This window comes from Shinella sp., from assembly GCF_052438155.1.
Taxonomy (GTDB): Bacteria; Pseudomonadota; Alphaproteobacteria; order Rhizobiales; family Rhizobiaceae; genus Shinella.
Genome location: NZ_JBQVPI010000032.1, coordinates 1 through 46,950, shown reverse-complemented (window position 1 = coordinate 46,950; position 46,950 = coordinate 1). Strand labels below are relative to the sequence as shown.

General features: G+C 61.0%; 39 protein-coding genes and 5 pseudogenes. 23 read left to right on the top strand and 21 right to left on the bottom strand.

Features of this window, described 5'->3' with window-relative positions:
- Window positions 1-78: 78 nt before the first annotated feature.
- Window positions 79-708 (top strand): annotated as a pseudogene (locus tag ACT6VE_RS30170) (IS3 family transposase); the annotation flags it as partial.
- Window positions 709-1,248: 540 nt separating this feature from the next.
- Here the strand turns inward: ACT6VE_RS30170 and ACT6VE_RS30165 are convergent.
- The 6 genes and pseudogenes from ACT6VE_RS30165 to ACT6VE_RS30140 all read right to left on the bottom strand — a co-directional run bounded on the left by ACT6VE_RS30165 (window position 1,249) and on the right by ACT6VE_RS30140 (window position 6,187).
- Window positions 1,249-2,277 (bottom strand): annotated as a pseudogene (locus ACT6VE_RS30165) (IS110 family transposase).
- A gap of 96 nt (window positions 2,278-2,373) precedes the next feature.
- A pseudogene (locus ACT6VE_RS30160) lies at window positions 2,374-2,611 on the bottom strand (integrase catalytic domain-containing protein); the annotation flags it as partial.
- Window positions 2,612-2,862: 251 nt separating this feature from the next.
- Complete coding sequence (locus ACT6VE_RS30155; RefSeq protein WP_444801939.1) at window positions 2,863-4,278, bottom strand: amidase; 1,416 nt, start codon at window positions 4,276-4,278, stop codon at window positions 2,863-2,865.
- The gene (locus ACT6VE_RS30150) at window positions 4,275-4,463 is read right to left on the bottom strand and encodes a hypothetical protein (protein ID WP_444801938.1); all 189 of its coding nucleotides are present in this window, start codon (window positions 4,461-4,463) and stop codon (window positions 4,275-4,277) included. The genes ACT6VE_RS30155 and ACT6VE_RS30150 overlap by 4 nt, the downstream gene beginning before the upstream one ends.
- Window positions 4,464-4,491: 28 nt before the next feature.
- Window positions 4,492-5,271, bottom strand: coding sequence for an enoyl-CoA hydratase/isomerase family protein (locus ACT6VE_RS30145; RefSeq protein WP_444801937.1), 780 nt, complete (start codon window positions 5,269-5,271; stop codon window positions 4,492-4,494).
- A gap of 70 nt (window positions 5,272-5,341) precedes the next feature.
- On the bottom strand, window positions 5,342-6,187 hold the full coding sequence (locus tag ACT6VE_RS30140; protein WP_444801936.1) for a transporter substrate-binding domain-containing protein: 846 nt from the start codon (window positions 6,185-6,187) through the stop codon (window positions 5,342-5,344).
- 242 nt (window positions 6,188-6,429) lie between these two features.
- Here ACT6VE_RS30140 and ACT6VE_RS30135 point away from each other — a divergent pair, with 242 nt between their 5' ends.
- From ACT6VE_RS30135 to ACT6VE_RS30110, 6 genes are all read left to right on the top strand, one after another.
- Window positions 6,430-7,638 (top strand): acyl-CoA dehydrogenase family protein, encoded by a 1,209-nt coding sequence (locus tag ACT6VE_RS30135; RefSeq protein WP_444801935.1) that lies wholly within the window; start codon window positions 6,430-6,432, stop codon window positions 7,636-7,638.
- Window positions 7,639-7,650: 12 nt separating this feature from the next.
- Window positions 7,651-8,829 (top strand): acyl-CoA dehydrogenase family protein, encoded by a 1,179-nt coding sequence (locus ACT6VE_RS30130; protein WP_444801934.1) that lies wholly within the window; start codon window positions 7,651-7,653, stop codon window positions 8,827-8,829.
- An 80-nt stretch (window positions 8,830-8,909) separates the two neighbouring features.
- Entirely contained in the window at window positions 8,910-9,902 is a 993-nt protein-coding gene (locus tag ACT6VE_RS30125) for an SDR family oxidoreductase (RefSeq protein ID WP_444801933.1), read from the top strand.
- A complete protein-coding gene (locus ACT6VE_RS30120; RefSeq protein ID WP_444801932.1) occupies window positions 9,902-11,047 on the top strand; it encodes an acetyl-CoA acetyltransferase in 1,146 nt (381 codons plus the stop codon). The genes ACT6VE_RS30125 and ACT6VE_RS30120 overlap by 1 nt, the downstream gene beginning before the upstream one ends.
- A 2-nt stretch (window positions 11,048-11,049) precedes the next feature.
- Complete coding sequence (locus ACT6VE_RS30115; RefSeq protein ID WP_444801931.1) at window positions 11,050-11,478, top strand: Zn-ribbon domain-containing OB-fold protein; 429 nt, start codon at window positions 11,050-11,052, stop codon at window positions 11,476-11,478.
- Window positions 11,475-13,658, top strand: a complete 2,184-nt coding sequence (locus ACT6VE_RS30110; RefSeq protein WP_444801930.1) for an acetate--CoA ligase family protein — start codon at window positions 11,475-11,477, stop codon at window positions 13,656-13,658. Before ACT6VE_RS30115 ends, ACT6VE_RS30110 begins: the two co-directional genes overlap by 4 nt.
- A gap of 42 nt (window positions 13,659-13,700) precedes the next feature.
- On the opposite strand, the gene ACT6VE_RS30105 is transcribed toward ACT6VE_RS30110, so the two are convergent.
- Complete coding sequence (locus ACT6VE_RS30105; RefSeq protein ID WP_444801929.1) at window positions 13,701-14,666, bottom strand: NAD(P)-dependent oxidoreductase; 966 nt, start codon at window positions 14,664-14,666, stop codon at window positions 13,701-13,703.
- A gap of 231 nt (window positions 14,667-14,897) precedes the next feature.
- Between ACT6VE_RS30105 and ACT6VE_RS30100 the strand changes: the two genes are divergently transcribed.
- From ACT6VE_RS30100 to ACT6VE_RS30090, 3 genes are all read left to right on the top strand, one after another.
- A complete protein-coding gene (locus ACT6VE_RS30100; protein ID WP_444801928.1) occupies window positions 14,898-15,200 on the top strand; it encodes a (2Fe-2S)-binding protein in 303 nt (100 codons plus the stop codon).
- Window positions 15,197-16,609, top strand: a complete 1,413-nt coding sequence (locus ACT6VE_RS30095) for an FAD-dependent oxidoreductase (RefSeq protein WP_444801927.1) — start codon at window positions 15,197-15,199, stop codon at window positions 16,607-16,609. Before ACT6VE_RS30100 ends, ACT6VE_RS30095 begins: the two co-directional genes overlap by 4 nt.
- 173 nt (window positions 16,610-16,782) lie before the next feature.
- Complete coding sequence (locus tag ACT6VE_RS30090) at window positions 16,783-17,532, top strand: FadR/GntR family transcriptional regulator (RefSeq protein ID WP_444801926.1); 750 nt, start codon at window positions 16,783-16,785, stop codon at window positions 17,530-17,532.
- Window positions 17,533-17,565: 33 nt separating this feature from the next.
- On the opposite strand, the gene ACT6VE_RS30085 is transcribed toward ACT6VE_RS30090, so the two are convergent.
- Genes ACT6VE_RS30085 through ACT6VE_RS30060 form a run of 6 tightly spaced genes read right to left on the bottom strand, consistent with a single transcriptional unit; the run spans window position 17,566 to window position 25,149 of the window.
- Window positions 17,566-18,042 (bottom strand): MaoC family dehydratase, encoded by a 477-nt coding sequence (locus ACT6VE_RS30085; protein WP_444801925.1) that lies wholly within the window; start codon window positions 18,040-18,042, stop codon window positions 17,566-17,568.
- Between the two features lie 23 nt (window positions 18,043-18,065).
- The gene (locus ACT6VE_RS30080) at window positions 18,066-18,980 is read right to left on the bottom strand and encodes a branched-chain amino acid transaminase (protein ID WP_444801924.1); all 915 of its coding nucleotides are present in this window, start codon (window positions 18,978-18,980) and stop codon (window positions 18,066-18,068) included.
- Between the two features lie 10 nt (window positions 18,981-18,990).
- Window positions 18,991-19,776: an SDR family NAD(P)-dependent oxidoreductase gene (locus ACT6VE_RS30075; RefSeq protein ID WP_444801923.1), complete on the bottom strand. Its 786-nt coding sequence runs from the start codon at window positions 19,774-19,776 to the stop codon at window positions 18,991-18,993.
- Between the two features lie 12 nt (window positions 19,777-19,788).
- Window positions 19,789-21,399, bottom strand: coding sequence for a thiamine pyrophosphate-binding protein (locus ACT6VE_RS30070; protein ID WP_444801922.1), 1,611 nt, complete (start codon window positions 21,397-21,399; stop codon window positions 19,789-19,791).
- On the bottom strand, window positions 21,399-23,507 hold the full coding sequence (locus ACT6VE_RS30065; protein ID WP_444801921.1) for a hydantoinase/oxoprolinase family protein: 2,109 nt from the start codon (window positions 23,505-23,507) through the stop codon (window positions 21,399-21,401). Before ACT6VE_RS30065 ends, ACT6VE_RS30070 begins: the two co-directional genes overlap by 1 nt.
- Window positions 23,497-25,149, bottom strand: a complete 1,653-nt coding sequence (locus tag ACT6VE_RS30060) for a hydantoinase B/oxoprolinase family protein (RefSeq protein ID WP_444801920.1) — start codon at window positions 25,147-25,149, stop codon at window positions 23,497-23,499. Before ACT6VE_RS30060 ends, ACT6VE_RS30065 begins: the two co-directional genes overlap by 11 nt.
- 258 nt (window positions 25,150-25,407) lie before the next feature.
- Here ACT6VE_RS30060 and ACT6VE_RS30055 point away from each other — a divergent pair, with 258 nt between their 5' ends.
- The 8 genes and pseudogenes from ACT6VE_RS30055 to ACT6VE_RS30020 all read left to right on the top strand — a co-directional run.
- Window positions 25,408-26,844, top strand: coding sequence for an aldehyde dehydrogenase (locus ACT6VE_RS30055; RefSeq protein ID WP_444801919.1), 1,437 nt, complete (start codon window positions 25,408-25,410; stop codon window positions 26,842-26,844).
- A gap of 80 nt (window positions 26,845-26,924) precedes the next feature.
- Window positions 26,925-28,127 (top strand): NAD(P)/FAD-dependent oxidoreductase, encoded by a 1,203-nt coding sequence (locus ACT6VE_RS30050; RefSeq protein WP_444801918.1) that lies wholly within the window; start codon window positions 26,925-26,927, stop codon window positions 28,125-28,127.
- 8 nt (window positions 28,128-28,135) lie between these two features.
- The gene (locus ACT6VE_RS30045) at window positions 28,136-29,116 is read left to right on the top strand and encodes an ornithine cyclodeaminase family protein (RefSeq protein WP_444801917.1); all 981 of its coding nucleotides are present in this window, start codon (window positions 28,136-28,138) and stop codon (window positions 29,114-29,116) included.
- A 126-nt stretch (window positions 29,117-29,242) separates the two neighbouring features.
- The gene (locus ACT6VE_RS30040) at window positions 29,243-30,898 is read left to right on the top strand and encodes an amino acid ABC transporter permease/ATP-binding protein (protein ID WP_444801916.1); all 1,656 of its coding nucleotides are present in this window, start codon (window positions 29,243-29,245) and stop codon (window positions 30,896-30,898) included.
- Between the two features lie 175 nt (window positions 30,899-31,073).
- Entirely contained in the window at window positions 31,074-32,468 is a 1,395-nt protein-coding gene (gene tcuA / locus ACT6VE_RS30035) for an FAD-dependent tricarballylate dehydrogenase TcuA (RefSeq protein WP_444801915.1), read from the top strand.
- 15 nt (window positions 32,469-32,483) lie between these two features.
- On the top strand, window positions 32,484-33,644 hold the full coding sequence (tcuB, locus tag ACT6VE_RS30030; protein WP_444801914.1) for a tricarballylate utilization 4Fe-4S protein TcuB: 1,161 nt from the start codon (window positions 32,484-32,486) through the stop codon (window positions 33,642-33,644).
- An 86-nt stretch (window positions 33,645-33,730) separates the two neighbouring features.
- Entirely contained in the window at window positions 33,731-34,576 is an 846-nt protein-coding gene (locus tag ACT6VE_RS30025) for a transporter substrate-binding domain-containing protein (protein ID WP_444801913.1), read from the top strand.
- Between the two features lie 128 nt (window positions 34,577-34,704).
- Window positions 34,705-35,109 (top strand): annotated as a pseudogene (locus ACT6VE_RS30020) (IS6 family transposase); the annotation flags it as partial.
- Window positions 35,110-35,283: 174 nt separating this feature from the next.
- On the opposite strand, the gene ACT6VE_RS30015 reads toward ACT6VE_RS30020, so the two are convergent.
- The 8 genes from ACT6VE_RS30015 to ACT6VE_RS29980 all read right to left on the bottom strand — a co-directional run bounded on the left by ACT6VE_RS30015 (window position 35,284) and on the right by ACT6VE_RS29980 (window position 43,889).
- Window positions 35,284-36,726, bottom strand: coding sequence for a DUF1254 domain-containing protein (locus ACT6VE_RS30015; RefSeq protein WP_444801912.1), 1,443 nt, complete (start codon window positions 36,724-36,726; stop codon window positions 35,284-35,286).
- 144 nt (window positions 36,727-36,870) lie between these two features.
- A complete protein-coding gene (locus tag ACT6VE_RS30010) occupies window positions 36,871-37,626 on the bottom strand; it encodes a transporter (protein WP_444801942.1) in 756 nt (251 codons plus the stop codon).
- Window positions 37,627-37,822: 196 nt separating this feature from the next.
- The gene (locus ACT6VE_RS30005; RefSeq protein ID WP_444801911.1) at window positions 37,823-39,610 is read right to left on the bottom strand and encodes an adenylate cyclase; all 1,788 of its coding nucleotides are present in this window, start codon (window positions 39,608-39,610) and stop codon (window positions 37,823-37,825) included.
- 348 nt (window positions 39,611-39,958) lie between these two features.
- Complete coding sequence (locus ACT6VE_RS30000; protein ID WP_444801910.1) at window positions 39,959-40,444, bottom strand: hypothetical protein; 486 nt, start codon at window positions 40,442-40,444, stop codon at window positions 39,959-39,961.
- Window positions 40,445-40,730: 286 nt separating this feature from the next.
- Window positions 40,731-41,981, bottom strand: a complete 1,251-nt coding sequence (locus ACT6VE_RS29995; protein WP_444801941.1) for an alpha/beta hydrolase — start codon at window positions 41,979-41,981, stop codon at window positions 40,731-40,733.
- A gap of 93 nt (window positions 41,982-42,074) precedes the next feature.
- Complete coding sequence (locus tag ACT6VE_RS29990) at window positions 42,075-42,446, bottom strand: hypothetical protein (RefSeq protein WP_083243216.1); 372 nt, start codon at window positions 42,444-42,446, stop codon at window positions 42,075-42,077.
- Window positions 42,447-42,552: 106 nt separating this feature from the next.
- Window positions 42,553-43,569, bottom strand: coding sequence for an Lnb N-terminal periplasmic domain-containing protein (locus ACT6VE_RS29985; protein ID WP_444801909.1), 1,017 nt, complete (start codon window positions 43,567-43,569; stop codon window positions 42,553-42,555).
- A gap of 53 nt (window positions 43,570-43,622) precedes the next feature.
- Entirely contained in the window at window positions 43,623-43,889 is a 267-nt protein-coding gene (locus ACT6VE_RS29980) for a hypothetical protein (protein ID WP_069062040.1), read from the bottom strand.
- A 179-nt stretch (window positions 43,890-44,068) separates the two neighbouring features.
- Between ACT6VE_RS29980 and ACT6VE_RS29975 the strand changes: the two genes are divergently transcribed.
- The 5 genes and pseudogenes from ACT6VE_RS29975 to ACT6VE_RS29955 form a co-directional block, all read left to right on the top strand.
- Entirely contained in the window at window positions 44,069-44,407 is a 339-nt protein-coding gene (locus ACT6VE_RS29975; RefSeq protein WP_444801908.1) for a DUF2147 domain-containing protein, read from the top strand.
- 115 nt (window positions 44,408-44,522) lie between these two features.
- Window positions 44,523-45,299: a hypothetical protein gene (locus tag ACT6VE_RS29970; protein ID WP_444801907.1), complete on the top strand. Its 777-nt coding sequence runs from the start codon at window positions 44,523-44,525 to the stop codon at window positions 45,297-45,299.
- Window positions 45,300-45,336: 37 nt separating this feature from the next.
- Window positions 45,337-46,137, top strand: a complete 801-nt coding sequence (locus tag ACT6VE_RS29965; protein WP_444801906.1) for a DUF2092 domain-containing protein — start codon at window positions 45,337-45,339, stop codon at window positions 46,135-46,137.
- A 2-nt stretch (window positions 46,138-46,139) separates the two neighbouring features.
- Window positions 46,140-46,460 (top strand): hypothetical protein, encoded by a 321-nt coding sequence (locus tag ACT6VE_RS29960; RefSeq protein WP_444801940.1) that lies wholly within the window; start codon window positions 46,140-46,142, stop codon window positions 46,458-46,460.
- A gap of 140 nt (window positions 46,461-46,600) precedes the next feature.
- Window positions 46,601-46,950, top strand: a pseudogene (locus ACT6VE_RS29955) (hypothetical protein); the annotation flags it as partial.

Sequence of the window (46,950 nt, the reverse complement as noted above, 5' to 3'; positions counted from 1 at the left end):
GCATCACACCCGCACAGAAACTGAAAATGGCCGCGTGAATTCTACCGTAGAGCCCCGTTAAGAACGGGGGGATTACCGCCTGCCTATATCGTCATAAAGGCCAGCAACGAGTTCAAGGACAAGACCACTCGCCCGAACGAGATGTGGCAAACCGATTTCACCTACCTGAAGGTCATTGGCTGGGGGTGGTTCTATCTATCGACCGTTCTCGACGACTTCTCACGATACATCATCGCCTGGAAGCTATGCACCACCATGAAGGTAGAGGATGTCACCGACACGCTCGACCTGGCGCTTGCTGCGTCAGGCTGCGACCGGGTTAGGGTCGAACATCGGCCACGCCTGCTGTCGGACAACGGCCCGTGTTACGTCGCCTCCGATCTCGGCGAATGGCTTGAGAAATACGCCATTGAACAGGTCCATGGCGCTCCCGGTCATCCGCAGACGCAGGGCAAGATCGAGCGCTGGCACCAGACGCTGAAGAACCGCATTCTGCTGGAAAACTACTTCTTCCAAGAGGACCTCGAAGCCCAGGTCGCGGCTTTCGTCGAGCACTACAACCATCGCCGATACCACGAGAGCCTCGAAAATCTCACCCCGGCAGACGTCTACTTCGGGCGAGGTCAGGCAATCCTGCTCGAACGCGAAAGGATCAAACGAGACACCATCAGACAGCGCCGCTTGAACCATCATAGAAAAGCAGCTTAAATCAACCCGCGACCGAGCCGCAAAATCCACTCTTCCAAGGCCAAAAAAATCTCAGTTCATTTGACGACGGACAATCTCCGGCTATCAGCAAAGGGTGCACTAAATCACGTTGAGCTGAATTCGCTCTGCCGCATCAAAAAGCGGCGATAAAAACTGGTGGACCAACTGCGATGGTGCAACATGCGCCGCTGGGTCTCCTCTAAGTGACGTTCTGGCGAACATCACTCTGGCACATTGCGATGCCGTCGGGAGGGGGCATCCACTCCATCAGTTCTCATGTTTGGATGCCCCTTTCGATGCAAGGACTTTTTTGACCGCTGGAGCGAGTGATCGCGTGCGTACATGTTTCAGACCTCATATTGCGGCCATGACATGCCGCGGGCCGGTATGGTGATACGCGGACTGGACTCCAAATCAGTGGAACGAGCTAAAAGCTCCCTGAGAACTACTGGTTTGCCCAATCCCGATCTGATCGATCATTTGCCCATGCGGATCATGTCCTCCTCACATCGCCCGCACTCCGAATTAGAACAGTTGCAGTCAGCAAACTGATCCAGTCGGATCTCTATAATCCTCGTTGCGTGCGAGCATGGCCCAGACCGTTCGCGCCATTTTGTTCGCCATTGCAATAGCCACCAGCATGCGCGGCTTTCGCGCGAGCATGTTCGAAAGCCACGATCCCGGTTTGCCGCCACCGCGCCCTTTCCAATGCACGACGGACATCGCACCGATCATCAATAGTCGCCGGATGTCTCGCTGCCCCATCTTCGATGGTGCGACCGAGCTTCTGCTTGCCTCCGCTCGAGTGCTGCCTCGGAACGAGACCGAGCCAAGCAGCAAAGTCGCGACCACATCGGAATTCCTGCATCGAGGGTGCGAAGGCCGTGATTGCCATTGCGCAGATCGGGCCGATACCAGGCATTTTTTGCAGCCTGCGAACCACATCGCTTTTCCGCGCTTCAGCAGCAATATGACGGTCGATCTGATCGATTTCGCCGTGCAACTGCTCGATCTTGCTCAAGTAAAGTCGGCTCATGCTCTGCACCAGCTCGGGGAGGTTATCCGACGTGATCAGGGCCGCGAGGCGATCAACTTTTTCGAGGCCTTTGCCGACTATAATACCATGTTCAGCTAAGTGTCCACGCAGAGCGTTCACCACCTGCGTTCGCTGGCCAACGAGCAGACCGCGTGTCCGGAAAAGCATGGCACGCGCCTGCTGTTCAGACGTCTTCACAGCAACGGTCCTCATCGTTGGTCGCATCGCAGCTTCTGCGACAGCCTCAGCATCTGCATCTGTAGCATCATTCTTCTGGCGCTTGACGAAAGCCTTTACATAGACCGGCGGGATAAGGCGAACGTCATGGCCGAACCCTGACAACTCACGCCCCCAATAATGGGCCGTGTCGCAAGCCTCCATCGCAATTACGCAAGGTGGCAGTGCCGCCATGAATTTTGGAAACTGAAGACGCGAGAGTTTCTTACGAAACAATACCGACCGTCCTGTGCCGCACCGTGAACTTAGAAAACCTGCTTTGCGAGATCAACACCAACAATGCTAACTTCATCCATGGATGCCTCCTCCTTTGTAGGTGACGTAAAGCATCACCATCATGGCACATTGCGATGCCGGTGGGAGGGGCATCCAACCCATCAGTGGCAATCAACAGCGTAGGCCCAAAGATCCAGATCGCGAGAGACAAATTTGCTGCCGTTGTCGACCCTCATCGTCTTGGGGTAGCCGGGCAATAGCGGGAATGGGTATCCACGACTGTCAGTATGCGCAGTTTTTTGCCTGTTGCGAGCTGGCGTGGACAAAGTCCATCACCCAGACATCCTTCGGACCAGATGCGACCTGGCGGTCGCCCCGGTGCTTTGCCTTCACCCGACGCTTGGGATACTTGTTGCAACTGAAGGTCTATCGGCGCGTGCATATCATGCTCAAACGAGAAGGCTGACAGATTGGCAAGCATGCCGTTTACCGGCTCTACCGCGAGGAAGGGCTGCGTTTGCGGACCAAACGGCCGCGCCGGCGCAGGATGGCGGTTCACCGGGAAGCCCGCTGCCTGGCCAGCAAGCCGAATGAAACCTGGAGCATGGACTTCGTTCATGACGTCTTCCAGCGGTGCAACCCCAAGGGTTCACTCCACTGCCGTGTCAACATCCGTTGGCACGGCAGCTACCCAGCGCTCGAACGATAGGGCGCCGCGTTCTCCAAGGGGTCGCCGTTTCCAGGTGGCAAGCGACCTTGAATAGGGTGCCCTCGTCAAACGGCCTGCCGCCGATCTGCACCGAAAGGGGCAGACCTTTTGGCCCAAACCCCATGCAAACGGCAATGGCGGGATAGCCTGTCAGATTCCACGGCAAGGTGAAACTTGGCTTTTCCAGACCGTCCCAGAAGGGCACGTCTTCCATGAGCGGCGCTTCGGATGCGGAAGCGGCCGTTATGAGCACATCGAACGTTTCCATTGTCCGCGCGAACTCATCGCAGAGTTCGTGTCGACGGCGTTGCGCCTGGATGTAGTCATTGCTTGTCAGAAAGGATGCCAGCAACAGCCTGTGCCGCAGGCGCTCGCCAAAATCGAGAAAACGTGTCTTCAGAGCTTGCTCGTGGTAAGCGGCGGCCTCCGCATTCATTATGATGCGATTTGCGGCGGAGTATTCCGCTAGGGACGAGAGCCTGACCTCGTTTACATCGGCGCCCTCTGCCCGAAAAATCTCGATACTGTCTGAAATTGCGGCCGCCGTTTCCTGGCTGACAGGATTGTCAGTCTCATGGAAATGGCGGACAACCCCGACTTTCAGGCCTTGCAGGCCCTTGCCGATGTCACGCGAAAAATCCGGGACGGGAACGTCGGCGCTCGCCCGGTCGGATGGATCGAAACCTGCCATTTCCTGCAGCAGGAGCGCGCAATCCTCAGCGGTCCACGCCATGGGCCCGATGTGATCCAGCGAATTGGCAAGCGGGATCACGCCCGTGCGGCTGCAGCGTCCGAAGGTCGGCTTGATGCCGGAGATACCGCACATGGCGGCAGGCCCGCGGATCGAACCACCAGTATCCGTACCAGTCCCCCCGAATATCATGCCGGACGCCACTGCAGCGGCGGTTCCGCTGCTGGAACCCGATGTGAAATGGTCAGGATTCCAGGGGTTTCGGGCAGGAGGCCAGGGCAGATCGAACGACGGTCCCGCAAGAGCGAATTCCAGTGTGGCGAGCTTGCCGAGCATGACGGTCCCGGCATCGGCCAGGCGCCGCACAACGGTGGCGTCAGTCGAGGGAACGTAGTCCTCCAAAATTCGGGAATGCGCCGTGGTAAGGATCCCCGCGGTCTCGAAAAGGTCCTTGTGGGCGATGGGAATTCCATCGAGCGGCGTATACCGCCGGTTCTTCATCATCCGGTCTTCCGCCGCCCGAGCGTCCGCCAGCGCCCGCTCGCCCGTCACCGTGATGAAGGCCGCAATCATTGGATTGAGGGCCGCGATCCTTTCGAGACAGTCGCGGGTCAGTTCCACGGGCGATACGGTTTTCGTGGCAAGCTGGCGGCTCGCATCCGCGATCGTCAGCGGGCTCATCGCAGAGGTTCCGGCTGGAAGTCGAGGGCAAGGCCGGTCGTCAGGGCCGATGGCCGGTTGAGAGCGGCAATCATGCGCTGAAGCTTGAGATAGCCGTCAAACAATTGCGCGAGATCGACCGCGTCATGGGGCAGGCCGCTCTGGCGCACGAGAACCACGAAATCTTCAAAACTTGTCTCAGGCATCAAATGCCCCTCTTCCTGCACGCCCATCTTATTCCCCGCGGAATTCCGGTGCGCGCTTTTCGATGAAGGCCGCGCGCCCCTCGGTAACATCGGTGGAGTTGCGCTGAAGCAGACTGTTCAGCAACTGCTCGGTGCGAAGCCCGTCCTGAAGGCTCATGTCGCGCGCTCGCATGGCCAGTTCCTTCGTGGCCTGAACGGCGAGCGGCGCATTCTGGGCAATGGTTTCGGCGTAGCGCCACGCTGTGGACATCAGTTCGCTCGCGGGCACGACCCGATTGATGAGACCGCGCCGCTCCGCCGTTTCCGCGTCGATACTGTCGCCCGTCAACAGCATTTCCATGGCATGCGCATAGCCGATCTGCCGCACGAGCCGCTGGGTTCCGCCCAATCCCGCAACGATACCGCGCTTGACTTCGGCAACGGCGAACTCGGCGTTCACGGATGCAACCCGGATGTCGGTGGCAAGAAGCAGCGTCATCCCGCCGCCGAGGCAATAGCCGTTGACCGCGGCGATGACCGGCTTCCACAGTTCAAGGCCGCGGTTCAGCAGCGGCATGTCCTGCGTTTGCCAGAGGCCCTGCAACTCTTCCTTCGCGCCGATCACATCCTTGATGTCCGCGCCGGCGCAGAACGATTTCTCGCCCGCCCCGGTCACGATGACGCAACGGATGTACGGATTGTCCCGCACCTCCACCCAGACCCTGGAAAGCTCCGCATAGTGGGCGCGGTCGAGCGCGTTCATGCGGTCCGGGCGGTTGATCGTGATCGTGGCAATGCCATTGGCGTCGGCATGAAAATCTATCGACATCGGCTTTCCTTACGCTCTCCCGAAAGAGAACCGGCGCGATGTCATCGCGCCGGCCTGCCCGGGTCTCAGTTCAACGCACGATCTCGGGTTCGATGGCGAGTTTTGCGTCGATCCCGTATTTCGTGAGGATATTGGCAACCGTGCCGTTCTGGTAGATTTCCTTCATCCCGTCCAGATAGGCCTGGAGAAGCTCGTTGTTGTCGTTTTTGGCGGCAAAGCCGACCTTCGCATCGCGCGCCTGGGTGAAGGCAATTTCCAGATTGTCCGGATCGTCCTTGACGCGCACGACCGCGGCTCCCGCATTGTCGAGCAGAAAATCGATGCGCTTGTTCATGATCCCGCGCACGGCCGCGTCCGTTTCCGTCGCCACCACGATGTTGATCGCCGATTTCCCCGCCGCCACGCAGGTCTTCGACTGCTCCTCCAGGGCCTTTTGCGAAAACGTGCCGATGACGGCGCTGGTCGTCAGGCCGCAAAGGTCGTCCATCGACTTGATATTGTGCTCATTCCCCTTCGGCACGAGCAAGGCGCTTCCGGCCTTCATGTAAACCACGAAGTCGACGTTCTGGGCGCGCTCTTCATTGTAGAAGAGGTTGGCATTCATGATGTCCGACTGGCCGTTGAGAACCGTCGGCAGCAGGCTCGTGAAGACGCCTTTCACATATTCGGACTTCAGGCCGACGCAGTCCAGCGCCGCCTCGCTGATTTCGACGTCGCTGCCGACCAGCTTGTCGGAGTCCGGCGCGGTGTAGGCGAAGGGCGCATACAACGGCGATATCGCGACCTTGACGGCCTTGCCGGCAAAGGTCGGGTATTTCTCGGCAGCCTTGCCGGGCTCACAGGCCGCGTTCGCCGCGCCAGCCATGAAACCAAGGCCGGCGATAGCGACCAGAAAACGCATTGCTCGTCTGCTCATCTCGATTCCCCTGCTTTTGATCTGAATTGTGGCACCCGGCGGATCTTTCGCAACCGATTTAAATAGTGCACCAGTACACTGTGCTACTGATTTACCTTTTCGTCAATTCCCACGCATTCGTTTTTTATCCGTGCGAAAGGTCGCGGGAAATCGCCCTAATCGCGTGGGAGATTGATTGACAGGCACGCATGATATTAGGTATACCCTATTAATAGTATACCTATTTATTTCGGGAGCCGCTCATGTTCATTAGGTCGGTCGCCAACGACAATCGTCTGGATGCGTTCCGCGTAGAGGTCCGCGAATTCTGCCGCGCAAAGATGCCCGCAGACATCCGCAGGAAGCAAGAGAAGTCTCAGCACCTCGCGAAGGAAGAATACGATGCCTGGCTGAAATTGCTCGGCGAGAAAGGCTGGCTCACCGGTAAGTGGCCGAAAGAGCATGGCGGCCTGGGCTGGGAGGCGGAACAGTTCCTCGTCTTCGAGGAGGAACTCGGCAAGGCGGGAGCGCCGCCCTTGATCAATTTCGGCATCAATCTCGCCGGCCCCGTCATTTTCACCTTCGGCAATGACGCGCAAAAGAAGAAGTACCTCGACGACATCGCCAAGAACAACACCTGGTGGTGCCAGGGCTATTCGGAACCGGGCGCCGGTTCGGACCTTGCAAGCCTCAAGACCCGCGCCGTGCTCGACGGCGATCATTATGTGGTGAACGGCCAGAAGACCTGGACCTCCTGGGCCCATTGGGCCGACATGATCTTCGTGCTGGTGCGCACCGACCCGACCGTCAAGAAACAGGCCGGGATCTCCTTCCTGCTGGTCGACATGAAGACGCCCGGCATCACCGTGCGACCCATCGTCGGCATCACGCGGCACCATCATCTCAATGAAGTCTTCTTCGATAATGTCCGCGTCCCCGTCGAAAACCGCATCGGCGCGGAAAACCAGGGCTGGACTTACGCCAAGTTCCTCCTGGCAAACGAGCGGCTGCACAGCCTCAGCTTCGCGAAGTTCGAGGCCTACCTGGCGAAAATCCGCAAAGCGCTCGATGAAACCAAGGACGGCGGCAAGCCGCTGTCGCAAGATCCCATCTATCAGCGCAAGCTCGCCGAACTCGAAGTCAAGATGGCGACGGCGAAGGCGCTGATGGCCGATCAGCTCGCTGCCGCGCGCACGACCGGATCGCCGCCGATGATGGGCGCAGCCGCCCTGAAGCTGCGCGGAACCGAGCTGCAGCAGAGCATCCTCCAGCTTGGACTGGACGTGCTTGGCCGGCAGGGCCTCGTCTACCAGGATTTCGCGCTGGACGCCGATTGGGGCGGCGAATTCATCGGCCCGAAGGTCTCGGCGGGCCTGATCTACGAACATCTCTATCGCCGGGCGGCGACGATCTATAGCGGCTCGAACGAGGTGCAGCGGAACATCATTGCCAAGGGCGCTTTGGGACTTTGAGGAGTAGGATCGATGACACGGTTTTCCACTGATGAACGTCAGCTTCTCGACGAAAGCCTCCAGAGCTTCCTGTCGGAGAAATACAGTTTTGAACGGTGGCAAAAGCTTTCCGGCGCCGCCAGCCGCGAGGATGGATCGAACGAGTGGTGCCAATATGCCGATCTCGGTTGGCTGGGGGTTGCGCTTCCCGAGGACTTCGGCGGCAGCGGCGGCGGGATGACCGAACTGGCAATCGTGATGGCGGCGACCGGCCGGCACATGGTGCTGGAAGGCCTCTCCGGGACGCTCGTGCTGGGAGCGGCCGCAATCGAAAGGGCGGGCTCGGACGTGCAAAAGGCCGAACTCCTTCCGAAAATCGCGGCCGGAGACCTGCGGCTCGCCTTCTGCCATTTCGAGCCGGATGCCGGCTACGCCCGTGACTATGTCAAGACCGTCGCCCGGCCCGTCGGCGATGGCTATCGCATCGAAGGAACCAAGGCCTTTTCACTGGGCGCCGATACCGCCGACCGTCTGATCGTTTCAGCCCGCATCGGCACCGCCGATGGTCCTGTCGGGCTCTTCCTGCTGGCACGCGCAGCCGATGGTGTTTCGCTCAAGATCGCACCGGCGCTCGATGCGCGGCTCGGGGCCGAGGTTCGCCTCGCGGTCCAGGTTCCGACGTCCTCACTCCTCGGCAATGCGCAGGACGATCGCATCGCTCTGATAGACCACCTGATCGACCGGGGTGCGATTGCGGCCTGCGCCGAGGCCTGCGGCGCCATGGCCGAAGCGACGCAGGCGACGATCGAATATCTCAAGGTTCGCGAACAGTTCGGGCAACCGCTTTCGAAGTTCCAGGTTCTCCAGCACCGGCTGGTGGATATGAGCCTAGCCTGCGAGGAAGCGCGCGCCATTGTTCACGCGGCGCTTGAAGCGCTGGACAACGGCGGCGCTTCGGCGCAGCGCGCGGTGTGGCATGCCAAGGTTCAGACCGCGCAATCGGCACGGTTCGTCGGCACCCAATGCCTTCAACTGCACGGCGGCATCGGCATGACCGACGAGTTGAAGGCCGGCCATCTCTACAAGCGCCTGTGTGTGTGCGAGGCGATGTTCGGTGATGCAGACTGGTACTTGAAACAACTGAGCCTGACCTTGCCGGACGATGCCGCGGCACGCCCGGACGTTCGGGCGGAGGCCTGCGCGGCCGCCTAGAAAACATCACTGATCATGCCTCCCAATGCTCGTTCCCGCAGGGACCGGGCGCATGGAGGCGGAAAGAAAAGGGAACGGAAATGGGATTGCTAGACGGAAAAGTCGCCCTCGTCACGGGTGGAGGCCGCGGGATAGGCCGCGGGATTGCCCTGTCCCTGGCGACCAACGGTGCGAAGGTCGTCATCAACGATCTGGGCGCCGGCTTGGCGGGCGACGGCATCGACGCCGGACCGGCTGAGGAAACGCAAGCCGCCATCCGGGCGCTGGGCGGCGAGGCGATCATCAATGGCGGCTCGGTTGCCGACCATGCGGCGGGGCAGGCAATGGTCGAGCAGGCTGTCGATACGTTCGGCCGTCTGGATATCGTCGTCCACGCAGCCGGCGTCCTGCGCGACCGCATGATCTTCAACATGAGCGAGGAAGAATGGGACGTGGTCGTCGCCGTCCACCTCAAGGGACTGTTCAACGTCCTGCGTCCCGCAACCGCATTGATGCGCCAGCAGAAGGGCGGACGCATCATTTCGCTGGCGTCCGGTTCGGCCTATGGCGATGCGGGGCAGCCGAACTATTCCGCTGCAAAGGCCGGCATCATCGGGCTAAGCTATTCCACCGCCAATGCGATGGCAAAATACGGCGTGACGTCGAACGTCGTCCTGCCGACCGGCACCACGCGGATGATCGACTCCAAGCCGGAATCGCAGAAGATCTTTGAGGACACCGGCAAATGGCCGAGCGAGCACGCAAAAGGCACGCCCAAGGATCCCGACAACGTCGCGCCGCTGGTCTCCTTCCTGGCGTCCGACCGGGCGGCGAACGTCAACGGCCAGGTCTTCCACTCCTATGGCTTCGGCTACACGCTAGTGGAGCCGCCACGCACCCTGGCGCGGCTGGAAGGCGACCATGCCTGGACGGCTGAAAGCCTGGCCGATGCCTTCGGCAAACACATGGATCCCGACATGAAGCCGCGTCCCGCAATGCCGTTTGGCCGCGATGTTGACGACCTTCGCGACGATGATTTTCGCTCGATTGGCGATGACCGTCGCTACTGGGCGCGCAAAGAGGAGAGCAAATAATGGCAATCAGACAAGCCGCCGTCGTCGGCGTTGCCGAATCCGACGACATTGGCGTTGTTCCCGACAAGTCTACGCTTCAGCTGCAGGGCGAAGCCGTGCTCAACGCGCTCGACGATGCCGGCCTGACGCTGCGCGATGTCGATGGGCTGTTCACCGCCGGGTTCCGGACGACCGAGGTCGCCGAATATCTCGGCATCCACCCGCGCTACTATGACGGAACCCACGTCGGCGGCTCCTCCTTTGTGGTGCATCTCGGCCATGCCGCCGCCGCGATCGCCTCGGGTCGCATCGAGGTTGCGCTGATCGTCCACGGCGAAAGCGGGCGATCGCGGATCGGCCTACCGGCCTCCGCCAGCAGTCCGCAGGGCATGGAAGGCCAGTTCGAAAACCCCTACGGCATGCCGGGCGCACCGGGCGCATACGCCATGGCCTGCGCGCGCCACATGCACCAGTATGGCACCACCGAGCGCCAGCTTGCGGAAATCGCCGTGGCGGCGCGCCAGTGGGCGCAAATGAACCCCAGGGCCTTCAAGCGCGATCCACTGACGATCGAGGAGGTTTTGGCCTCCCCCTATGTCAGCTGGCCATTCCGAAAGCTGGACTGCTGCCTCGTCACCGATGCCGCTGGCGCCGTCGTCGTCACCAGCCTCGAGCGTGCACGGGACCTGAAAAAAGCGCCGGTGCGCGTGCTTGGCTGGGGCGAAGGCCACGATCACCAGATCATCAGCCAGATGCCGGACATTACCTCCGGTCCGGGCAGGATTTCAGGCCCCGACGCGTTCGCGATGGCCGGCGTCACGCACGCTGACATCGACGTCGCCGAAGTCTACGATTCCTTCACCTACACGGTGCTGACCTCGCTCGAAGACCTCGGATTCTGCAAGAAGGGCGAAGGCGGCGATTTCGTCTCGGGCGGCAGGATCGCGCCCGGCGGCGAATTTGCGCTGAACACCAGCGGCGGCGGGCTTTCCTACACCCATCCCGGCATGTTCGGCATCTTCACCATCATCGAATGCGTCCGCCAGCTTCGCGGAGAGTTCCGCGGACAGGGCTTGCGCCAGGTCGACGATGCCAGGATCGGCCTGGTTCACGGCACGGGTGGTAAACTCTCAGCAACGGGAACCGCCATTCTGGCGGCAGATTGACCATGACAGACTATTTGAAACCGCTTCCGAAGTCCGACCCCGTCACGGCGCCTTTCTGGGATAGTCTCAAGAAGGAGAAGATCGAGGTCCAGCGCTGCGAGGATTGCCAATCCTTCGTTTTCTACCCGCGCGCGCTCTGCCCGCATTGCAGTTCACGCCGGCTCAAATGGACGCCGGCCTCCGGACGTGGACGGATCTACACGTTCACGATCGTGCACAAGGCGCCAGGTCCGGCTTTCAAGGCGGACGCTCCCTATGTCGTCGCCCTCGTCGAACTCGATGAAGGATGCCGCATGATGACCAACGTGGTCGATGTCGCCGCCGACCCCGATCATGTCAGGATCGGCATGCCGGTCGAAGTCGTCTACGACCATGTGACGGCAGATGTGACCCTGCCGAAATTCCGCCCCGTGGGAGGCAGCAACGCATGAGCACTCAGCCCCTCCGCCAGCCGGGCAATGATGATCGAACCGGCGACCACAGCCCCAAAATCTCCCTGAACGGCTTTTTCTCGCCGCGCAGCATCGCCGTCGTCGGCGCGTCCGAAACATCCTATTGGGGCCGGAACATCTTCCGCAACCTCACGGCGCAGGGTTTTGAGGGCCGTATCGTGCCGGTCAATCCCAAGCGCCAGACGATCTTCGGCATCCCCTGCATTGCCAGTCTCCGAGATCTCACGGAGCCGGTCGACCTGGTCTATATCGCAACGCCGACCGACACGGTGGGCGCCGTGCTGGATGACGCGGCCAGTGTTGGCATTCGCCATGCCGTGATCATCGCCGCAGGGTTCGGCGAATCCGGTGCGCATGATCGCCAACTCGAACTCCAGGAAAAAGCCGCCGCGCACGGCATCACGATCCTCGGGCCGAACTGCCCCGGCTTCGTGAACATCGCGCAGCGCGTTTCCGCCTATGGCCAGGAAATCCCGGCCGGAATGAAAAGCGGCAACGTGTCCATCGTTCTCCAGAGCGGCGCGCTGGCCACCGTCATCATGAAGCTTGCCTGCACGCACGGCATCGGCGTTTCCAAGCTCATCTGCATGGGCAACGAAGCCATTGTCGATACGGCCGATGTCATCGAGCATCTGATCGCGGACAGCGAGACCCGCGTCATCGCGATGTTTGCCGAACAGTTCCGCAATGGCAGGCGGTTCCTCGAACTCGCGCGCCAGGCGCTTGTCGCCGGCAAGGCGATCGTCGTGCTGAAGGCCGGGCGCACGCCGGAAGGCCAGAAGGCAGCGCTTGCCCATACCGGGGCAGTGGCCGGCGACGAAGCCGTTGTCGATGCAGCACTTCGCCAGGTGGGCGTCGCGCGCGTGCGCAGCCTTGAGGAACTGCTGATCACGGCCGGGCTGTTTGCGAGCGGCGTTCACATCAAGGGCGCGCGGATGGGTGCTGTTACCGCCTCGGGCGGCGCCTGCGACATCATCGCCGATCGCGCCTCCGACGAAGGACTGGAGCTTCCCGCCTTCGCCCCCGAGACGAAGAAGGCGCTTTCGGAATACCTTCCCACATTCGCGACGGTGCAAAACCCGCTGGACACGGCTGCCGTCGATACCCTGCGCGACACCGGCACGGCCGCCGTTCCGATGGACGTCGTTGCGGAAATCGTTAGCCGCGACCCGAACATCGATTTCGTCCTCTATCTCGGCTTCAACGTCGTGCCGCAAACCAGACCCGACGATGCCGAGGCGGACAAGCAGGCGGCCCGGATGATCCATGTCCGCGACATGCTGGACGCATCCCCCATCGCCATCGTCCCGGTGAGCCTGAGCTGTATGGAGGTCGGGCCGTTCGCACGCGAAATCTACGATGCGAACCGCATTTTCATGCTCGGCGGCATCGAGTTCGGGATCACGGCCCTCGGCCATTGTGTCCGCTGGCAAAAAGCCTGCGATGCTGCGCGCGTCGCCGCCAAGATCGAACCGCCGGCGCCGGTGATTGCGCCCGGCAATAGCCGCAAGGGCCCCTGGTCGGAGCATTCCGGCCGCAAGCTCCTCGAAGCGAACGGCGTGCCGCTCGTTCCGGCCGAGCTTGTCAGCAGCGCGCAGGACGCGGTCGCGGCAGCCGGGCGGCTGGGATATCCGGTCGTCCTGAAGATTTGCGCTGCCGAAATCGCCCATAAATCCGATATCGGCGGTGTCGCCCTCAATCTGCACACGGCAGAGGCGGTCCGTGACGCCTACGAGCGGGTCGCAGCAGCAGGCCGCAGTGTCAACGGCGCCCATGTGGAGGGTGTCCTCGTCAGCCCTATGCGTCCGCGCGGGGTAGAACTTTTCGCCGGCGTGACGATCGATCCGTCGTTCGGCCCCACCCTTGCCGTCGGGCTTGGCGGCATCTGGATCGAAACACTGAAGGACGTCAGCCTGCGCGTCCTGCCGGTCACGCAGGACGATATCCAGTCGATGCTCCGTTCGCTGCGCGCAAGCCCGCTTCTGGACGGGGCACGGGGCGGTCCGAAAGTGGATATTGCAAAAGCCGCCGCAGCAATTCACCGCATAGCGCAGGCGAGCCTGTCGCTGGGCGATCAGTTGCAGGCATTCGAGATCAATCCTCTCTGGTGCCTTGAGGACAAGGTCGAAGCCCTCGACGTCCTCATCGTCACCGAATAGCAGGCAAAACCGCGCCTGATGCGTTCCGGTTGCCGGAACGCATCAGGGTTTTGGTCCTGCGGTCGCCCCGATGACCAGTTCACCTTCGGGAAGCTGCTGCCCTGCCAGGAACAGCTCGATATTGCGAAGGCCGCGTTCAAAGACTTTTACGAAATTTTCGAGTGTCGCCCCGGCAAGGTGCGGTGTGACAACCACATCCTCCCGCGCAAACAGCGGCGACGAATGGAGGGGCTCGACATCGAACGTATCGAGACCGGCTGCAAAGACATCGTTGCGCTCAAGTGCGTCATGCAGTGCCGCCTCGTCGATCAGGCCGCCCCGGGCGCAGTTGATGACCGTCGCTCCCGGCTTCAACAATCCGATGTGCCGGACGTCGAGCATGTTCCGCGTCTCGGCGGTGAGAGGGACATGCAGGCTGACCACATCGGCGCAGGATAGCAATTCCTCAAACGCGCAAAAGCGAACGGCAAGCTCCCTCTCCACGACCTCGCTTGGTCGCTTGATGTCGTAATAGACGACATCCACATCGAAACCGACGAGGCGCCGCGCCACCGCCTGCCCTATCGCCCCCAAACCGATGATTCCAACCGTCTTGCCGGCCAGTTGCCGTTGCCTGGCCCGCCCTTTTGCCCTCAGCCAACTGCCGGCGCGCGTGCGGCGATCGAAATAGGGCAGACCGCGCAATGCCGCGAGCATGAGCAATAGCGTGTGCTCGGCCACCTGGGCCGCATTGCCCGCCTGGAGACGCGCGACGCCGACATTTCGCCGCCGGCAGGCATCAGGGTCCACATTGTCGACGCCTGCGCCCAGCTTCTGGACGAAGCGAAGATTCGGGGCGTCTTGAAGGAGCGCGGCATCGACGCCCGTGCCGATAATCATCGCGACGTCCGCATGTACAGCGGCGGCATGCCGGTCATGCTTTTCGTTGGAAACGGTGCACGACACCTGCCAACCGGCGGGCAGAAGCCTGCCGATCTCCTCCCGGATCTTCGGATCGACGGCATCCAAGAACGCCAAGTGCACCATGGCAGCTTCCTTTCTCCTAGCGCGATTATATGATACCAGTACACTTAATATGGTCGTTTTGCAACACTGGCCGAACGCGTCGATAGGGGTGCTTCAACCGGCCAGCGGCGAGATTGCCCATCACGGCGCCCACCGAAAGTTTTCGCTCTTTCACTGGACTTACTCGTTCGGCCGAGATATATAGTATACTAGTTTTATGAATGTGAGGTCGAGATGATGGATCTGCGCGTCACCCCGGTAAACCGCGGGCACGCCTTCACCATTTCCGTCAACGGAAAGGCCGTCCCGGCCTATCCCGGCGAAACGGTTGCCGGGGCGCTTCTTGCCGCGGGAATGAACATCTTCAGAAAGACCGACGAAACCGGCCGCGAGCGGGGGCAGTTTTGCGGAATGGGGGTCTGCTACGACTGTCTCGTCGCTGTCGATGGCCGGCACTCGCAGCGGGCCTGCATGACAGCTGTTGCCCCGGGAATGACGATCGAGGTTCCCGCCTTGACGAAGGAGCGTGCCGAATGATGCTGCAACAACGCCCTCCCGTCAGCACGGATGTGCTTGTCATCGGCGCCGGCCCGGCCGGTCTTTCCGCCGCGGCACTGATCAGCAATGCGGGCGTCAACGTGGTCGTGCTGGATGAGAACGCCCGTCCCGGCGGCCAGTACTATCGCCAGAGCCGGCTGGCCGGCGCGCTTCCGCAATCGATCGTCGGGCCGTCGCAGGGCGATGGACGGGAACTGATCGGCCAGATCAACCTCGCCTCCGCGCAAATATGCACCGACACGCTGGTATGGGGCGTCGAAGCCGACAATACCGTGCTCTATACGCAGGGCGGGCGCTGCGGGCGGATTTCGGCCAAGGCCATCATCCTGGCAACCGGGGCACATGAGCGGGTCATTCCCTTTCCGGGGTGGACCCTGCCGGGCGTCATGACGGCCGGGGCGGCCCAGACATTGCTCAAGGCACAGGGGATTCTTCCCGGCAAACGCATCGTGATCGCCGGCACCGGCCCCTTTCTATACCCGGTCTCGACCCAACTCGCCGCCGCAGGCGCCGATCTGGCGGCCATCTGCGAACTTTCGCGCGACCGGCTCTGGCCGTTGCGCGTTAAACAGCCCTACCGGCATCTGCAGATCTACCGGGAAGCGCTCGGATATCTGGCGAAGATGCGGCGGCTTCGCCTTCACGTCTCCATGGGAACGAGCGTTGTCGAAGCGCTCGGCGATACCGCCCTGCGCGAGGTGGTGATCGCCGAGTTCGACGCCGCCCACAACGAGCGGCCGGGAACGCGCCGAACGGTCGCCGCCGATACGCTTCTGACGAGTTTCAGCTTCGTGCCCAATGTGCAGGTCGCCCGCTTGCTGGGTTGTGAGCTGCGCTGGGATTCGGTTCAGCAGGCCCATTTCGCAAGGGCGGACGAACGGCTGCAGACGTCGCGGCAAGGGATCTATCTGGCCGGCGAGATCTTCGGGATTGGCGGACATCGCGTGGCGAAGGCCGAGGGCCTGTTCGCCGCCGCGAACGTCCTTGAAGATCTCGGCGTCCCACTGGACGCCGGAGCGCTTGCCGCCAGACAAGCGGCATCGCACACAATATCGGCCGGCCGGCAGTTCGCCGCGCATATGCTGCAATCCTTCGCGCTGAAGCCCTGCATATTCGACATCGCCAAACCGGATACCATCGTCTGCCGCTGCGAATCCGTGCCGCGCCGGGAAATCGATTATCACGCCGAACTGTGGGAGGGCGCGCAACGGGCCGTGAAACAATGCACGCGTGCTGGAATGGGCAGGTGCCAGGGCCGCATGTGCGGGTTTGCCGTCACGCAGATCGTTGCCCGGCACGCGCCATCACCCGACAGTATCCCGGCACCAGACACACCGCGCATGCCCGTAAAACCCTTGGCGTTAAGCGACGTCGCGCACGCGCAATGAGGAACAGGCAAGGTTCCGATCGCAAATCGGCGGGTCCAGAGCCGTGATAGACATGTGTACGCAGATTAGGTATGGGTGCAATAGTAGCCCAGTTAGACAGAGCTCCGAAAGTAACACGAGGCCTTACGCTGGTGGATATTCAACAAGACTCATCGCAATTGGTGGCACGCAAGATGTTTGATTCTGCCAATCCGGGGAAGGCATCCCAGGTCATCGTCTCCCAGATTCGGGAGGCCGTCGATGCCGGCAAGCTTCGCGTCGGCGATCGCCTGCCACAGGAAAAGGACCTGATCGAGCAGTTCGGCTTCAGCCGCGCGGTTATCCGCGAGGCCTTGCGCACGCTCGAAGCGGAAGGCCTGATCCGCCTGGTCTCCGGCAGAAACGGCGGCGCGGAGATTTGCGAGCCGGATCCCCTGAAATTCGTGCCGGCGATCACGACTCTCATGCGGCTTCAGAACACGTCGATCGACCAGGTTCACGAGACCCTCGAACATATCGAGCCGATCATCGCCGCGCTGGCGACGGAACGGCATACGAAGGAAGACATCGACGCCCTTCAGGAATCGATCGACATCATGCTCGCCAACACGGCCGATCGCGTGCTGTGCCAGACGCAGGCAAACCGTTTCCATGTGCTGCTGGCGCGGGCGACAAAGAACCAGATGCTGATCTTCCTCAGCACGATGATCCGCCAGGTGATTGTCCGGCTGGACTATCAGGGTGTTGGCGAACGGCCGCTGAAGGTCGCCGAAGAGCACCAGCGCATCGTCGATGCGATCAAGAAGGGCGACGCGGACGCCGCTCGTGCGGCAACGCTCGATCACGCGCATCAATGCGAGTTTGCCGTTCGGGCCTCGCAAACCGGCTACAAGCTCAGAAACGACGCGACAAGCGAGCAGATGACAAGAAACCTGCTTCGATAATTCGAAGCAGGTTCCCCAGACTTTCAGCTCTTCTCAGGCCAAGAACTTGCGGTTGATCGCCTCGACGACCAGTGCCGGGCGTTCCTTGCCCTCGACCTCGACCGTCTCGCTGAACTGCAATTCAAGCACGTCAGGCTTCACCATTCTTGCGTCCGCCAGCGTCTGCCGCAAGCGGATCCTCGATCCGACGGGGACGGGCGAGACGAAGCGCACCTTGTTGTAGCCGTAGAGCACGCCCATTTTCGCATCGAGCGCAATGCGCGTGCCTTGCAGGCTTTCGCGCAGCATCGAGAGCAGTGACAAGGTGAGAGCGCCGTGTGCAATCGTGCCGCCAAAGGCGCTCTCCTTTGCGGCCCGAACGGGGTCGCAGTGGATCCATTGAAAGTCTCCGATGACGGCAGCGAAAGCATCGACGCGCGCCTGCTCGATCAGCATCCACTCGCTCACGCCAAGCTCCTGGCCGATCGACGCAAGTACTGCGTCAACCGTCGATAAGATGAGAGTATCCATTCCGTTCCCGCCCGTTCCGTTCGTTACACAGCCGTGAGCCATTCGTGATCCGGGTTCGTACGACCATACGCCAGGTCAAAATAGCCTGTCTGCAGCGCCTTCGTTATTTCACCCGGCGCTCCCGATCCGATGGCGTCGCCATCGACATTGATGATCGGTGTGATCTCTGCCCCTGTTCCGCAGAAGAATGCCTCACTCGCATCGAAGAACTCGCTGCGATCGACGTCACGCTCCTGCACCTCGACACCCTTTTCCCGGAGCATGTGGATGACGGTATCCCGCGTTATGCTCTCCAGGATGTCGCTTGTCCCGGAAGGTGTCACCGCGACACCTTTACGGATCAGGAAAAGGCACATTGCCTGTCCTTCCGAAAGCTTGCCACGACTGTTGAGAAAAATAGCCGCATCATAGCCGTCCTTGGCGGCTTGCAGGCCGGCATAGCGGGAGTTGTTATAGTTACCGTTCGCTTTGGCGCGGGCCGGCATGACGTTATCCGAGATGCGCTGCCAGGACGATATCTGAGCGCGCACGCCAAGCTCCACTTTTTTGGGCGTATCGCGCGCAATCGCGGTAATAAACGTTCCGATCGGCTTCTGCGCATTGCTCTCGCCGATGCCGGATACATAGACCGTTGGACGGATGTGGACCGCCGCACGAAACGCATTCCTGCGGACGAGGTCGATTGTCGCTTCAATCATGGTTTCGGCCGGGACGATTTCGCCGAACCGCATGATCCGCTGACTGAGTTCCAGCCGCCGCATATGCTCCTCGAGCCGGAAGAGATACATCTTTTCCCTGTCGGTATTCCAATAGCCGCGGATGCCCTCGAAGACGGCCGCGCCGTATTTCACCGCCGGCGAGAACACATGGATCTTGGCATCGCTCCACGCAACAAATTCCCCGTCGAGATAGACCAGCAGATTTGAATAATCGGACATAGCGGGGTTCCTATTTCTCTTCGACAGGAAGGGTGTAGTTGAGGCCCGATCGACCGCCGTCGATATAGAGGGTCTCGCCGGTGATGTAGTTGGCGTCGTCGCTGGCCAGGAACAGCACGACATTCGCCACGTCGCGTCCCTCGCCAAAGCGCATCAGCGGAATACGCGACAGGATTTCCTTGCGCTTTTCGACATCCTTGAGCAGGTTGTCCTTGTTGAGTTCGGTGTAGATCGTGCCGGGGCCGACCGCGTTCACACGAATGCCGTGGGGCGCAAGCGACAGGGACATGGCCGTGGTCAGCGCCGAAATGCCGCCCTTGGACGCGGCATAGGGCGCAATCGTCGGCATGGTCATGCGCACCGACGACGAGGACATGTTGACGATCGCGCCCCCCTCGCCGCGATCGGCCATGTGGCGCGCGACCTTCTGGCCAACGAGGAACGTCGATTTCAGGTTGATGCGGATGACATCGTCCCAGTCCTCTTCCGACAGATCGAGGAAATCCGCCCGTCGGGTAATGCCCGCATTGGAGAACAGCACGTCGATGCCGCCGAAATCGGCGATCACCCGATCGATCGCGTGATCGACCGCCGCCTTCGTGCCGACGTCACATTCATAGAAGTGGCAATCGACGCGGTGTTTTCCGGCTATCTCCTTCGCGGCCGCCTCACCACGCTCGACCAGCACGTCGAGGATGGCAACGCTTGCGCCCTCCTCGGCGAAGCGCTCGGCGCAGGCGCGCCCGATCGAACGCGCCCCCCCGGTGACAACAACCCGCTTTCCTTTCATACGCATTGCCGTCACCCCTCAGAGTTCACGCAGAGCGTTGAACTGCTCGACATAACACGAGCCATCGATGCGCACGGCAATGACGGTCGTGTTGCCGGTTTTCACGGCGGCCTGCAGAGCATCCGCCAGCTGGCCCTCGGTCTCGACGACGACACCGTCCGCGCCAAACCCCTGGGCAAGACTGACCCAATCCAATCCGCCAAGCTCGATGCCGAACCGCTTGATCTTCTTCAGCTCCTGCTTGATGCGGATCAGCGCGATCTCCCGGTCGTCGAAGACCATGACGATGATCGGCAGCTTTTCCTTCACCGCCGTATGCAAGTCGCCGACCGCCATCAGGAAACCGCCGTCGCCGGCGAACGCGATGACCGGACGGGTCGGATGGGCCAGACGCGCGGCGAGAGCGCCGGGGATCGCATAGCCCATCGTGCCGAGACCGTTCGACGTCAGGAATTCACGCGGGCCGTAGGACTCCCACTTCTGGACGACCAGCAGGCGACTTGCGCCGGCATCGCACGTTGCGATCGTGTCGCGCGGCATGGCGGCGCGGGCGACTTCCATGGCGCGATGCGGCGACAACCCCTTGGTCGGCACGTTCAGCGCGTCGATAACGGCCGTGCGGAATTTTGCAGCCGCCTTCTCTCCCCATTCGCCCTGGCCGCCGATAGCAGCCCGCAGCCCCTTCAGCAGACCGTTGATCTCGCCCAGGATTTCGAGGTTGGCAGGAACCAGCCCGTCGAGCGTCGGCGTGTTGGCGAGGCTCAGAAGCGGCGTGCCATAGGGCCACGCCTTGGGTTGAAGCTCGACGGCGTCGAGCCCGACGGTGATGATCAGGTCCGCCTGATTGACGAGATCGCGCTCGATCAGCCCGCCGATGATGCAGCCGGCACGAAGCGGATGATCTTCCGGAATGACACCCTTGCACTTCGACGTCGTCAGGACCGGAGCCCCAAGCGCCTCCGCAAAGCTGACGAGTTCGCCCGACGCCTGATCCCAGAGCACGCCGAGACCTGCCAGGAGAATGGGACGCCGTGCCCGCCGGATCATGTCGAGAGCCGGCGCCAGCGACTCTTCCACCGGGATCGTCGCAAGCGTGTTCTGCCGAAGATCCGGAGGGAACTTCATGGCCGGGGCCTCTGCGGTCGTCTCGCCCGCCGGCACGTCGATGTGAACAGGCCCGGGCGTTGGAGCGGTTGCGGTCCGCAGCGCGCGACGGATCTGCTGGTGCGCACCCTTGGCATAAAGGGTCGTGCTCCATTTGGTGATCGGGTCGTAGATCTGGCGGTGGTTGATCACTTGCCGTTGACCGGTCTCCAGCGTCGTGCCGGGATATTGATCGGTGAGTGCGATGAGGGGCGCGCGATCAAGCCAGGCATAGGCGATGCCGTTGACCATGTTGGTCGCGCCGGGGCCGCGGGTCGATGTGCACACGCCCGGGCTGCCGGTGATCTCGCCCCAGGTCGCAGCAAGGATTGCGCCCGCCGTTTCCTGCTTCATCAGGATGTAGCGCATGTCGCGCTGGCTGGCGGCATCCATCAGCTCGACGGTTTCGCCGCCCGGATGGCCGACGATGAACGGCGTACCGCTTTCCTTGATAGCATCCGCCAAGACTTCGACTGTGCTGGCCATTAGACGAGTTCTCCTCTGGTATCTTGAATTTCGACGATCAGGTTCAGGTAAGCATCCACGGTGACCGTGGTGTCGGGACCGACGACGGCGGTGGATTCGCGCTCCTCGATGACGGCCGGCCCCTTGAACACCGTGCCGACGGTCAGGCCGTAGCGGTTGTAAACTGTGGCCTCGACGAAGCCGGACTGGGCGAAGTGGACGCGGCGCGTGCCTTTGCGGGCTTCGCGGCGGTCGATCTGCCGGCCTTCGAACTGCAGCTTGATATCGGGGCGCGGGCAGCTTGCAGTGAGGCGCCAGGACACGATCTCGACAGGCACGTCGGTGATGTGGCGACCGAACAGCAACTTGTATTTCTCTTCGAACCGCTGCTTCAGCGCCTCCCGGAAGTCCACATCGAGGAAGGTATCCGGCAGCCCGACCTCGATATCAAAACCCTGGCCGCGATAGCGGATATCGACCGAAGACTTCATGGTGACCTCGTCCCGGTTGGCACCGGCAGCCACCAGCTGCGCGACCGCATTTTCGCGCATCTGGTCGTACAGTGCCTTTGCAGCCTCGGGCGTCGCCTGATCGAGCAGGACGATCTGGCTGCGCACGTCGTTGACGGCGGGAGCGGCAAGGAGGAAGCCGAGTGCCGAGCTGACGCCGGCACCAAACGGAATGATCAGGCGGCTGATCTTCAGTTCCTTGGCAAGGCCGTAGGCGTGGACCGGACCTGCACCGCCCGTCGCGATCAGCGTGTATTTGCGGGGATCGCGACCCTTTTCCGCGATGTAGCGTCGGGTGGCCGCCGCCATGTTGTTGTTGACGACCGCGTGGATGCCGGCGGCGCTTTCCATCATCTCCAGCCCCGCATCGTCGGCGAGCTTCGTCTTCAAGGCTCCCGCGACGGCGCTGGTGTCGAGCGACAGTTCGCCGCCGAGGAAATATTCCGGTGACAGATAGCCGAGCATCAGGTCGGCGTCGGTCACGGTCGGATTCTCGCCGCCCTTGCGGTAGCAGACAGGGCCTGGCTCGGAGCTGGCGCTGTCGGGGCCGACCTTCAGCAGGCCCATGCGATCGAGACGGGCGATCGAGCCGCCGCCGGCGCCAATTTCGATCAGGTCGATGACCGGCACTTTCAACGGAATGCCGGACCCCTGCCGGAAGCGACGAACACGGCCGGCTTCGAAGGTCTGGGAATGTTCGGGCTGGCCCTTTTCGATGAGGCACATCTTTGCCGTGGTGCCGCCCATGTCGAAGGCGACGGCGTGATCCGTGTCGCTGAGGCCGGCATAGTGAGCACCCGAAATCGCGCCGGCGGCCGGACCGGATTCGATCATCTGGATCGGCGCATCCTCGGCGACGCTAAGCGCCGCCGTGCCACCGTTGGAGAGCATCACGCTGAGCGTTCCGCGGAAGCCGAGGTCCTGCAGCTTCTGGCGCAGGACCTTGATATAGCGCCGCATCTGCGGGAGCACATAGGCGTTGGCGGCCGCGGTGCAGGTCCGCTCGTACTCGCGAATTTCCGGTGCAACGCCGACCGACGTCGTGACCGGAATGTCCGGGTGCGCCATGGCGATCAGGTCCCCGGCACGGCGTTCATGCGCCGGGTTGGCGAAGGCATTGAGGAAGCTGACGGCAATCGCATCGACACCGGCGTCAACCAATTGCTTCGCGGCGGCGAGAACCCCCTGTTCGTCGAGCGCCTCCAGAACCTCGCCCTTCGCCGACATGCGCTCGGTCACCGTCAGGCGCAACGGGCGGGGCACGAGGGGCTCGGGCTTTTCCATGAAGAGGTCGTAGAGGTCGTAGCGCATCTCATGGCCGACCTCGAGAATGTCGCGAAACCCCTTGCTGGTCACCAGACCGACACGGGCGCCGTTTCGTTCGATCAGGGTGTTGGTCACCAGCGTCGTGCCATGAACGATGCCATCGACCTGATCGATCGTCAGCCCTGATTCCCGCACGATCCGCTCGACGCCTTCGCAGATCGCCTGCGAGGGGTCCTGATGGGTGGTGAGCTGCTTGCCGGTGTAGATAACGCCGCGGCGGTCATCGACGAGAACCAGATCCGTGAACGTCCCGCCGACGTCGACACCGATCCTGACACGGAGATTAGCGGTCATTTTGCACCCCATAGAGCTTCTCGGCCGCATCCTGCGACACATATCCAAAGTCGATGTCCCGCTGGATGGCAGCGGGGTCCCTCTCGGCCGGCGCGCCGAAGCCGCCGCCGCCCGAGAAATGAATGTGCAGGGTCTCGCCCGGCGTCAGGACGCTGCGCGACTTCGGGTGCAGACGGGTTCCATCCGACAGCGCAACGATCGACTTCGAACCGGGCTGGCCGCCGCGCAACCCCTGTGGCGGGTACTTGTGACGATCCGAAAGGAGAGAAATGTTGACCGGGCTGTCGGATTGGATTTCCAGCACCACGTCCTGGCCCAAGCCGCCGCGGAACTTACCCGCGCCACCGGAATCCTGCGCCAGCTCCTTGTGCCGGACCAGCAAGGGCGACACGCTTTCCAGCACCTCGATGCTGCCCGCCCCGGTGTTTGAGGGAAACGCGGTGCAGGCGTAGCCGTCCATTCTGCTGCTGGCGCCAAGCCCGCCGGATGCGAAGAGCACCTGGTTGAAACTCTGGCCGTCGCGGGTGCGCCCACCGAAGACGGTTCGCAGCGTCGGTGCGCTGCCGGACTCGGCAACGACAAGCTCGGGCACGACCTGCGCCAGACATCCGTAGATGGCGCCGGTCAGCAGGTGGCCGGTCAGCTGGCGCGCGGCAACGGGCGCCGGAAAGACCGGATTGAGGATCGACCCGACGGGCGCCTTCACCGACACCGGCTGGAACGAGCCTTCGTTGCGCGGGCTTTCCGGATCCAGCGCGCATTTGATCGGGTAGGTGGCGTAGGCCGTCGTGTATTTCAGGACGGAGTTGATACCGCGATTGATCTGCGGCGAGGTTCCGTCGAAGTCGATTTCGAGTTCCGAACCGCGAATCGTCAGGCGGCACTGGATGACGGTTTCGTCGGCGTCAAAACCATCGGCGCGCACGCTCGACGTCCAGGAGCCATCGGGCAACGCCTCGATCGCCTTGCGCATGGCTGCTTCCGCCCGTGAGCGAAGTTCGGCAGACAGCAGGACGAGATCGTCCATACCGGTGTCTTCCAGGAATTGCCGGACCCCGGCGGCGCAGACCCGCTGCGCGGAGACCTGGGCGTAGATGTCGCCGATGACCTGGTCCGGCGCACGAACGTTGTGACGGATGAGCTGCGTCACATAGCTGTTTTCACGGCCCTCGCTGATGAACTTCACCGGCATCAGGCGAAGCCCTTCCTCCACCAGTTCACGGCAGTCCCCCGCCCAGCCGGCACCGCCGATATCGGGCAAGTGGGCGATGGAACCCGAAAACCCGACCATGCGGTCCTTGTAGAAGATCGGCGCGGCCATGGTGATATCCGGCAGGTGCCCCGAGCCGATTTCCGGATCGTTGGTGATGATGCAGTCGCCGGGCCGCCATTCCTCGCGCGGAATATGCTGAAGGAACGACCGCACCGCGCTCGGCAGCATGCCGACGAAGGACGGAATGCCCGCCGTGTTTTCCGACAGGCAGTTGCAGTCCGCATCCATGAGCACGGTGGTGAAGTCATTGGATTCCCGCACCACTGTGGAGAATGCCGTGCGCAGCAGGGCCGCCGCCGACTCGTCGGCAATGGAGATCAACCGGGACCAGTAAATCTCAAGGGAAATGGGGTCGAAAACGTCGCTCATGAACCGCTCCGATGGACTGCCATGGCAGTTGATTGGTTTGAAGGGCTTTTCAAATTACTAGTATACTGGTATAAGTAATGTCAATCGGAAAAAACGCTGATGGCGGAAGCCGGACCGTGGTGCGGATTTTCCGGGGGCGTTGAAGGCGGAGCGTAAAAATTGACCTTGCTATGCCTTAATCAGTACACTAGTATCATAGACTGTGCGTAGATGGCCAATCATTCCTGACGCGACCGACTTCCGAAGGGGCTGCATTCCATGGCAATTCGACCGTTCTTTTCAGCAGGCGTCTGGACCCAGGGTCGCGGCGCGCCGTTTGAAAGCCGAAACCCGGAAACGGGAGAGGTCATTGCGACGCTGTCCTCGGCGTCCGTCGAGGATCTGGATGTCGCCGTCAGCGCGGCGCGCACGGCCGTGGCCGCGCCATCCTGGGCCGGATTGGCGCCGCATCTGCGCGCGCGGCTGCTGCACAGGATGGGGGAGTTGATCGATCGCGACCGCGAACGGCTTGCCGAGGTCCAGATGGTGGACAATGGCAAGACGCTTGCCGAATGTCGCGCGCTGCTGGAGAGCGCCGCAAACACATTCCGCTATTATGCAGCGGCTTGTGAAACGATGGAGGGATCGGTTCCCCCCTCCCGCGGTGCCTATCTCAACATCGCCATCGAGGTCCCCTTCGGCGTCGTCGGTGCGATCACGCCGTGGAACTCTCCCGCCACCCTCGAGGCCCAGAAACTGGCGCCGATCCTTGCCGCCGGCAACGCCATCATCTTGAAGCCGTCGGAGGTGACCCCGCTGATCGCTCTCGAATATGCGGCCTTGGCGAAAGAATCCGGGTTCCCTGACGGCATTGTCTCGGTGCTGACCGGGGGCATTGAACTCGGGCGCGCGATGGTTTCCCATCCGGGCATCGACATGATCAGCTTTACCGGCGGCACTGCCGGCGGGCGCCATATCGCGGCCGAAGCAGCCCGCATGCTCAAGCCCGTCGTGCTCGAACTCGGGGGGAAATCCCCGCATATCGTGTGCGAGGACTCCGACCTCGAAAAGGCGGCAAAGGCCGTCGCCATGGGCATCTTTTCCGGTGCCGGCCAGAGCTGCGTTGCCGGGTCGAGGATCTTTGTCGAGAAGACGATCGCCGAGGGCTTCACCGCGACCCTCGTCGATATTGCCCGATCCTTGCGGCTCGGGCCGCCGGCGGATTCCGCCACGCAAATCGGGCCGCTGGTCACTTTCGCACACAGGGACAATGTCCATGCGCATGTCACCCGCGCCTTGGCAGCGGGCGCGAACCTTCTGACCGGCGGCGAACTGCCGGACGATGCAACGCTCAGCGCAGGCGCCTACTATCCCCCCACCCTGCTGAACGGGGTTTCAAACCGGTCGGACATCGCCCAGCAGGAAGTCTTTGGACCGGTCGGGGTCATCCTGACCTTCGAGGATGACGAGGATCTCATCGCTCAGGCCAATGATAGCGAATTCGGACTGGCGGCGGGCCTGTGGACCCGGGATATCGAACGCGCCTGGAAAATCGCGGCCCGGCTTCAGACCGGCACGCTCTGGCTCAATTCCTATAAAAACCTCTCGATTTCCACACCGTTCCAGGGCCACAAGCAAAGTGGCCTCGGGCGTGAAAAGGGTTTGGACGGGCTTCGGCAGTATCTCCAGGCAAAGGCTGTATTCTGGCCCGCCTGACGGCAGGATCGCGCCCTTGAAAAGCATGCTCGAAAAATGGCGCATCCCCTGTGGCGCCCCGACGGGAGACCAGAACAGCAATGGCGAACGCACCGAATCTCGATACCGCTGACTTTGTCGTTGTCGGTGGTGGCATCATGGGGTGCTGGACAGCACTGCACCTGGCCCGCGCAGGCAAGACGGTGTGCGTGATCGAGAAGGCCGAGATCGCGCATAATGGATCCGGCCGCAACCGCGGCAATGTGCGCGTCCAGCTTCGCGAGACGGTCGAGCGTGATCTCATCAACCGCTCGCTCGTCCTTTGGCAAAACTTCGAGGAGAGCGCGCGATCGACGGTCGAGTATCGGGTCACCGGCAATCTGCTGGTCAGCTACGACGAGACGCTCACCGCCGATTTTCAGATCGAAGTCGACCGGCATCGGGCCATCGGCCTGGACGCGCATGTCGTTCAGGGCGAGGCGCTGCGTGAACTGGTTCCGCAGATTTCACCGGACATCGTTGCGGGCTTCCTGACGACGCAGGACGGCCACGTCAACGGCCAGCTCGCCACCTGGGAGGCTGCAAGGCAGGCAAAGCTCGCGGGCGTCCGCTTTCTGCGCGGCACGGTCGCGCAAACGATCGAATACGACGGGGAGAAGATCACCGCCGTTCAGACCAGCGCCGGGCGCATCGCAACCAAGGGCGTGCTGGTTGCGGCCGCGGGCGATAGCGCACGGTTGCTGGAGCCGCTCGGGGTAAAAACCCCGATCAGCCTGGCGCTGCACCAGATCCTGGTGACGGAAAAGCTGCCCTTCGTCACAGGACCCTATCTTCGCTGCGCCTCGCCAAGAATAAGCTTCTGTCAAACCGCCAGCGGAACGCTGCTTCTTGGCCTCGGGCCGGCCAGCGACATCGCTCCCGACGCCCCGCAGCGCGTCGAGCCGAGCAAGATCGAGGCGATATCGACGGAGACCATCCGGCTGGTGCCTGCACTCAAGGATGCGCATATCGTGCGCAGCTGGAGCGGGCTGTTCGACCTTACCCCCGATGGTCGCGCCATGATCGGTCCGGCAGACCATATCGCCGGCCTGTGGGTCGCCACGGGTTTCAACGGTCACGGCATGGCCATTGCACCGGCGGTCACCGAAAGTCTGGCGCAATCGATCCTTGGCCAGGCTCCATCGGTCGGTCTGGATGCATTTGCGCCGACGCGTTTTGACAAACCACGCGTACTTGAAGCGTCCGACGAACCGGTGAGCCGTATCGGCCATCTCGGCAATCTCGTGGCGCCGCCCATTCAATAGGAGATCAAATGGTACTGATTCTGGACAGAACCGCCACGCTCGACTGTCTCGACCTGCCGAAGCTGGTCGATGAAATCGGCGGCGGCATGGCGGCTTTGAGCCGTGGCGAAGCCGTACAGCCCTTGAGGACGCGGGTGTTTTCGAGCAAGACCGGCGGGCTTCTGGCGAGCTTGCCCTGTTATCTCTCCGGCGAGGAATTGTTCAGCGCCAAGCTCGGCTTCAGCCATCCCACTCTCAGGGAGGCAGACGGTACGCGCCACCTGACCCAGGTCATCGCATTCGGGGATACCGAAGGCCGGCTGCTCTCCGTCATGCACGGCACCCTGTTGGGAATGTACCGCACGGCCGCGTGCTCGGCGCTGGCCGCAACATATCTGAGCGCGCCGACATCCTCCCATCTGGCCGTCATCGGTTGCGGGCCGATGGGACAGGCGGAAGCAGAGGTGATGGCCACCATCCGCCCGCTGTCGCGCATCACGGTGCACGATCCCAACCGGGAAGCCGCCGAAAAGTTTCGCAGGACCGTCGAAACCAGGACCGGCATTCCGGTGACGATCTGCGCCTCCAACGAAGAGGCGGTGGAATACGCCCAGCTCGTCTCGCTGGCGACGACATCGCACGATCCCGTCATCAAGCGCACGTGGCTGTCCGCCAATTGCCATGTTTCCGCGCTTGGCGCGCACCGCAAGGACCAGCGGGAAGTCGACAGCGCGACCATGACCGCGGCCGCCGTGTTCATCGAAAGCCATGACGCGCTGATGGCGGAGGCTGGCGATTATCTCATTCCGATGTCCGAAGGCCTTTATGGCGCCGACCACTACGTCGCCGAGGTGGGCGAACTTGCGACTGGAACGATCGGCCCGCAGGACTGGGCCGATCGTTTGACCGTGTTCAAGTCGACGGGTGTCGGCATACAGGACCTGATCATCGCCCGGCATGTGTATCGGCGCGCGCTGGAAATGGGCGTTGGCCTGTCCGTGGATTTCTAGAATCGCGAAGCCCACGCACCCACTCCGCGGGCGGGCGGGAGCAAAGCGCATCAAGACTTGTCATAAACCCGATTGACAAGGACACTAGTGATACTAGTATCCTTAATAAGAACAGGGGAACGTATCATGGAAATCCTCAACTACCTCACCAGCGCCAATCTCCTGACGGGTCTTTGGATCGCGATCCAGATCACGGCTTTGGCCATGGTTGCCGGCCTCGCACTCGGCCTGACACTCGCGCTCATGAGAATGTCGAAAAATCCGATCATCAGCTGGATCGCTTGGCTCTACATCTGGATCATGCGCGGGACGCCAATCCTTCTCCAGCTGATCTTCATCTTTGACGCCCTGCCCCGTTTGGGTATCCGTCTCGACCCGTTTACGACAGCGGTGATCGGGTTCGCGATGAACGAGGCGGCCTTCGCGGCCGAATTCATCCGGGGCGGACTTCTGTCGGTCAAACGCAACCAGTCGGTCGCTGCTTCCGCACTCGGCATGGGTCCCTTCGTCACGCTCCGCAGGATCATCATCCCCCAGGCGCTTCGCTCGATCACGCCGCAGATTTCCAACGCGACGATCGCAATGCTGAAGGGCACGTCACTGGCATCCGTCGTCTTCGTGAACGAACTGACCTTCCGCGCGCAACAGATCGTTGCGACCAACTTCGACTTTTTCACGGTCTTCATTGCAGCGGCGTCGCTCTATCTGTTCACCACAACGCTCATTTCCATCGGGCAGCTCATTATAGAGCGCCGTCTCGACCCGGAGCTGCGCAGCCTCAGCAAGCAGCCATCGGTCTGGGCGCGCTGGGTCACCGGCGTTCATAGCCCCATGGTGCACTATGAGGTCGCCGAACCGGACGACGCCAAGACGAATGGCGATCAGGCTGCCCCCCTCAAAGGCGCAAACGGTGCGTCCGCCAAGTCCGGCAACAACTCGATCATCAAGGCGCTTGCTTCCAGCGCTTTGAAAAGCGCGCAAGAAACCGCCGATACGCCCTTCGTCATCTGTAAGAACGTCCACAAATCCTACCATCTGCGGGGACGCGGTGAACTCGAAGTTCTCAAGGGCGTCGATTTCGAGGTTCATCCGGGCCAGGTCGTCGCGATCCTTGGGGCCAGCGGCTCCGGCAAGAGCACCCTGCTTCGTCTGATCAATCACCTCGAGGTCCTCAACGACGGCGAGATCCTGGTCGAAGGCAAGCATGTCGGTTATGAGCGCAAACGCGGAAAACTTGTGCCCGCCAAGCATCTGGCCAAGGCCCGCGCGGACGCAAAAATCGGCATGGTTTTCCAGAGTTTCGATCTCTTCGACCACAAGACGGCGCTCGAAAACATCATGGAAGCGCCGATCCAGGTCCTGGGCATGAAGCCGCAGGCAGCGCGGGAACGGGCGATACAGCTGCTGAACGGCGTCGGCCTGGAGGAGCACGCAGATCACCTGCCGATGCGCCTGTCCGGCGGCCAGCAACAGCGTGTCGCCATTGCACGGGCACTGGCCACGGAACCCAAGCTCATGCTGTTCGACGAGCCGACGTCGGCGCTCGATCCGGAGCTTGTCGGTGAAGTGCTCGCGGTCATGCGCAGCCTGGCCGAGGCCGGAATGACGATGATCGTCGTGACCCATGAAATCAACTTTGCCCGGGATGTCGCCGACCGGGTCGTCTTCATGGACAAGGGCGTGATCGTTGAAGACGGTCCGGCGCGTGAGGTTCTGAGCAATCCCAAGGAGGAGCGGACGCGGCAGTTCTTGCGCATGGTCGACCGGCGCGAAGTGACATGAAGACGACCGGGGGGATGTGAACGCGCGCGCCTGTCCTTGCGCCGGATCGATAGCCCCCTCCTTCCCCATTCCCAGCAGCGCATGACCTCGTCCCCTTAAACGTCAAGAGGGCGGTCGGCTTGCGTGTGCCTTGGGGGCCGGAACCTCTCGTGACGCATTTTGAGGAGTTGTAATCGTGACAGACGTGTTGATCATCGGAGGCGGCAATGCGGCGCTTTGTGCGGCACTGATGGCGCGCGAGGCCGGCGCCTCCGTGCTGATGCTCGAGGCGTCGCCGAAGGCGTGGCGCGGGGGCAACTCGCAGCACACCCGCAACCTGCGCTGCATGCACGATGCGCCGCAGGACGTCCTGATCGAAGCCTACCCGGAAGAGGAATACTGGCAGGACCTGTTGAAGGTGACCGGCGGCGAGACCAACGAGCATCTTGCGCGTCTGGTCATCCGGGCCTCGTCAAACTGCCGCGACTGGATGCGGCGCCACGGCGTTCGCTTCCAGCCGCCGCTCTCAGGCGCGCTGCATGTCGCGCGAACGAATGCGTTTTTCATGGGCGGCGGCAAGGCTCTGGTAAATGCCTATTATCGTAGTGCGCAAGCGCTTGGCGTGCGCGTGCGCTACGATACGCCGGTGGCCGAGATCGTGCTCGATGGCGACCGCTTCGTGGCGACCCGGACCGAAAGCGGCGAAACGATCACGGCCAAAACCTGCGTGCTGGCAGCCGGCGGCTTCGAATCCAACCGCGAATGGCTGCGAGAGGCGTGGGGCCGCAACGATCGCGGCGAATGGCCGGCGGACAATTTCCTCATCCGCGGCACGCGCTTCAATCAGGGTGTCCTTTTGAAGGCCATGATGAACGCCGGCGCGGATATGATCGGCGATCCATCGCAGGGGCATTGCGTGGCGATCGACGCCCGGGCACCGTTGTATGACGGCGGCATCTGCACCCGCATCGACTGTGTTTCGCTCGGGGTCGTCGTTAATCGCGACGGCGACCGCTTCTATGACGAGGGCGAAGACTTCTGGCCGAAGCGCTATGCCATCTGGGGCCGTCTCGTCGCACAGCAACCGGCCCAGATCGGCTACTCGATCATCGACAAGAAAGTCATCGGCCGCTTCATGCCGCCGGTGTTCCCGGGCGTGACTGCCAACACCCTCCCCGAGCTTGCGTCGAAACTCGGCATCCCCGTCGATACTTTTATGCGCACGCTCGACGGCTACAACAACGCCTGCCAGCCCGGCACCTTCAACCATACCATCCTCGACGACTGCCGGACCGAAGGGGTAGCGCCCGCCAAAACCCATTGGGCGCAGCCGATCGATACGCCGCCCTTCTACGGCTACGCCTTGAGGCCGGGCATCACCTTCACCTACCTGTCGCTGAAGGTCGACGACACAGCCGCGGTACGCTTCGCGGACAAACCAAGTCCCAATCTATTCGTCGCCGGCGAGATGATGGCCGGCAACGTGCTCGGCAAAGGCTACACGGCCGGCGTCGGAATGAGCATCGGCACGGCTTTCGGCCGCATCGCCGGAACCCGAGCTGCGGCAGCCGCGCTCGGCAAAACCGTCTAACGGAGAACCCGCGACATGGCCGCACTTGACGATCTCACCAAGCTCGCATCCGAGGCGGAGCGCTCGCTGGAGGCAAACACCGCGGAAGCCGACCGCATCCTGCACATCTGCAACGCCTGCCGCTACTGCGAGAGTTTTTGTGCCGTCTTTCCCGCCATGACGCGCAGGCTGGACTTCAATGTCGCCGATGCACATTACCTCGCCAACCTGTGTCACAACTGCTCGGCCTGCCTCTATGCCTGCCAATATGCCCCCCCGCACGAGTTTGGCGTGAACGTGCCGAAGACGTTGGCGCAGGTGCGGCGCGACACCTATGTCGAATATGCCTTCCCGAAATCCTTCGGCGTGCTCTACCGCCGGAATGGGCTGACGGTCGCCATGGCCGTCAGTTTCGGCGTGGCCGCATTCCTCGTCGGCGCGATCCTGATGCAGGCAAGCCTGTTCGTGCCGGGGCTCGAAGGCGATTTCTACGCCATTTTCCCGCACAACCTGCTCGCGGTGCTGTTTGGCGGCGCCTTCGGCTTTTCCATCCTGGCGCTGGCGATCGGGGTCACGCGGTTCTTGCGAGAGGTGTCCGAGCCGGGCAAGCCAGTGCCGCTGCCGGATGCCTTGGGAGAGGCGGCCCGATCCGTTCTGACGCTTCAGTATCTTGATGGCGGCCATAGCGACGGCTGCAACAATGAAGACGACGCATTCACGCTCTGGCGCCGGCGCTTCCACCATTTCACGTTCTACGGTTTCATGCTCTGCTTTGCCTCGACCTGCGTGGCGACGCTCTACCATTACCTGTTCGCCATGGAAGCGCCCTACCCCGTCTTCAGCCTTCCCGTTCTGCTCGGCACTGTCGGCGGCATTGGCCTTCTGGTCGGTCCAGCCGGCCTGTTCTGGCTCAACATCCGGCGCAACCCCATGCAGATGGATGCGGCGCAGAAGACGATGGATCGTGGCTTCATCGCGCTCCTGTTCTTCGTCAGCCTCACCGGACTTGCGCTGCTGGCCTGGCGGGAAACGTCGGCAATGCCGCTGCTGCTTGCGGTCCATCTCGGATTTGTCATGGGCTTTTTCCTAACCCTGCCCTACGGGAAGTTCGCACATGGCATTTTTCGCTGCGCAGCCCTTCTGAAATACGCGATCGAAAAGCGGCGCCCGAATCCGGTTCAGGCAGGAAGCGAATAATGGCATTGCACAGGGAACTGGCGACCCTTGACAAGAGAGTACCATTAAACCAGTATACTAGTAATAAATCCTCGGAGGAGAACGTCATGAAGCGTACCTGGTTGCCCCTAGCCTGCCTCGCATTCTTCGGTGCTGCGATTTCCAACGCCAACGCCGCCCAGTGCGAGCCCGCGCGTGTCGCTGAAAAATATCCCGACCTCGCTGGAAAGGTGATCAAGATTGCCGCCTCCCCCTCCCAGCCGCCATTTGCCTATTCCAACCCCGACAATCCCGACGATATGATCGGCTTTGAAGCCGAGCTTATCCAGAACGCCATGGACTGCGCCGGCCTGAAGTATGAATATTACAAGGGGGCATGGTCGGGCCTCCTCCCCACGCTGTTTGCCGGCTCCACAGACCTGATGATCGGATCGGTAAACTACCGCCCGGAGCGCGCCGAGAAAGCCGATTTCGTCCTCTACGCTCGCGCCGGCCAAAGTGTGATCGTGCCGGAGGGAAATCCCAAGAAGATTGCCAAGCTCGACGACGTCTGCGGCCTCGTCGGGTCTGCCAATATGAGCGGATCTTCGGCTCAGTCTCTTCAGCGCCAAAGCCAGAAATGCGTCGAGAACGGATTGCCCGCCATCGACTACCGCCCCGCCGATTCCGCCGATGCAGCCTATCGCCAGATCCTGAGCGGCCGGATGGACTTCGTGATGGATGACGCCGTCGCCGCACGCGCCCGCATCGAGAAAGAGGTGTCAATGGAGATCGTCCAGACCGTCATCACAGACATCTATACGGGGATGGTGGTTGCCAAGGGCAACACCGAGATGCTGCAAGTCATCTCCGACGGCCTGGAGGTCCAGCAAGCCGACGGCCGCTTCAAGGCGCTCGCGGAGAAATACAAGCTGCCACAAGAAATCCTCATCCCGATCGAGACGAGGCAATAAGCAGGCGATAGGTAGCGCCACTACAAACCCGAAGTTTCTGACCCCCGCCGAACACCTGCAATACCAGGGATGGTGATGGTGGCGTTGCCTTAACCGGCTGGTGGGGATCGGGACGATAGTCTACCAGCATGACTGAAGAGGTGTCCGCCCACTACAAACGTCACCGCTTTCCGGCCGAGATCATCGCGCATGCGGTGTGGCTCTATTATCGGTTTCCGCTGAACCTGCGCGACGTCGAGGACCTGCTTGCCGAGCGTGGCATTGACGCCTCGTTTCAGACCGTCGCAGGATGGGCGACGAAATTTGGCCTAAAATTCGGCCATCAACTTCGGCGGCGATCTTGTGGTCACATTGCCGATAAGTGGCACCTCGATGAGATGGTCGTGGCGATCAAGGGGAAGAGATACTGGCTGTGGCGCGCCGTCGATGCCAACGGCTACGTTCTCGATGCTCTGCTGCAAAGCCGCAGGAACAATGGTGCGGCTTTTCGGCTGATGCGTAAGCTGCTCAAAGGCCAGGGTGTGATTAAGCGTTGAAGATTGACCCCTTTCGGCGCGGACGAATGACCCCGGTCTTGGTAGATTAACATGCTGATTAATTTGTGGTTTGGGCAATGTGACTGAGGTTAACCGTCGGCGCCGATGGTGGGGTCAACACCACGCCGAAACACAACCTTGCGTAGGAGAGACATACAACTCCCGCGTCTTCTATGAGACCCGTTTCACGCCGGGCGGCTTCCATGTTCCTTCGCCCGCCGGCAAGATCGAAGGTGGCGTGGGCTTGGGCCAATACAGGCGCATCACGAGATAGATTTTTCCGTCCGGGGCCGGAAGCCAATTTGATTCCTTGTCCGCACCGGGGCTGTCTTTTTGAATGTACAGTGTCAGGGAGCCGTCGACGTCCTTCTTCATCCCCGGCAACATCGGAGAGTTGATGAGGTAGCGATTGATCGGGTTCTTGACCAGGAACTGGCTCTTGCCATCATACATTGTGACGGACCAGAACGAATTCACCGGCGGCAACTGATCGGGTGCGAAGGTGATGGTGTAGTTGTGCTTGCTGCCGTCGAGCGGTTCACCAGTCGAATCCGTCCGGGTGTAGGGGTACATGGCCTCGACCGCATCGTTGGCATAGAGACCTGCCTTGGTAGCCCCGGCCCGCATTAACCAGTCGCCGTTGTAGAAGGCTTCGTCACCAAAGAACGCGCCGACGTTCCAGCCGTTGATGCTTTTATTTCCGCTGGTTAGCCAACTGTCTATTTTATCGTTACCTTGCTTCATGCCTATCAGCATTTCGGCCTTATGTTCGAGCGATAGATCCTTAAACTCGAAGATCTTGCCAGGGCCGATGCCAATCTTCGCTAGTTTTGCACGAATCTCGCTATCCCTTGGCGTTTCAGGAACGAACTGCAGCGCTGCGTCGAGATACTGGAAGAAGTTCTCCTTGATCCCGGCGGTAGTGGCAGGAAGAAACTCGATCTCCGGCGCGGCGCGCAGAGCGGGTTGTTTAAGAAAAGCAGAAAGCGGTTGCGCCTTGTATCCGGCCTGGACCTTTTCCACGTTCGGCATATCTTCGACATTGATGAGCTGGGTCCGAAAGTTGGCGAATACGAATGGGGTCGTCGAGGAGAAGACTTGCTTGATGCCGTCGGGCTTCTCGCCTTTCCAGTCGGGGCCGACCACAAGATAGTCGCCCGGTTCGCTCCCCGTGGCCCGCGTCCCAATGTAGCCGAAATTGTAGGTGTTGCCGTCGACCAACTGAACCGAGTAATAGCGGCCTTTTTCGACCGTCGGCACCGAGATGACCATCGGTTCAGCGCGCAGGTCCAGCCAGAGGATTGAGTAAGGCGTGTCGCTGTTCGGCGTAATGATCGCTGTATCTTCAGGGCTTGCGACCTGATGCATGTTGTTGATTTCGTTGAAAGGCGCCTTGAACTGTCCCGAATTCCTGTCTACGGCAAACTCCTGCATGACCGCATAGTTCATCACGAGCGGCAGGCCATAGATGAAGCCTTCCTCGGCGATGCCCTTGGCCTCCAACAGGCCGGGCCATTCGGCTTTGTCCTGCGCAATCACCGGGACAGACTTCGCCGTCGCGGCGACGAGTGCGGCCATCGCGGCAGAGCGAAGCAGAGCGCGTTTTGTGAGCATTTGAACGTCCTTTCGGTTCGCAGCGTGCGCCAGCATGCGCAGGTAGCAGGATAAGTTATGGATCGGCGGACAACGGTTGAACTGCGCCTGTCGAGCGCCAGCTATGAACACACGCCCTCGATGTCTCTTCGCGGTCGTTAGCGCCTATTTCGGAAACAGGAACGTCAGCCCGAGACGGAAGCCAAGCCCTTCGGGACCGTTGTCCGGAGCGGCGGCCCAGTATCGAAGCCCCGCGGTCACGCTAATTGGCTGCTCGTTCACCCTCACCAGCTTGGAGACGGTCAGATTGATGGGTACCGACCATTCCTTCGCCTTCCAGTCGTATGTGGATTCGGTGTTCAGCGCGAACGTCCATGCGGTTGGTGTTGTGTAAGAGAGAAAGGGCTGCACGAACGTGTTACTTATGTCGTTGCGATCCTCGTTGCCCGCGAACGACCAGATATGGTTTGCCAGTGCGCCATACGTCCAAGGGCCGTCCTGTTTTAGCGCGACAACGGTCGGCCCAGCGCCCCATTTCTCGCCGCCAAGCAGATCGTCGGTCGCGGTCGGTATCAGGAAGACGGGACCTGCGCCCCAGATGAGGCCGCCCTCGGTCGGCTTGGAAGGGGACAGGAAAAAACTTTGTACGACGTCACCAAGGCCGAACTGCGATCCAGATGGCCCGGCGATGTCGTCCTGGTAGGTTACGGGCAGGATCGTGCGGGAGATCAGGTTCCAGTCGGCGTTCAGTGAGATCGGAATCACGGGTTGGATATTCAGCGTCGTCTTGTCGCCATCGAGCGGGCCATAGCCGTGATCATGGTTCAACTGGAACGGAACGCTGATCAGCGACGCGATCGGGTTCGAAAGCTTCTTGGCGAGATCAGCGCTGGAATCCTGACCGTAGGCGGTCGATCCCATGCCAAGCGTCGCTGCAACGGCGAGCGTCAGAGATGCCTTTCGGTGCCGGATGCGGGAAGATGCGGTCGTGGCCAATTTCACTGTGCTCCGTCTGATACCGAGGTTGACGGTGAACCAGTCTCGGCATCACCTCGTGCGCCGGCAGAGTTATTTAAATCGTTGAAAAAGAAACGTATCTAACTGTAGCATACGGCGTTTACGGGCCGTCCAAAGCGTCGGAGACCCTGAACTCAGCTTCGACATCCGCCGCGCTTGGCACTGGCAGTCCAGCCCGTCGGAGTGCCACGATAATGCGCATGCTGTCCTGTGAGGATAGGTTTCTCTTCCGATTCTCGGCCACGATGTTGGGAAGATAGTCAGGACGCATTTTCATGAACACCTCGCCCTCGCGCTTAGCCTCATCTAACAGCCCGGCCTCAGAGTAGATGACCGCCGCAACGCCGTGGAAGAGCGGAAATTTCTTCAGGTCGGCTTTGCGAATCAGTCTCACCGCCTTGTCATGATCCTGGAGCATGCTGGCGATCAGGGCGCGCGTTCCGAAGTAATATCCGGCCCCGCCGGGGTTAAGCTTAATCGCGCGATCCAGCAGTTCCGCGCCGCGCTCCCATTGCCCCGAAAACGCGATGCGGGTGCCGAGTTCTCCGAGGAACTCCGTGTCGTTCGGATTGGCGGCCAGCGCCTCCTCTCCGACCTCGAACGCCTCTTTGGTCTCGTTACGGAAGAACAGAGCCATCATGAGCGCTTGCAGGGCACGCGTGTTGCTGGGCTCGAGCGAGACCGCCCGCCGCGCCGAACCGAGCGCGCGATCCATCGCGGAACCCTTGTCCTTCTGCGGATTGAACTCGAACCGGTCCTCGTCGAGATGGAGGAAAGAGAGCATCGACCAAGCCGTCGCGTAAGCGGGGAAACGCGCCACCGCGCGCTGCAGACAGTCGCGCGCAATTAGATGCGCTTCCGGATTCAACTCCTCGCGGTAGGCATAGAAGCGTAGCGTGCAGTCATGCACGCCAACGTCAGCTGGCGGCGAGTTGGCCGCTAATGATTTCGCGATGATGCCGTATGGCTGGGCGATGACCGTTGCCACCTTGCTGGCGACATCGGTCTGGATGGTGAAGAGTTCGTGCGTGTCCAGATCGTCTTCGTAGTGCTGCGACCACAGGATCGATCCGTTGGACGTGTCGACGAGCCGCACGGTCACGCGTACCTTGTCGCCCTCGACGCGGACCCCGCCAGCCAGAAGGAAGTGCGCGCCAAGACCCTCGCGCACCTGCGATGCCTCTATACCGGGCCGCAGTGCCTTTGATGTCTCGCGGCCAAAAACAGTGATCTCCTTGAAGCGGGGAACGGCAGTGAGAAGCTCTTCGGTCAGGCCGGCGGCATAGCGTGCAGCCAGAGGGCCTTCGCCCAGGTCCGCAAAGGGTGCTATCACAAGCATCGGCTCGTCCGGGATTTGTCCGGCCGACCGACTGGCGACTGGCCCCGCCATGTAATAGCCAAGGCCCACGCAGACGAATGCCGCCAGCAGAGCCAGAACGGGCCAGCCGAGACGCCGCCACGCAAACGCTCCTCGTCCGGCGACGACTACGTTTAGCTCATCGTCGGCCGCCTCCGCTAGCGCGTCATTCCACGTGAAGGTCGGCGCGTAGCCGCCCTTGGGGATGTCGATCCGAATAGGATCATTTTGCCCGGCAATGAGATAGTAGCGTTCGATGACCCTGCGCAGACGTCCGGCCTCGATTCGGACGACGGGATCGTCCTGAGAGAAGTTCGGGCTTCGGTTGAAGACTTCGATGGCGACCGAATACGCCTTGAGACGGTGCGCCCGGCCCGCAAGCGCTTCCTCCGTGACATATTTTAGGAAGGCTGCGCCGCGCCCTGTGCTGGGGAACTCGCGGCTGGAGACAATCCGCTCAAGCTGAGCCCTGACCTCGTCGTGAGTCGGACAGGGACGCTCTGCCCGATTCTCCGGCAACGAAGTCTGCACCGTGCGTCATCCTTGTGCGCAGTCGCCGCTAAAGCATGCCCGCAGAAGTATGTAGCGGCTTTGCAATAGAGACGTGCGATAAATTAAAGACCCAAAGCGCGCGGAGCGAATTGAAAGGACCGCGACGCGCTTAAGTACCAGATACCCCATATTGCAACCTAGCCTCCACAGATCAACTCGTCCAGACGCGAAACACTTTCCACGGGAGTGGAAGCGGTGGGTTCGTCCCGCAATAACGAGGAAGAGGCCATCCGAGGACGTACGGCTTCTTCGGCCGTTTCCGCGGCAAGCGTAGGATAGGAGTTCCGTTGATCATGCAAGAAGCGGGCATATCGCCGACGCTAATCACTAACCGACATCCGTGGTCCCGGGCGGCTCGAACGCTTTTGCTAGCCGTTCCAGATCTAGCGAATAGCAAAATAGCGCAAACAAAATTGTCATGACATAGAGCACGTGCGCAAAAGCCTGGCCAAGCGGCGGGAAAACATCCAGCTCAGGGAGATGCCGGAAAAAAATTGCCGAGAACAGCGCTCCGCCGAAAAAGAAACTGATCCGGCTGGCGAAAGAGAACAGATGCGATACAATGACGCTATGGAACGGAGCTGTAACCGGCACCCAGTTGAGCCGCATCCAGTAGCAGAAATGCAGCAGTGCGGTGCTGAAAGCAATTGCGGCATGTCGCGACAGGTCGAGGCTTTGGGACTCACCGAGGTGCGTGACGACATTGTAAAAAACTGGAAATACCATCCAGAACAAGAGCGCGGCTGCGGCGGTTTGGCCAACAAGCAGCGCAGCATATACTAGCCCGTTATTCATCGAGACCGAATTTTTCAACGCCGATTTCCATTCCAGTCGGTCGCGGTAACTAACCTGGCGATGCTGCGGAATGCCAAGAAGCTTGCCAAACGCCGCACAACCAGCCAGCCTACTTTATTGGTACTGTCAATGCCGAGACAGTACCAATAAAGTAGGCTGGCGGGGGCCAAAGCCGTGAAACGTCGATTGACAGGACAACGCGAGTCGCTGTCATAACCACCGGCACAGGCCCGACGAGTACGATTTGTCCCTCTCGATGCCGCAATTGAGGGTCAAAAGCGCGAATATCAAACTCAAGCTGCCTCTACCTCTGCTTCCGGCATGCCGGGTCAGTTGGGATTGCCGCACAGTTCTTGACCGAAATCCTCTCCCCTCCACTGATTTGTCCTGTCAGGCCGCCGACATGATTGGCGTAGTTGCCGCGCGTATCCGCGTCGAGCACGGCAACTGGAGCCGTAAGAACCAGTCCGGCGGCGCTGCCCGCCGCCACCGCCACATTCGTCGTCCCGGCCAGGATCGTGTCACCAAGTCCGATGCGGCTGTCCGTCAGTGTCTGCCCTTCGGATAGCCGCGCGCCGATGAGTTGGACGACTTGCGGAGATTCTGCGAACTTGCTGTGGTTGAGATCATCACTGACCTTGATCTTCGTCAGATCGATCACCGAAATCTTGTTGTCGGCGAGTTCAGCCTTGTACGGTGCGGTTTCCGGATCGATCGAACCGAGCCGAGGGATGTTACCCCAGACCCGCCGTGAGAAGGCGAGCGCCTTGTCGTCACGCGAGACGAACAGGGTAAACTGCGGGTGCGGGTGGCCCATATCCTCGATCTGGGAACGGAAGACATCGACATCGACATCCGGAGCGGCGAGCATGACATTCTTGAACTTGACTGGTAGACCATCATTGCGGATCGCCATTTGCCGGAGTGCTTCCAGCGCCAGCCAATTGCCCATCGAGTGGGCCAGCACGTTGACTTCCTTCACGTCGCGATCTTTGGCCAGGTACTGGAACAGCGTCTCAAGGGCGTTACGGGTGTAGTTCGTGCTCTCGCGGTCGTAGCCGTAGGCCAGAAGGCTGCCGCGCGATGGCCAGGTCACAAGGATCGGTGTGCTGCGGACGCTGGAATCATGGACGATCTGAGCGAAGCGGTAGACGCTGTCTTCAAATCGGTTGTTGAAGCCATGGATGAAGACCAGGACGCTGTTGTCGGGATTTTTTCTAACCGAGGCGTTCAACCAGCCTTTAGCGCCATCGAGATCGAACTCGGCAGCCTTCAGAGTGGCAAAGTCGGTTTCCGGGTTTGAGGGCAGCTTCTTCGGCCAGGCGACATCACCTTCCTCGCGGATCTTGGGCAGTGAAACTGTCATCTCGGCGAAGGATGGTGTCCGGGCGCGCTCGCCCGTGAACATCTCACCTGGGACAGTCGATCGCGCCCGCGTGGTCGCGACCAATATGTCGACGCGGCTGGTATCCGGCACGGTGTCTGCAACGGGAGTCAGCACATGTTTCGGGTGTCCGCCGCAACTCGCGACGACGACTAATGCGAAAAATGGAATAAATCGCCGTGCCCGGCCTGCAGTGAACGAGTTAACCAAGCTCAAATCAACCCCTGCCGCTGTTTTCAATCGTGATGCTCGTTTCATAGCAATTTATCGCGGACAGACATCCCAGAAACCTGTCTTCTTCGTACCATCGGTATAAAACCAGCACATGCCAGACTGCGGCGGTGTGCCGGCGACCGAAGCGGCCGCCGCGCCCGCGATGAAACCGATGGCGGCACCCGCGGCAATAGCACCTCCTGCGGGCCAATAACGACGAGGGTTCACGACCACTACGCCCCTGACTGGTGGGCGACGCACGGCAACGGCCCCGTGATTGCCGACGGCTGCGCACCCTCTGGCTCCGCAACCAGCCACCGCACGGCGGGCTTCGGCCGATGCCGGAGCGAGCACTGGCGCAGCCGCCAGGATCACGAGCGCGATGGCAGTGGTGACGTTCTGAAAGGGTTTAATGATCGTCATGAGTTCCGTCAGGGTTGAGGCGTGAGTAAAAACTTCACCTAGCGAAATTTTTGATAGCTTACATCGTGCCTCAGTCATCTCGATTTCATCGGTATGTTACTGTGGGTTACGGCGTAGCGTTGGCGGCCGGGATGGGTACGCCGACTCGGATTGCCTTTGAGAAGGCGGGCGACAACCCATCTGCCTGCGCCCGCTCGCCGATTTTAGAGATTTCTCGTAGCTGGGAGAGCGGAATCGACGTGTCAACGGCTCCACGGTCATAGGCGTAGTCAGGAAGATAACCGTTGACGATTAGCCGCCAGTCAAATGGCACGTTGTCTCCGGCGACACGCATCAGCTTGGCGACGGTCGTCGTGCAGTTCGTCGTGATCGAGTTGTAGAATTGCGGAGCCTGTGCGAGAGCGTTGGCCTCGGCGACGTATTCGAGCAGAAGTTTTCGTGCCTGTTCGGGACTGGCTCTCAGCCGATAGATTTGGACGTCCTCGCCGCGCACGTTGGAGCGCACGCCGACAACGTCGCGTTCGTCCGCGGCAACAATCACCAAGGGGTCGTTCTTGAAGAGATCGGCAAGAGGAGAAAACCCGCCACTTGCCTTGTGACGTACCTCGATCGACCAGGCCAGCTGCTCACCGCCTTCGAAACCGAAGCTGAAGATGACGTGCGCGATCTTCGGACCCGCCCAGTAGGACATGAACAGGTCAACGGTCTTCACCTTGCTCACATCGAAGGTTCGTGTCGTCCAGCGCTCCGTGAAGTCGGAATTGCTCCGCCACTCGAAGTCCCGAACATCAGTCAAGGTCAGTGAATTTCCGGCGATAATACCCGTAACCTGCCGGGCGACATCTGGTGCCCATGCAGCGTTCGCTTCCGGCTTGATCGAGTTCCACCAGAAGAGCATCAGGGCGAAGACGACAGCGAACGAAAGGATGGCTTTCAAGCGCAGCCGGCTGGCAAGCGCAGCAACTGTGAAGAGACCAAATATGAGAAAGACGCCGGCGGCGATTGCCCGTCCTGCCTCAGGCAGAGGTAGACGATACCAGAGGGCCAGGGCACACCAGGCGGTCAAAGCCGCCACCATAAGGGCGACCGCGAAGATGAGTATCTTCACCATCAGTCGAGGCATGTTATTCCTTCTTGGTAGCCGCAACGTGCGGTGATTGCGTCGAGATAGCGCGTTCAACGGTTGACAGGGAATGGCACAATCTTGGCGAGGTCCAGCATGATGTGGATTTCCCTGCCGAGGTCATCCAACAGTTCAAGCGCCTCGACGTAACGTTCGTCTCGCAACGGGTCCGTAGACGACTCCCACTTCCGCACGAGATGATCGGCGATGCAAAAATCTTTGCACAGGTCGCGGAAGCTTTCGTTGCGGTCGGCAAGCGCGTCAATCTCCAGCGCCTGAGCGGGAAGCCTGCGCTTGGCGTACTCCGTGTCGTCTCCCATTCCATCCCCCTCCTGAGGGGTGCCCTCGCATCAACGAAGTTGTCTCGAAGATGACACAGAACCCGACCAACACCTCGTAGGTTGCAGTAACATACGGCGAGTTTCTTGTGGTCGGCAGCGCACGTGTGGTCCATTCGGCTATCGGTCCATTGGCGGGCCAGCCATGCGAGGACGTTGCCATGAAATCCACTCTGATCTCTATCACAGCGCTATTGATGTCGACCGGACTTGCGAGCGCGGCCGAGCCGATTGTCGGACACTGGAAGACGACGCTTGGTGACACCGCAGCGATCGAGCCGTGCGGCAGCGGCTTTTGTATAACGCTCAAGAGCGGCAAGCATGCAGGCGGGAAGATTGGCGCGTTCGAAGGAGGCGATGGCAGCTATTCTGGCAAGATTACGGATCCCGATGCGAAGAAGACCTACAACGGAACCATCAGTGTCTCCGGCGACACGGTCACCCTCAAGGGCTGCGTGATGAAGGTGGTCTGCGAGTCGCAGAAATGGTCACGCCAATAGTCCGCAGGCATACATGATACGGTAACATACGGGCGTTTCCGCCTAGATCGGATAGGGTGCTGGCGGGAATAACTCTGGTAATTTCTGGAGCCCGTGAGACCGGGGGACTGCTGGCATGATTGAAATGAAAAGCGCCTATTGCGGATTGGCACTGGCTCTCGCTGTGGCACCTGCGGGCGCAGCCGACATATCGGCGCCGGGATCGGCCGTCGTCAACACCGGATGGAAATACCAGGTCACGCTCGATGGCTGGCTGGCGGGGTTGAATGGCGACATCGGTGTGCGTGGCCTTCCCACCGCGGCGGTCGACGTCTCGCCTCTGGACGTGCTTGAGAGCCTGGACGGTGTGTTCGCGGGATCGTTTCAAGCGGTCGGTGACAGCTGGCTTCTCTACACGGATGTCATGTGGGCCAAGATTTCAACCGAAGCCGATGTCGGCCCATTCGGTGGAACCGCTCGCTTCGAGCAGAAGCAGATCGTCGCGACAGCCCTTGTCGGCTACGAGCTGCCTATTAACGTCGAGAATATGCAACTCTACGCGACCGGCGGCCTTCGCTACCAGCACAATGAGGTGGAACTCGACATCGACCCCGCGTTCTTCCCGTCGGTCAACCGCAGCGGTTCGCAAAGCTGGGTCGATCCGATCGTCGGTCTTACCATGCACTATGACGTCAACGACAAATGGTTCGTGAACGTCATGGCAGATATCGGCGGCTTCGGCGTCGCCTCCGACATCACGCTGCAGGGTACCGCGACGGTCGGCTACAATTGGACGGACACGATCGCTTCGTCTTTCGGCTACAAGGCCCTCTACACCGACTATGAGGAAGGTGGCTTCCGCTACGACGCCACCCAACATGGCATCTTCACGCGACTGGCGGTGAGGTTCTAGCCGGAACGAAGGTATATGATCTAAGGGGGGGTACGACGTGAGTAGATTTACGCTGAACAGGTTTGGAGCGACTTGGCGCTCCCACGCACTTATTCTAGCCGCCGTCACCTGTGTGGCGGCATGGTCCGCATCAGCCCAGGACGCAGTTGAGCCCGAGGCTGCCAAGATTCTTATCGCCATGAGCGAGAACCTCAAGTCTATTCCGGCGCTTAGCGTCGACTACGACGCAGATCAGGAAATCGTCGATCTCGGAGGGCAGAAGATCCAGTACAGCGCGTCGGGCACTATCGCGCTCGATCGCGCCAAAGGTTTTCGGTTGACGCGCAAGGGGCCGTTCGCCGATGCAGAGGTAATCTTCGACGGCAGCACGATATCGCTCCACAGCAAACGCACAAACGTCTACGCGCAGTTGCAGAGTCCGGGGCAAAGCGTTGAAGTGGCGGCAGACGAACTTCGCGTCGCTACCGGACTCGATGCCCCAGGAGCCGACTTGCTCGCAAGCGATCCCTATGCCGTCCTTACCGACGGAGTGACCAAGGGAACGCTTGTCGGATCGGCATTCGTGGGTGGGGTCGAATGCGATCACCTCGCCTTCAGAACAGATATTGTCGACTGGCAAATCTGGATCAGCAAGGGCAACAATCCGTTGCCGCTCAAATACGTCATCACGACCAAGTGGGTGACCGGAGCGCCGGAGTACTCGCTACGGCTGAGCAACTGGAAATCCGATGCCATCGACGCTGGCCAGTTTACATTCATACCGCCAGCAAACGCCAGGAAACTCGAACGCGTATATACCGACCTTACCGGTGAGATGTCGTTGGAGGCAGGAGAATGACGATGCGCAAGTTGCACCGAAAGACCCTTTGCGCCGTGATCGCCGGCATTATCGTTCTCGCGGCCGATAGCCTTGTCCCAATGCCGTACGGTGCGTTCGTGTCCGAGGCACATGCGGTGTTAGGGCGGCCTTTGACTCCCGGCAGTGTCGCCGGCACTGCTCGTCGCACCACGCGACGAGTGATCCGTCGCTCTTCGGTGTATGTTGCCACGCTGCCCGCTGGCTGTCTGCGGACCAGTGTGAACGGCGCCGTGGTGTGGCGTTGTGGCGGGGCTTACTATCAGGCCCATAGTGGGCGTTACGTTGTGGTTTACATCGACTGACGTCAAAGCCCATTGCAACGCAGATAAATTTGGGCCTTCGCACCCCTCTCCTACTTCTATGCATCGCCTTGGATGTTCCCGCTATTCCAGTTGTGCAGTCATCTGCGCTGGAAGATTTACCCCCATAAAGGAGCCACATGATGTCTTTATCGATGAAAGCGTTGCTTGGAGCGGCTTCAGCGGTCGTTTTTCTCGCCGGGATCGCGCACGGGCAGACAGTGTCGAAGATGAAGATGACAACGCCGATACCGGATTCGATCATCACGCCCGAGAGTTTGGACACCAGGCTTGGCAAACTAAATTTCTTCGATGGCTTTCCGGATGACGCCACGTCGGAAAAGATCTACGACAATCTCGATTTCATGCGTGGCGTCGATGTTTTCCTCAATGCGATGCCCGGTGCATCGGTAGAAGCTCTGCGAGTGGGGTTGGCAAGCCAGGGCGCAGATAACAACCAAACCATCCTTATCTTCGAAAACCTCATGGACTC

Bases quoted from the DNA above. Each gene is read 5' to 3' on its own strand.
- ACT6VE_RS30155 (WP_444801939.1), bottom strand. From the start codon at position 4,278: ATGAGCCCGCTGACGATCGCGGATGCGAGCCGCCAGCTTGCCACGAAA.
- ACT6VE_RS30150 (WP_444801938.1), bottom strand. From the start codon at position 4,463: ATGCCTGAGACAAGTTTTGAAGATTTCGTGGTTCTCGTGCGCCAGAGC.
- ACT6VE_RS30145 (WP_444801937.1), bottom strand. From the start codon at position 5,271: ATGTCGATAGATTTTCATGCCGACGCCAATGGCATTGCCACGATCACG.
- ACT6VE_RS30140 (WP_444801936.1), bottom strand. From the start codon at position 6,187: ATGAGCAGACGAGCAATGCGTTTTCTGGTCGCTATCGCCGGCCTTGGT.
- ACT6VE_RS30135 (WP_444801935.1), top strand. From the start codon at position 6,430: ATGTTCATTAGGTCGGTCGCCAACGACAATCGTCTGGATGCGTTCCGC.
- ACT6VE_RS30130 (WP_444801934.1), top strand. From the start codon at position 7,651: ATGACACGGTTTTCCACTGATGAACGTCAGCTTCTCGACGAAAGCCTC.
- ACT6VE_RS30125 (WP_444801933.1), top strand. From the start codon at position 8,910: ATGGGATTGCTAGACGGAAAAGTCGCCCTCGTCACGGGTGGAGGCCGC.
- ACT6VE_RS30120 (WP_444801932.1), top strand. From the start codon at position 9,902: ATGGCAATCAGACAAGCCGCCGTCGTCGGCGTTGCCGAATCCGACGAC.
- ACT6VE_RS30115 (WP_444801931.1), top strand. From the start codon at position 11,050: ATGACAGACTATTTGAAACCGCTTCCGAAGTCCGACCCCGTCACGGCG.
- ACT6VE_RS30110 (WP_444801930.1), top strand. From the start codon at position 11,475: ATGAGCACTCAGCCCCTCCGCCAGCCGGGCAATGATGATCGAACCGGC.
- ACT6VE_RS30100 (WP_444801928.1), top strand. From the start codon at position 14,898: ATGATGGATCTGCGCGTCACCCCGGTAAACCGCGGGCACGCCTTCACC.
- ACT6VE_RS30095 (WP_444801927.1), top strand. From the start codon at position 15,197: ATGATGCTGCAACAACGCCCTCCCGTCAGCACGGATGTGCTTGTCATC.
- ACT6VE_RS30090 (WP_444801926.1), top strand. From the start codon at position 16,783: ATGTTTGATTCTGCCAATCCGGGGAAGGCATCCCAGGTCATCGTCTCC.
- ACT6VE_RS30085 (WP_444801925.1), bottom strand. From the start codon at position 18,042: ATGGATACTCTCATCTTATCGACGGTTGACGCAGTACTTGCGTCGATC.
- ACT6VE_RS30080 (WP_444801924.1), bottom strand. From the start codon at position 18,980: ATGTCCGATTATTCAAATCTGCTGGTCTATCTCGACGGGGAATTTGTT.
- ACT6VE_RS30075 (WP_444801923.1), bottom strand. From the start codon at position 19,776: ATGCGTATGAAAGGAAAGCGGGTTGTTGTCACCGGGGGGGCGCGTTCG.
- ACT6VE_RS30070 (WP_444801922.1), bottom strand. From the start codon at position 21,399: ATGGCCAGCACAGTCGAAGTCTTGGCGGATGCTATCAAGGAAAGCGGT.
- ACT6VE_RS30065 (WP_444801921.1), bottom strand. From the start codon at position 23,507: ATGACCGCTAATCTCCGTGTCAGGATCGGTGTCGACGTCGGCGGGACG.
- ACT6VE_RS30060 (WP_444801920.1), bottom strand. From the start codon at position 25,149: ATGAGCGACGTTTTCGACCCCATTTCCCTTGAGATTTACTGGTCCCGG.
- ACT6VE_RS30055 (WP_444801919.1), top strand. From the start codon at position 25,408: ATGGCAATTCGACCGTTCTTTTCAGCAGGCGTCTGGACCCAGGGTCGC.
- ACT6VE_RS30050 (WP_444801918.1), top strand. From the start codon at position 26,925: ATGGCGAACGCACCGAATCTCGATACCGCTGACTTTGTCGTTGTCGGT.
- ACT6VE_RS30045 (WP_444801917.1), top strand. From the start codon at position 28,136: ATGGTACTGATTCTGGACAGAACCGCCACGCTCGACTGTCTCGACCTG.
- ACT6VE_RS30040 (WP_444801916.1), top strand. From the start codon at position 29,243: ATGGAAATCCTCAACTACCTCACCAGCGCCAATCTCCTGACGGGTCTT.
- tcuB (WP_444801914.1), top strand. From the start codon at position 32,484: ATGGCCGCACTTGACGATCTCACCAAGCTCGCATCCGAGGCGGAGCGC.
- ACT6VE_RS30025 (WP_444801913.1), top strand. From the start codon at position 33,731: ATGAAGCGTACCTGGTTGCCCCTAGCCTGCCTCGCATTCTTCGGTGCT.
- ACT6VE_RS30015 (WP_444801912.1), bottom strand. From the start codon at position 36,726: ATGCTCACAAAACGCGCTCTGCTTCGCTCTGCCGCGATGGCCGCACTC.
- ACT6VE_RS30010 (WP_444801942.1), bottom strand. From the start codon at position 37,626: ATGGGATCGACCGCCTACGGTCAGGATTCCAGCGCTGATCTCGCCAAG.
- ACT6VE_RS29990 (WP_083243216.1), bottom strand. From the start codon at position 42,446: ATGACGATCATTAAACCCTTTCAGAACGTCACCACTGCCATCGCGCTC.
- ACT6VE_RS29985 (WP_444801909.1), bottom strand. From the start codon at position 43,569: ATGCCTCGACTGATGGTGAAGATACTCATCTTCGCGGTCGCCCTTATG.
- ACT6VE_RS29980 (WP_069062040.1), bottom strand. From the start codon at position 43,889: ATGGGAGACGACACGGAGTACGCCAAGCGCAGGCTTCCCGCTCAGGCG.
- ACT6VE_RS29975 (WP_444801908.1), top strand. From the start codon at position 44,069: ATGAAATCCACTCTGATCTCTATCACAGCGCTATTGATGTCGACCGGA.
- ACT6VE_RS29970 (WP_444801907.1), top strand. From the start codon at position 44,523: ATGATTGAAATGAAAAGCGCCTATTGCGGATTGGCACTGGCTCTCGCT.
- ACT6VE_RS29960 (WP_444801940.1), top strand. From the start codon at position 46,140: ATGCGCAAGTTGCACCGAAAGACCCTTTGCGCCGTGATCGCCGGCATT.